The organism is Kitasatospora sp. NPDC058406, assembly GCF_042722765.1.
Classification (GTDB): Bacteria; Actinomycetota; Actinomycetes; order Streptomycetales; family Streptomycetaceae; genus Kitasatospora.
The window spans coordinates 1-45,967 of sequence record NZ_JBHXKE010000040.1 but is presented as its reverse complement, the minus strand read 5'-3'; the positions used below and the strand labels follow the sequence as shown (position 1 = coordinate 45,967).

Here is a 45,967-nt window from a genome sequence, read left to right as displayed (position 1 = left end):
CCCCTCCGGGCGGTCGCGGCGCCCTTCGCCGTGCCGGGGCGCAACGTCTCCGAACAGGGGCAAAGCGGGCAGCGGGGGGCCCACGCGATAGCCTGGGCAGCGATCGAGCGGGTCCGGGCCCAGACGGGTTCGGCGCCCACCAGCGCCCGGGCGCGCCCGGGCGGCCGTCGAAGCGAGGGGTAGCCCAGCCGTGCGCATTGCCAGGTTTTCCGTCCGGGAAGGGAGCCCTGCCGCCGGCAGCGTCTCCTTCGGCGTGGTCGAGGGGGACCCGGCCCGGCCCGAGTCGCTGGTCGTCCACGCCCTGGCCGGCCACCCGTTCGGGCAGCCCCAGCCGACGGGCGAGAGCTACCGCTTCCAGGACGTCCGGCTGCTCAGCCCGATGCTGCCCAACAAGATCGTCGCGGTCGGCCGCAACTACGCCGCGCACGCCGCCGAACTGGGCAACGACGTCCCGGACGTCCCGCTGACCTTCTTCAAGCCGTCGACCGCGGTGATCGGCCCGACCGAGGCGATCGCCTACCCGCCGTTCTCCTCGGACGTCCAGTACGAGGCCGAACTCGCCGTGGTGATCGGCCGGATGTGCCGTGAGGTGCCGCTGGACCGGGTGCCCGAGGTGATCCTCGGCTACACCTGTGCCAACGACGTCACCGCGCGCGACGTCCAGCAGCGCGAGGGCCAGTGGGCCCGGGCCAAGGGCTTCGACACCTCCTGCCCGCTCGGCCCGTGGATCGAGACCGACCTCGACCCGGCCGACCTCGCCGTCACCTGCACCGTCAACGGCGAGCTGCGGCAGACCGGCCGCACCTCCCGGATGGTCCGCTCGGTCGCCGAGCTGATCGTCCACATCTCCGAGGCCATGACGCTGCTTCCCGGCGACGTCATCCTCACCGGCACACCCGCTGGGGTGGGCCCGCTCAACGTCGGCGACGAGGTCGCCGTCTCCATCGAAGGCATCGGCACTCTCACCAACAAGGTGATCAAGCGTGGCTAACACCGACCCCACCGTCCGGGTCCGCTTCTGTCCGTCCCCGACCGGCAACCCCCACGTGGGCCTGGTCCGCACCGCCCTCTTCAACTGGGCCTTCGCCCGCCACAACGGCGGCACGATGGTCTTCCGGATCGAGGACACCGACGCGGCCCGCGACTCCGAGGAGTCGTACGAGCAGCTCCTCGACGCCATGAAGTGGCTCGGTTTCGACTGGGACGAGGGCCCCGAGATCGGCGGCCCGCACGCGCCGTACCGCCAGTCGCAGCGGATGGACGTCTACGCCGATGTCGCCCGCCGCCTCCACGAGGCCGGTCACGCCTACTCCTGCTACTGCTCGACCGAGGAGCTGGACGCCCGCCGCGAGGCCGCCCGCGCGGCCGGCAAGCCGTCGGGCTACGACGGCCACTGCCGCGACCTGACGGACGACCAGGTCGCCGTCTACAAGCTGGAGAAGCGCGAGCCGATCCTGCGGTTCCGGATGCCGGACACCACCATCGTGTTCGACGACCTGGTCCGCGGCACGCTGAGCTTCGAGCCGGAGAACGTGCCCGACTACGGCATCGTCCGGGCCAACGGCGCACCGCTCTACACCCTGGTCAACCCGGTGGACGACGCGCTGATGGAGATCACCCACGTGCTCCGCGGCGAGGACCTGCTCTCCTCCACCCCGCGCCAGGTCGCGCTCTACGCGGCGCTCGCGGACATCGGCGTCGGCAACGGCACCACCCCGCGCTTCGGCCACCTGCCGTACGTGATGGGCGAGGGCAACAAGAAGCTCTCCAAGCGTGACCCGCAGGCCTCGCTCAACCTCTACCGCGAGCGCGGCTTCATCCCCGAGGGCCTGCTCAACTACCTGTCGCTGCTGGGCTGGTCGCTCTCCGCGGACGACGACATCTTCTCGGTCGAGCAGCTGGTCGAGGCGTTCGACGTCGCCGACGTCAACGCCAACCCGGCCCGCTTCGACCTCAAGAAGTGCGAGCACATCAACGCCGAGCACCTGCGCAGGCTCGCGCCGGAGGACTTCGTCCGCCGCCTCGTGCCGTACCTGCAGGCCCCGGGCCTGCTGCCGGCCGAGCCGACCGCCGAGCAGCTGGAGCTGCTGGCCAAGGTGGCGCCGCTCACCCAGGAGCGGATGGTCGTCCTCGGCGAGATCGTCACGATGGCCGGCTTCCTGTTCGTCGCCCCGGACGACTTCGCGGTCGACCCGGACGACGCGGCCAAGGTGCTGACCGCGGACGCCCGCCCGGTGCTGGAGGCCAGCGTCAAGGCGCTGGAGGCGCTGGAGGACTTCACGCCGGAGCCGATCCAGGCCGCGCTGCGCGAGGCGCTGGTGGAGGGCCTGGGCATCAAGCCCAAGTTCGCCTTCACCCCGCTGCGGGTCGCGGTCACCGGCCGGCGGGTCTCGCCGCCGCTCTTCGAGTCGATGGAGCTGCTCGGCCGGCCCGAGACGCTGCGCCGCCTGAACGCCGCTCTGGCCGCCGCCCCGGCGGCCTGACCGGGGCTCCGACCAGGACGCCGAGCAGGGCCCGCCCGGGTCCTGCTCGGCTCGCGGGCCGGGCCCGGCGCCGGGCCCGCGGCGCCCCCGGGCGTCACCGGGCGGCCTCCCGGCCGCCGCCTGGGGTTATCGATTTTGGAGCCAGGCCAGACGTCGGGTAATGTTCTTTCTGCGCCGCCCGGGAGGGAACGGACGGGGGAGTGAAACCCCGTCGGGAACCGAACGAGGGGCGCAACGCCCGAGAAGGCCCCGTAGGGGTCCAACTCCGGTGGGGTATGGTGTAATTGGCAGCACGAGTGATTCTGGTTCATTTAGTCTAGGTTCGAGTCCTGGTACCCCAGCGCAGTACAGCTCCACCGCAGTACCGTACAACAAGAGATCAAGCCCCCGTTGTGTAGCGGCCTAGCACGCTGCCCTCTCACGGCAGTAGCGCCGGTTCGAATCCGGTCGGGGGTACTGGTTCCGCAAGGGACCACCTGGAAAGCCCCCGTTGTGTAGCGGCCTAGCACGCTGCCCTCTCACGGCAGTAGCGCCGGTTCGAATCCGGTCGGGGGTACTGGTTCCGCGAGGGACCGCCAGGAAGCCCCCGTTGTGTAGCGGCCTAGCACGCTGCCCTCTCACGGCAGTAGCGCCGGTTCGAATCCGGTCGGGGGTACCAGAGCAGGAAGGCCGATGGGCTCACCCATCGGCTGAATTGCTTTGTTGGGGTATGGTGTAATTGGCAGCACGAGTGATTCTGGTTCATTTAGTCTAGGTTCGAGTCCTGGTACCCCAGCCAGAAAGTACGGCCCCGGTTCACGCCGGGGCTTTTCGCATTTCCGGCGGTCGTGCGGAATTGCGACGCCGGCCATTTCGAAGGGCCCGCTCACCAGGTGAGCGGGCCCTTTCGGATTCGTGGGGGATTTTCTGCGGGGGGCGGATACGGGGACGGGCGCGTGGGGGTGGGGGAGGGCCTGCGGGGGAGTTTCAGCTGCGGCGCAGCGCCTCGGTGAGGCGGTTGGCGGCTTCGATGATGGCCTGGGCGTGCAGTCGGCCCGGGTGGCGGGTCAGGCGCTCGATGGGGCCGGAGACCGAGACGGAGGCCACCACGCGGTTGGAGGGGCCGCGGACCGGGGCGGAGACCGAGGCCACGCCGGGCTCCCGCTCGCCGATCGACTGGGCCCAGCCGCGCCGCCGCACGCCGCTGAGCGCGGTGGCGGTGAAGCGGGCGCCCTGGAGGCCGCGGTGGAGCCGCTCGGGCTCCTCCCAGGCGAGCAGGACCTGGGCGGCCGAGCCGGCCTTCATCGGCAGGGTGCTGCCGACCGGGACGGTGTCCCGCAGACCGGAGAGCCGCTCGGCGGCGGCGACGCAGATCCGCATCTCGCCCTGCCGGCGGTAGAGCTGTGCGCTCTCGCCGGTGACGTCGCGCAGGTGGGTCAGGACCGGGCCCGCGGTGGCGAGCAGCCGGTCCTCGCCCGCCGCGGCGGAGAGTTCGGAGAGTCGGGGGCCGAGGATGAAGCGGCCCTGCATGTCCCTGGTGACCAGGCGGTGGTGTTCGAGTGCGACGGCGAGTCGGTGGGCCGTGGGGCGCGCCAGACCGGTGGCGGCGACCAGCCCCGCCAACGTGGCGGGGCCCGACTCCAGTGCGCTCAGCACCAGAGCGGCCTTGTCGAGAACGCCGACGCCGCTAGAGTTGTCCATGCCCTAAGACTGCAGTCTCAGTCCGCGAGACGCAAGTTCAATCTTCCGGGAAAAGCGCCACTCTGGATGCAGCAGCCCGGGAGACATCCAGGATGCGGCCCCGACCAGGTGTCCGCATGGTGGACAACGATCCGGTGTGCAGGTCGCGCGACGCGAGCCTCACAGGGCGGCGAAAGCTTCGACCTCGACGACACGAGAAGGCCGGCAACGCGGCCGGCTGGAGGGAACCCGATGGGACGGACACTCGCAGAGAAGGTCTGGGACGACCACGTCGTGCGGCGCGCGGAGGGCGAACCCGACCTGCTCTACATCGACCTTCACCTGCTGCACGAGGTGACCAGCCCGCAGGCCTTCGACGGCCTCCGGCTGGCCGGACGCACGGTCCGCCGCACCGACCTCACGATCGCGACCGAGGACCACAACACCCCGACCCTCGACATCGACAAGCCGATCGCCGACCCGGTCTCCCGGATCCAGCTGGAGACGCTGCGGCGCAACGCCGCCGAGTTCGGCGTCCGGATCCACTCGCTCGGCGACGTCGAGCAGGGCGTCGTGCACGTCGTCGGCCCGCAGCTGGGCCTGACCCAGCCCGGTACGACCGTGGTCTGTGGCGATTCCCACACCTCCACCCACGGCGCCTTCGGCGCACTGGCGTTCGGTATCGGCACCAGCCAGGTCGAGCACGTGCTGGCCACCCAGACGCTGCCGCTGGCCCCGTTCCGGACCATGGCCATCACCGTGGAGGGCGAACTCCCCGACGGAGTGACCGCCAAGGACCTGATCCTGGCGATCATCACGAAGATCGGCACCGGCGGCGGTCAGGGCTACGTCCTGGAGTACCGCGGTTCGGCGATCCGCAGCCTCTCCATGGAGGCCCGGATGACCATCTGCAACATGTCCATCGAGGCGGGCGCCCGGGCCGGCATGATCGCGCCTGACCAGATCACCTTCGACTACCTCGAAGGCCGCCCGCACGCCCCGAAGGGCGAGGACTGGGACGCCGCCGTCGCCTACTGGAAGACCCTGGGCACCGACGAGGACGCGGTCTTCGACCACGAGATCTTCATCGACGCCGCCGAGCTGACCCCCTTCGTCACCTGGGGCACCAACCCCGGTCAGGGCGCCCCGCTCGGTGCGAACGTCCCGCACCCCGAGTCGTTCGCCGACCCGCAGGAGCGGACCGCCGCCGAGAACGCCCTCGCGTACATGGGCCTGGTGGCCGGTACGCCGCTGCGCGAGGTCGCGGTCGACGCGGTCTTCGTCGGCTCCTGCACCAACGGCCGGATCGAGGACCTGCGCGCCGCCGCGGCCATCCTGGAGGGCCGCCGGGTCGCCGACGGCGTGCGGATGCTGGTCGTCCCCGGTTCCGTCCGGGTCGCCCTGCAGGCCGTCGAGGAGGGCCTGGACAAGGTGTTCACCGCGGCGGGTGCCGAGTGGCGCCACGCCGGCTGCTCGATGTGCCTGGGCATGAACCCCGACCAGCTGGCCCCCGGCGAGCGCTGCGCCTCGACCTCGAACCGCAACTTCGAGGGCCGCCAGGGCAAGGGCGGACGCACCCACCTGGTCTCCCCGCAGGTCGCCGCCGCGACCGCCGTCCTGGGCCGGCTGGCGGCCCCCGCCGATCTGAGCGCCGCCGACCTGGCGGACCCCAACGCCGCTGTGGAGGTCTGAGCAGCATGGACAAGTTCACCACCCACACCGGCCGGGCCGTCCCGCTGCGCCGCAGCAACGTCGACACCGACCAGATCATCCCGGCCCACTGGCTCAAGAAGGTCACCCGTTCCGGTTTCGAGGGCGGTCTGTTCGAGGCCTGGCGCAAGGACGAGTCGTTCATCCTCAACCGGCCCGAGCGGGAAGGGGCCACCGTCCTGGTGGCCGGCCCCGAGTTCGGCACCGGCTCCTCCCGTGAGCACGCCGTCTGGGCGCTCCAGAACTACGGTTTCCACGCGGTCGTCTCCTCGCGCTTCGCCGACATCTTCCGCGGCAACTCGCTGAAGAACGGCCTGCTCACCGTGGTGCTGCCGCAGGAGACCGTGGAGCGGCTCTGGGAGCTCACCGAGGCCGACCCGACCGCGGAGATCACCGTCGACCTGGAGGCCCGCGAGGTGCGCGCCGAGGGCATCACCGCGTCCTTCGAACTGGACGACAACGTTCGGTGGCGGCTGCTGAACGGGCTGGACGACATCAGCATCACCCTGCAGAACGAGGCCGACATCTCGGCGTTCGAGGAGACCCGTCCCTCGTTCAAGCCGCGTACTCTGCCGGTCGCCTGAGATCCCCTTCTGAACAAGCATTCTGACGATCCGCCGGATGGCCCGCTCCCCCCTCGGGGGGGCGGGCCGTCCGCCGTTCCGGAGCGGGAGTTGTGCGGCCCGGCCGCCCCCCGATTGCCCTTTCGGTAATGCGGCGGAGGGCCCCGCGCATGCACAACTCCGGGTAGATGGCACAATCAGTGCATGCACCGGCACCATGAACCTCCGTACGCGGGCGGCGAACCCGCGTCACCGGAGTCCACGGGCCGGGGATCCGAACGCCGAATTGACGATCGGCCGGACGCCGCCACCTCACCTGCTGAGGGGCCGGACGACCCGGAAGTCGCAGCGCTCTTCGCGCTTGTGGCCGAGCGGTTGAAGCAAGCTCACGACCGCGTGCATGCGCTGAACGTGTCTGCCGATGCAAAGACCGCTCTCGCCCGTCAACTGCTGATCGTCACGGAGACCGCCAAGCGCGATCTTCCCGGGGCGGCGCGGCGGTTGAGTCGCTTTGTGCAGGACCTCGACGAGGGGCGCCCGCCCGTCGACTGAGGTCGCCGACGCGCAAATCCATTGCGACACTAGGGTGATTCGCGCGTTTGGTAATTGAAAGTCCGCAGATACATACCTAACGTGCGAAATGAACGGATGGAATCATCCGGCGCCCGTTTCCGAAGGGGAAGACGTGAACAAGGCTCAGCTTGTCGAAGCGGTGGCCGAGCAGCTGGGCGGTCGCAAGGCTGCCGCAGAGGCCGTCGACGCAGTGCTCGACACCATGGTCCGCGCCGTTGTGGCCGGTGACCGGGTGTCGGTCACCGGTTTTGGCACCTTTGAGAAGGTGGAGCGCTCCGCGCGCTTCGCCCGCAACCCGCAGACCGGCGAGAAGGTCAAGGTCAAGAAGACCTCGGTGCCCCGCTTCCGTCCCGGCCAGGGCTTCAAGGACCTGGTCAGCGGCAGCAAGAAGCTGCCGAAGGAAGGCCCCTCGGTGAAGAAGGCGCCCAAGGGCTCCCTCACCCCGGGCAAGAGCGGTGTCGCCGCGACTCCGGCCGCCAAGCGCGCCGCCACCAAGCGTGCCGCCACGGCTGCCGCTGCCGCCGCCCCGGCGAAGAAGGCCGCGGCGAAGAAGACCGCCACCACCACCGCCGCCGCCGCGAAGAAGACCACCGCGACCGCTGCCAAGAAGGCGCCCGCCGCCAAGAAGGCCACCACCACCGCCGCCGCGAAGAAGACCACCGCGACCGCGACCAAGAAGACGGCGGCCGCCGCGAAGAAGACGGCCACCACCGCCGCCGCCAAGAAGACCACCGCGACCGCCGCCAAGAAGGCGACCGCGACGGCCAAGAAGACGGCTCCGGCGAAGAAGACCGCCACCCGTAAGACCACCGCGCGCAAGACCTCCGCGAAGTAGTCGACGGACGGCCTTCGAGAGCCGTGGCGCAGCACTCCACCCGGTTTTTCGGGCGGGGCCGGCGCCACGGCTCTCCGGTTTTCCGGGCCTCCGGCGCCGTACGGACGCGGTCAGCCCGCGGCCGGGTCCGCGGCCGGGTCCGGGAAGGTCTGCAGCGTCAGGAAGACCACCCGGCGGGCCTCCGCGGCGCCCTCGGTGCGGATCCGGACCCGCTGGCCGGGACGGAGCAGCCGCAGGCCGCCGGCGTCGAAGGCGGCGGCGTCGAACGGCACCGGGGTCCCGTCGTCGAGCAGCACGGAGCCGGCCCGGGTGGCGGGGTCGAAAGTGAACGCGGTGGCCTGCATGTCAGCAGCATAGCGAGCACCACCGACAGTCCCGGGTGACGTGCGGGCCGGGGCCCGGCGCGGTCCGGAGGACCGGTCCGGCAGGTACCCGAGCCGGACCGCCAGGGCCCGGGTGTGCGGGCCCACGCCGAGGGCCAGCGCCGCCGCCAGGTCCTCGCCGGTGTCGACGTCCCGGCGGACCGACTCCACGCCGGTCAGCCGCAGTTCGCGGGCGCCGCCGGCCGCGTGCCGGGCCCGTGAACCGTCCCCGAAGGCGGGGGAGAGCGGGCTGCCCGGGGCGCAGGCGAGCAGGGTGGTGCCCAGGCCGGGTGCGTCGGGCAGGAAGGCCCGGCCGGTGACCGGGACGGCGGTCAGCACCCGGCCCAGTTCGGCCGGGCGCAGGGCCGGCAGGTCCGCCGAGAGGGCGGCCAACGGGGCGCGCGGGGCGAGCGCCAGCGCGACCGCCGCGCCGTGCGCCAGTGCGTCGTTGAGTCCGCCCCCCGGTTCGTCGTCGACGACCAGGGCGCCGAGCGCGGCGAGCAGCTCGCCGGCCTCCGCGTCCCGGGTCACCACCAGGACGCGACCGACCTCGGAGGCGGCCAGCGCGGCGGTGACGGTGTCCAGGGCGAAGGAGAGCGCCAGGTCCGGGCGGTGCGGGCCGGCGAACGGCGCCAGCCGTGACTTGGCCCGGGCGAGCTGCTTGAGCGGCAGTACCAGCGACCAGCCGGCAGTGGGTGCGGCGGGCGCGACGGGCCCGCTGGGGCGTACGGTGTCCTGGGTCATCGGCGTCATTGTGACGCCGGTCCCGGAACCCTCGCCAGGCCGTCCGAACTGTGCGGACGTGCGTTTGATCACGCCCGCCCGACGTGCTGGCGCGGTTGCTCGACAGCCAATGAGCGGTCGGGTGAGACTGTTCCGCGCCCGGGCCCCGAAGCGGGGTCGCGGCAACGTGACTGACGCGGCACCCGACGTGCCGCACGGATGAGGAGGATCTGGGGTGGCCCGCCGCTCGTACGCCAGCTTCGGCAACGCCGACTACGGCATCTGGTACCGCTTCGCGGCCGTGCTGGTGAAGCCGGTGACGACCGCCCTGGTCAAGCCCGACTGGCGGGGCTGGGAGCACCTTCCGAAGAAGGGCGGCTTCATCACCGCGGTCAACCACAACTCGGTCATCGACCCGGTGATCTACGCGCACTGGCAGTACAACAGCGGACGGCCGCCGCGGATCCTCGGCAAGTCCTCGCTGTTCTCCGTGCCGTTCATCGGCTTCATGCTCCGCAAGACGGGCCAGATCCCGGTGTTCCGCGAGTCGACCGACGCGGCGCAGGCGTTCCGGGCCGCCATCGACGCGGTCAACGGCGGCCAGTGCGTGCAGTTCTACCCGGAGGGCACCCTCACCCGGGACCCGGACCTCTGGCCGATGACCGGCAAGAGCGGGGTGGCCCGGGTCGCCCTGATGACCGGCGCCCCGGTCATCCCCGTGGCGCACTGGGGCGCGCACGAGATCATCCCGCCGTACGGCAGGGGCGGCGCCGGGAAGAGCAAGTTCAACCTCTTCCCGCGCCACCGGGTGACGGTCGCGGCCGGGCCGGCCGTCGACCTGAGCAAGTACCGCGGCCAGGAGCTGACCGCCCAGGTGCTCAGGGACGCCACCGAGGACATCATGACGGCGATCACCGCCGTGCTGGCCGAGATCCGCGAGACCGAGCCGCCCGCCGAGCGGTACGACATGCGGGAGGCGGCCCGGAACCGGGGCGCCGCCGCGGCGGCCCGCCGGCAGAAGGCGGCCGGCCGGGCCGCCGACGAGGACGAGGAGGCCGGCAAGTGACCCGATGTGCCGTGTTCGGAACGGGCTCCTGGGGCACCGCGTTCGCGATGATCCTCGCGGACGCCGGCTGCGAGGTGACCCTCTGGGGCCGCCGGCAGGAGCTGGCGGACGCCGTCAACGCCACCCACGTCAACCCGGACTACCTCCCCGGGGTCCGGCTGCCCTCCTCGGTCCGGGCCACCACCGACCCCGCCGAGGCGCTGGCCGGCGCCGACTTCGCGGTGCTGGTGGTGCCCTCCCAGACGCTCCGCGAGAACCTGGCGGCCTGGGCGCCGCTGCTGGAGCCGCAGACCGTCCTGGTCAGCCTGATGAAGGGCATCGAGCTCGGCACCGCCAAGCGGATGAGCGAGGTCATCGGCGAGGTCGCCGGTGTCGGTCCGGAGCGGATCGCCGTGGTCAGCGGCCCCAACCTGGCCCGCGAGATCGCCAACCGGCAGCCCGCCGCGAGCGTCGTCGCGTGCACCGACGAGTCGGTCGCCAAGCGGCTCCAGGCGGCCTGCCACACGCCGTACTTCCGGCCGTACACCAACACCGACGTGATCGGTTGCGAGCTGGGCGGCGCGGTGAAGAACGTGATCGGCCTCGCGGTCGGCATGGCCAACGGCATGGGGCTCGGCGACAACACCAAGGCGACGCTGATCACCCGCGGGCTGGCCGAGACCACCCGGCTGGGACTGGCACTCGGCGCGGACGCGCACACCTTCGCCGGACTCGCCGGGATGGGCGACCTGGTGGCGACCTGCTCCTCACCGCTCTCCCGCAACAACACCTTCGGCACCAACCTGGGCCGGGGCATGTCGCTGGCGGAGACCATCGCGGCCACCCGCCAGACCGCGGAGGGCGTGAAGTCCTGCGAGTCGGTGCTCGACCTGGCCCGGCGCTGCGGCGTCGACATGCCGATCGTCGAGGCCGTGGTGGACGTGGTGCACAACGGCCGGCCCACCCAGGAGGTCCTTCAGGCGCTGATGTCCCGCTCGGCCAAGCCCGAGCGGCGGTGAACGTCCGCCTCAGGGTGGCTCACCTGTCCGAAACAGGCCGCACGGTACTCTCGGTCGCGATATGAGCATCGAACAGACCTCCCAGAACCCGTCCGTGAAGCCTCGTGTCGCCATCGTCTTCGGCGGCCGCAGCTCCGAGCACGCCATCTCGGTCTCCACCGCGGGCAGCGTGCTGAGGGCGATCGACCGCGACAAGTACGAGGTGCTGCCGATCGGCATCACCCACGAGGGCCGCTGGGCGCTGGTCAGCGACGAACCGGCCCGGATGACCATCACCGACGGCCGGCTGCCGGACGTCGACCAGGTCGCCGAGTCCGTCGAGGGCCAGGTCGCGCTGCCGCTCGGCCCGGGCAGCCGCGAGGTGGTCTGGAGCGAGCCCGGTGCGGCCCCCAAGGCGCTCGGCGAGGTCGACGTGGTCTTCCCGCTGCTGCACGGCCCCTGGGGCGAGGACGGCACGCTGCAGGGCCTGCTGGAGCTCTCCGGCGTGCCGTACGTCGGCAACGGCGTGCTCTCCAGCGCGGTCGGCATGGACAAGGAGTTCACCAAGCGCCTGCTGGCCTCGCACGGCCTGGGCGTCGGCCGCTACACCGTGGTCCGCCCGCGCGAGTGGGAGACCGAGGAGGGCCGCGCGGCCGTCCGCGAGCGGGCCGCCGAGCTCGGTCTGCCGCTGTTCGTGAAGCCCTGCCGGGCCGGCTCCAGCATGGGCATCACCAAGGTCAAGGACCTCTCCGACCTCGACCGCGCGATCGACGAGGCCCGCCGGCACGACCCCAAGCTGATCATCGAGGCAGGCGTCTCCGGCCGCGAGATCGAGTGCGCCGTGCTGGAGTTCGAGGACGGCCCGCGGGCCAGCGTCCCGGCCGAGGTGCTGGTCGGCGGCGACTACGAGTTCTACGACTTCGAGGCCAAGTACATCGACTCCTCGGAGGTGCGGATCCCGGCCGAGCTGTCCGGCGAGGAGACCGCCGAGATCCGCCGCCAGGCGGTGGCCGCGTTCGAGGCGCTCGGCTGCGAGGGCCTGGCCCGGGTGGACTTCTTCCTGCTGGAGGACGGCAGCTGGATGGTCAACGAGATCAACACCATGCCCGGCTTCACCCCGATCTCGGCCTACCCGAAGATGTGGGAGGCCAGCGGGCTGTCCTACCCGGAGCTGATCGACCGGCTGCTGCAGGCGGCGCTGCGCCGCTCCACCGGCCTGCGGTAGCCGCGCGGACCGCACCGCGGACGACGCGCGAGGGCGGGCCCGGGTTCCCCCGGGCCCGCCCTCGCGCGTGCGGCACTACGGGATGGTGGCCCTCACCGCGTCGGAGAGCGCGGCGGCGGCGTCGAGCGGGTTGGCGAGTGCCCCGCCGGGGACGGTCACCTCGACGAACACGGCCCGCTGGGTGACGGTGAGCCGGTAGCCGCCGTCCTTCAGCGGCTCCGGCCACCAGGTGACGTCGTTGATCGTCGGCGAGATCTCCTTCTGCTTCTCGTCGACCAGCCCCTCCGGGTGCGGCACGCCGCAGCGCAGCACGACGCGCGGCGACGAGGCCCAGGCGGCGGTGTACGGGGAGGCGGGCCCGGGGTCCTTGCGCGGGTGCCCGATCAGGTCCTGCGGCAGCGCGGCGTCCAGGGCCCGGCAGTACGCGGCGGCCCTGGGGGCGGGCGTGGGGGCGTCGACCTTCTCGGGCGCGCCCCAGTTGCCGACCAGCACCACGATGGTGCAGGTCAGCGCGAGCGGCACCGCCAGCCAACGGACCGGGGCCGGCAGTGCCGCGAGGAGGCGGGGGGCACGGAATTCTCGGGTCACCCGCCGATGGTATGCGCGGCTTACAGGTGCACCACCGGACAGGTCAGGGTCCGGGTGATTCCCTCGACCTGCTGAACCTTCGCGACGACGAGGCGGCCGAGGTCGTCGACCGTGTCGGCCTCCGCGCGGACGATCACGTCGTAGGGCCCGGTCACGTCCTCGGCCTGGAGGACACCGGGGATCTTGGAGATCGACTCGGCCACGGAGCTGGCCTTGCCGACCTCGGTCTGAATCAGGATGTAGGCCTGTACCACGGGGACCTCCCGGCGGCTGGGTACGGGGATCGCCGCCGTGATCGCCCGGTCAGGCGTCGGGGGTGGGGCACGGGCTCACCGGCAGTCTGATCACCACGCTACCGCGCAGCGGGGCAGGGAGGGGAGACCTGTGCGCCGTCGGAGGGCGTACGCTGCGCGCGGAAGCGACTTGGACGTACGACGCAGGTGCGCACGTGATGGAGACCGAGAGGACGGCAGATGCAGGGGACCGTGGGCGAGCTGGGCGAGTTCGGACTCATCAGGGAGCTGACCGCCCGGGTACCGCTCACCGACGCGGTCGACCTCGGCCCGGGTGACGACGCCGCGGTGGTGAAGGCGCCGGACGGCCGGGTGGTGGCCACCACGGACGTGCTGATCGAGAACCGGCACTTCCGCCGGGACTGGTCCACCGCCTACGACGTGGGCCGCAAGGCCGCCGCGCAGAACCTCGCCGACGTGGCCGCGATGGGCGCGGTGCCGACCGCGATCCTGCTGGGTCTGGTCGCGCCCGCCGATCTGCCCACCACCTGGGCGACCGAGCTGATGGACGGCCTGCGCGACGAGTGCCAGGTGGCCGGCGCGACCGTGGTCGGCGGCGACGTGGTGCGCGGGGACACCATCACGCTGGCCATCACGGCGCTCGGAGATCTGCAGGGGCGTGCGCCCGTGACGCGCGCCGGTGCTCAGGTGGGTGACGTGGTGGCGGTCACCGGCTGGCTGGGCTGGTCGGCGGCCGGACTGACCGTGCTGCAGCGCGGCTTCCGCTCCCCGAGGGCCTTCGTCGAGGCGCACCGCCGCCCCGAGCCGCCGTACCACGCCGGTCCGGCCGGCTCCGAGTTGGGCGCCACCTCGATGATCGACGTGAGTGACGGGCTGGTCGCCGACCTGGGCCACGTCGCCAAGGCCAGCGCGGTGGACATCGACCTGCGGGCCGCCGACTTCGACGTCCCGGTCCAGATGGCGGACATCGGGCAGGCGGTCGGGGTGGACCCGCTGGTCTGGGTGCTCTCCGGCGGCGAGGACCACGCGATCGTGGCGACCTTCCCGCGCGGGGTCCAACTGCCCGCCCGCTGGCGGGTGGTCGGTGAGGTCGTGGGGCGGGCCCGGGCGGCGCGCGGCGGCCGGGTGACGGTGGACGGCGAGGCCTGGGACCGGGTCGGCGGCTGGGACCACTTCTCGGAGTGACGGCGGTCGGCCACCTGCGGCCGGCCGTTGCGGGACCGGCCGTTCCGGGACCGGCCGTTCAAGGGTCGGTCGTTCCGTGGGTCGGCCGGCCCGGCGGCCGACGGACGTGCGGGGCCGGTGGGTTGACGCCCCGCCGGGGGCGGGAACGGGGGCGGGAACGGGGCGCGGCCGAGGGCGCGCGACGCTCCGGGTACGTCCCGCGATCCGGCTCCGGACGGGCCGAGCGCGTAGGCTTGCCGCATCCGGACCGCCCGTCTTCGGCGTGAGTGGTCTGAACCACTGTGGTCTGAACCACTTCGGAGCGGGAGAGCACACCACCATGCGTATCGGTGTCCTGACCAGCGGCGGCGACTGCCCCGGCCTGAACGCGGTGATCCGTTCCGTGGTGCACCGGGGAACCGATGTGCACGGCGACGAGATCGTCGGCATCGAGGACGGCTTCCTCGGCCTGATCGAGGGCCGCACCCGCCCGGTCTCCCACGACGACGTCACCGGCCTGCTGACCCTCGGCGGCACCATCCTCGGCTCGGCCCGGGTGCAGCGCGACCGGATCGCCTGGGCGGTGGAGAACGCCAAGGCCCTCGCCCGCGACATCGGCATCGACGCGCTGATCGCGATCGGCGGCGAGGGCACGCTCACCGCCGCCAAGATGTTCAGCGACGCCGGACTCCCCGTGGTCGGGGTGCCCAAGACCATCGACAACGACATCGACGCCACCGACGTCACCTTCGGCTTCGACACCGCGGTGCACGTCGCGACCGAGGCGATCGACCGGCTGAAGACCACCGCCGAATCCCACCAGCGCGTCATGGTGGTCGAGTTGATGGGCCGGCACACCGGCTGGATCACCCTCACCGCCGGCATGGCGGGCGGCGCGCACGGCATCCTCATCCCGGAGAAGCCGTTCGACATCGAGGGGGTGGCCCGGATGGTCGAGGACCGCTTCGCCCGCGGCAAGAAGTTCGCCATCATCGCCGTCGCCGAGGGCGCCGCACCGATGCCCGGCACCATGCGCTTCGACCACGGCGAGGTCGACCGGTTCGGGCACCGCACCTTCGGCGGGATCGGCAACCGGCTCGCCCACGAGCTGGAGAACCTGCTCGGCAAGGAGGCCCGCCCGGTCATCCTCGGCCACACCCAGCGAGGCGGCACCCCGACCGCCCGGGACCGGGTGCTCGCCACCCGGTTCGGCTGGCACGCGGTCGAGGCCGTCCACCAGGGCGCGTTCGGCCACTTCACCGCGCTGCGCCGGGGCGAGATCCGCCTGGTGCCGGTCGCCGAGGCCGTCACCCGGCTCAAGACCGTGCCGGAGGACCGCTGGGCGGAGTCGGAGGCGGTGCTCTGAACCGGCGCCGGTAGGTTGGAGGGCATGTCGCTCCCGTCCTCCACTCCCGCCCCCGGCGACCGCCCGTCGCCGGGCGGCCCCTCCGCCGCACCTCCCCGCGTCCTCACGGTGGCCGGCTCCGACTCCGGCGGCGGCGCCGGCATCCAGGCCGACCTCAAGGCGATGCTCGCCCTCGGCGTCCACGGCATGAGCGTGATCACGGCCGTCACCGCGCAGAACTCGCTCGGCGTCCAGGGCTACTGGGAACTCCCCGCCGAGGCCGTCCGCGCCCAGTTCCGCAGCGTGGTGGACGACATCGGCGTCCAGGCCGTGAAGACCGGCATGCTCGCCTCCGTCGAACTGGTGGAGACCGTCGCCGGACTGCTGGTCGACGTCGACGTGCCCGTCGTGGTCGACCCGGTCGGCGTCTCCAAGCACGGCGACGCGCTGCTCGCCGCCGAGGCCGTCGCGACCGTCCGCGAGAAGCTGCTGCCGGTCGCCACCCTCGCCACGCCCAACCTGCACGAGGTGACGCAGCTCACCGGGCGCACCGTGGAGAACGAGGCGCAGATGGCGGACGCGGCCAAGGCGCTGCTCGACCTCGGGCCGCGCTGGGTGCTGGTCAAGGGCGGCCACCTGGAGGGCGACGCGGCCGACCTGCTCCACGGCGGCGCGGGGGAGGAGTACTGGTTCCGGGCACCGCGCCACGACAACCGGCACACCCACGGCACGGGCTGCACGCTGGCCAGCGCGATCGCCTCCGGACTGGCCAAGGGCGAGCCGCTGCCGGAGGCCGTGGCCTCCGCGAAGGAGTACATCACCGGCGCGATCGCCGGCGGGTTCGCGCTGGGAGGCGGGATCGGGCCGGTCGACCACGCCTGGCGTTGGCGCTGAACCGACCGGAAAGACCGATGGGCGGGCCCGGGGGCCCGCCCATCGGCGGAAGGGTCGGCGGGGTTCGCCGGGCAAACAGGAAGCCGGCTCATCCGAGGATGAACCGGCTTGCTGGAGGACCGGCGTACCGGTCTGCGCGTCAGCGCGAGACCTTACCGGCCTTGATGCACGAGGTGCAGACGTTGAGCCGCTTCGGCGTCCGCCCAATCACAGCGCGCACCGTCTGAATGTTGGGGTTCCAACGACGGGGGGTACGGCGGTGAGAGTGGGAGATGCTGTTGCCGAAGCCCGGCCCCTTGCCGCAGACGTCGCAGTTGGCAGCCACAGGAGTCACTCCAAGACTTCAGATCATTTACGTTCGAAAACCCCGCTGGACCAGCGGAGCACTCGCGTGAACCGGACCGGGCCGAAGGGTGAGCCTGAACCTGTTCCAGGCAACCGGAAGAGCATACAACGCTTGCTTCCGTTCAACGAAACTACCACGACCGGCCGAGTGATCGCTCTGCCCGCCGCTCCGGGCACCGTCCCGCGGCCCCCGATAACCTGCCGGTATCACCCCTCGCCGTTCACCCTCAGGCCATCACGGCGTCCCATCCGGAGGAGACCTGGTGCTGCACACGCTCGACGCCCCGGCCGTGCGCAGCTGGTGCCAGCTGGCCCTGCGCGCGCTCGGCCAGGCCCGTGAGGAGATCGACGCACTCAACGTCTATCCCGTCCCGGACGGCGACACCGGCACCAACCTGTACCTGACCGTCGAGTCGGCCGCCGCGGCGGTGGAGAGCCGGTTCGCCGACCCGGGACCGGGCGGGGTGCCGGGGCTCGCCGAGACCGCCCGGGCGATGGCCCGCGGCGCGCTGGTCGGCGCCCGCGGCAACTCCGGGGTGATCCTCGCCCAGTGGCTGCGCGGCACCGCCGAGATGCTCGCCGAGGGCGGCGGCGCCGACCAGCTGCGGGCCGCCCTCCAACGGGCCGCCGACTCCGCCTACCAGGCCGTCGCCGAGCCGGTCGAGGGCACCCTGCTCACCGTCGCCCGGGTCGCCGCCCGGGAGGCGGGCCGGGCCGGTGCGGGGCTCGGCCAGGTCGCCGACACCGCGTACCGGGCCGCCCGGGACGCGCTGCGGCGCACCCCCGAACAGCTCGCCGTGCTCGCCGAGAACGGGGTGGTGGACGCCGGGGGCCGCGGCCTGGTCGCCGTCCTCGGCGCGCTCGCCGACGCGGTGGCCGGGCACCAGCCGATGGGCCCGGTCGCCCTGCGCGGGGACCTCCACGTGGTGGAGAGCTGCTCCGGACACGTCCGCCCGCCCGGGCCGGGCCACCCCGCGTTCGAGGTCATCTACCTGCTGGACGCCCCCGACGAGGCCCTGCCGGCGCTGCGCGAACGGCTGGCGGGTCTCGGCGACTCGCTGGTGGTCGGCGGCGGCGACGGACTCTGGAACGTGCACGTCCACGTGGACGACGCGGGCGCCGCCGTCGAGGCCGGGGTCGGGGCCGGGCGTCCGCACCAGATCCGGATCACCCACTTCGCCGAGGCCGCCGCCCGGGCCGGCACCGCCGCCGACCGCGGCGAGGCCGAGCGGCGCACCCGCGCGGTGCTCTCGGTGGTCTCGGGCGCGGGCCTGGCCGAACTCTGCGAGCAGGCCGGCGCGGTCGTGCTGCACGCCGAGCCCGGCCGCCCGCCGGCCAGCGCCGAACTCACCGCCGCCGTCCGCCGGTCCGCCGCCCGCGAGGTCGTGCTGCTGCTCAACGACCCGGAGCTGCGGGCCGCCGCGGGCGCTGCCGCCGACCAGCTGCGCGAGGAGGGCGTCCGGATCGCCGTCCTGCCCACCCGGTCGCCGGTCCAGGGCCTGGCCGCGCTCGCCGTGCACGAGTCCGCCCGGCGCTTCGACGAGGACGTGGTCGCCATGACCTCCGCGGCCGGCGCCACCCGGTACGCCGAACTGGCGGTCGCCGAGGGGGAGTCCTGGACCATGGCCGGGGTCTGCCAGGCCGGCGACGTGCTCGGCCTGATCGACGGGGACGTCGCGGTGATCGGCACCGGGCTGGCCGAGGTCGGCACGAGCGTGCTGGACCGGATGCTCGGCGCCGGCGGCGAACTGGTCACCCTGATCCTCGGCGAGGGCGCGCCCGAGGGGCTGGCCGAGCGGATGGTCGCGCACGCCCGGCACCGGCGGCCCGAGGTGGACGCGGTGGTCTTCCACGGCGGCCAGGAGTCGGCGCCGCTGCTCATCGGCGTGGAGTGAGGCGGCTCCGCGGGCCGCGCCGGGCCGGGGCGGCCGGAGGGCGCGTCGGCGGAGTGAGGGCCGGTCTGTCGGTCCCGTGGTGTAAACAAGGCCCTGATGGGCGCTCTCGATGAACCACTGACCAAGCTCGTCGGCGACCGGACCGCCAAGGTGCTCGCCGACAGCCTCAAGCTGCGCACGGTCGGGGACCTGCTGCACCACTACCCGCGCCGCTACGTCGAACGCGGCCAGCTCACCAGCCTGGACGAGCTGGAGATCGACGAGCACGTCACCGTGCTGGCCAGGGTCGAGAAGGTCACCCTGATCCCGTTCCGCGGGCGCAAGGGCGACCGGCTGGAGGTCGTCGTCACCGACGGCCGCAGCCGGCTCTCGCTGGTCTTCTTCAACCAGGGCTGGCGGCAGAAGGAGCTGAAGGGCGGCTCCCAGGGCCTGTTCGCGGGCAAGGTGGGCGTCTTCAACCGCACCCGCCAGCTGGTCTCGCCGGACTACCAGCTGCTCGACGCGGACGCGGACGCCGGCGCCGCCCAGCAGTTCGCCGGCCGGCTCATCCCCGTGTACGGCGCCAGCGCCCAGATGCCCAGCTGGAAGCTCTCGCTCTGCGTCGAGACGGCGCTCACCAAGCACCTGTCCGACGTCGGCGAGCCGCTCCCCGCCGAACTGCGCGAGCGGCACGACCTGATCCCGCTGCCCGAGGCGCTCGAACTGATCCACCGCCCGCGCAACCAGGCCGACCGCGAACGCGCCCAGGAACGGCTCCGCTGGGACGAGGCGTTCGTCCTCCAGGTCGCCCTCGCGCAGCGCCGGGCCGCCGACTCCGCCCTGCCCGCCAAGCCGCGCAGGGCCCGGGAGGGCGGCCTGCTCGACGCCTTCGACGCCCGGCTGCCGTTCACCCTCACGGAGGGCCAGCAGAAGGTCTCCGCGGAGATCGCCGCCGACCTGGCGGGCGAACACCCGATGCACCGCCTGCTCCAGGGCGAGGTCGGCTCCGGCAAGACCCTGGTCGCGCTGCGCGCCATGCTCGCCGTGGTGGACGCCGGCGGACAGGCGGTGCTGCTCGCGCCCACCGAGGTCCTGGCCCAGCAGCACCACCGCTCGATCGTCGAGATGATGGGCGACCTGGCCGAGGGCGGTCTGCTCGGCGGCTCCGACCTGGGCACCCGGGTGGCGCTGCTCACCGGCTCGATGGGCGTCCCGGCCCGCCGCCAGGTGCTGCTCGACATGGCCTGCGGGGACGCCGGCATCGCGATCGGCACCCACGCGCTGATCGAGGACAAGGTGCAGTTCCAGGACCTCGGCCTGGTCGTGGTCGACGAGCAGCACCGCTTCGGCGTCGAGCAGCGCGACGCGCTGCGCGCCAAGGGCGACCAGCCGCCGCACCTGCTGGTGATGACCGCCACCCCGATCCCGCGCACCGTCGCGATGACCGTCTTCGGGGACTTGGAGACCTCCGTGCTGGACCAGCTTCCGGCCGGCCGCTCGCCCATCTCCACCCACGTCGTCCCGGCCGTCGAGAAGCCCAACTTCCTGGCGCGGGCCTGGGAGCGGGTCCGCGAGGAGGTGACCCGGGGCCACCAGGCGTACGTGGTCTGCCCCCGGATCGGGGACGAGGAGCCCGCCGACCCGAAGGCCGCGAAGGGCGCGAAGAAGCGGCGCCGGGCCGAGGACGAGCTGGAGGACCTCACCGACGACGCACCGGACGAGGGCGCCGCGAGCGACGAGCGGCGGCCCCCGCTCTCCGTCGTGGAGACCGCCGCGAAGCTGGTCGGGGGCCCGCTGGCCGGGCTGCGGGTGGAGATCCTGCACGGCCGGCTGACGCCCGAGGCCAAGGACGACGTGATGCGCCGGTTCACGGCCGGCGCGGTGGACGTGCTGGTCGCGACCACGGTGATCGAGGTCGGCGTCAACGTCCCGAACTCCACCGTGATGGTGATCATGGACGCGGACCGGTTCGGCGTCTCCCAGCTCCACCAGCTCCGCGGCCGGGTCGGGCGCGGCTCCGCCGCCGGGCTCTGCCTGCTGGTCAGCGACATGCCCGCGGGCAGCGCCGCCCGGGCCCGGCTGGACGCGGTGGCCGGCACGCTGGACGGCTTCCAGCTGTCCCGGATCGACCTCGAACAGCGCCGCGAGGGCGACGTCCTGGGCCAGGCGCAGTCGGGTGTGAAGTCCTCGCTCAAGGTGCTCTCGGTGCTGGAGGACGAGGAGGTCATCGTGACCGCCCGCACCGAGGCCACCCGGCTGGTCGCCGAGGACCCCGGGCTGACCGCCCACCCGGAGCTGCGCACCGCGCTGGCGAGCCTGCTCGACGAGGACCGTGCGGAGTATCTGGAGAAGGGCTGAGGCCCGCTCGGCAGAGCCCGATTGTCAGACCCCCGGGAGAGAATGAAGGTGTTCAGGACGCACCCCCAAGGTGCGTTCCTGGCGCGACACTTGGGGGTTTTGCCATGGCATTCCGTCATCTCAACGAGCTCCCGCTGGGCGACAAGGTCTTCCGGATCGAACTCGCCAGCGACGACGACCGCGAGGTCACCCTCACCCTCACCGGCTGGCGCGAGGGGGAAGCGGCCGCGCCGCTCGCCTCCGGACGGCTGCGGCTGCCGGTCGAGGACGTCGCCTCGCTCCGGATCGCGCTCAACCGGGCGCTCCGGGCCCTGGCGATCGTCGCCGACGTCTCCGAGCCCATCCCCGACCGTGACGTGCTGCGCGAGCTCTACCCCGGACACGGCGCCCCCTGGGTGCCGCAGCACGAGGAGGAACTGGTCCGGCGGTTCCACGAGAACGAGACCGTCGCCCGGATCGCCGCCCGCTTCGGCCGTACGCCCGACTCCGTCCGCACCAAGCTGCGGGAGCTCGGCCACGACCCGCGCCGCCCCGAGTACTGCCCGCCCGACGGCTGCCTCTCCTGGTCCCGCTACGCCTCGCCGACGCTGCTCGGCGCGGCCGTCCCGGCCCAGGCGGCGGGGGAGTAGCCGGGGCATCCGGTCCGTGGGTGCGACGGGGGCGCGGCGTCCGCGGTGACGAGCTGAAGTGAGGGGGGAGGGCCCCGCCGGTCGGACCGGCGGGGCCCGGCCCGTATAGCGTGGTCGGGCAGCGACGAAAGGACCTCCCACCACCATGACCCGCGTGATCGCCGGGGCGGCCGGCGGCCGCCGACTGGCCGTACCGCCCGGTCGGGGCACCCGCCCGACCTCCGACAAGGCCCGCGAGGCGATGTTCTCCACCCTGGAGGCGCTGCGCGGCACCCTGCACGGCATCCGGATGCTGGACCTGTTCGGCGGGTCCGGCGCGGTCGGCCTGGAGGCGCTGTCGCGCGGCGCCGAGCACGTGCTGCTGGTCGAGGCCGACGCCCAGGCGGCCCGGGTGATCCGGGAGAACGTCCGGACGATCGGACTGCCGGGCGCGCTGGTGAAGGCCGCCAGGGCGGAGAAGGTGATCGCCGGGCCGGCTCCGGAGGCTCCGTACGACCTCGTCTTCCTCGACCCGCCGTACGTCGTCACCGACGACGAGGTGCGCGAGATGCTGATCACACTGTCGGCCGGGGGCTGGCTCGCGGCCGACGCACTCGTCACCGTGGAGCGCAGCACCCGGGGCGGCGAGTTCGGCTGGCCGGAGGGCTTCGAGGTACTGCGCTCGCGCCGGTACGGCGAGGGCACCCTCTGGTACGGTCGCGCCGCCGCCGAGACCCGTCGCCACCCGTAGCGGGCCGAGGCCCGCAGCAGTCTCGTCACCCCATGAGGGAGCACCAACGCCATGCGCCGTGCCGTCTGCCCCGGATCGTTCGACCCGATCACCAACGGTCACCTCGACATCATCGAGCGGGCCTCGAAGCTGTACGACGTGGTGCACGTCGCGGTGTTGATCAACCGCAACAAGGAGGGCATGTTCAGCGTCGAGGAGCGGATCGCGCTGATCGAGGAGACCACCGCGCAGTACGGGAACGTCGTGGTCGAGTCGCACCTCGGCCTGCTGGTGGACTTCTGCCGGGAGCGGGACATCCCGGCGATCATCAAGGGCCTGCGCGCCGTCAGCGACTTCGACTACGAGCTGCAGATGGCCCAGATGAACCACGGGCTGACCGGCGTCGAGACGCTCTTCGTGCCGACGTCGCCGACGTACAGCTTCCTCTCCTCGACGCTGGTCAAGGAGGTGGCCTCGTACGGCGGCGACGTCTCGCACCTGCTGCCGGAGACGGTGCACGGCCGCCTGGTCGAGCGGATCGCCGAGCGGCGCGCCGGGCGGTAGCGCGCGACGGGGCGGCCGGCCCGCGGGGTGGGCCCGGTGGTGACCTCCGGTCCGTTTCTGCCGGTTCGTCACGGTATGTCGGTCAGGTGGGTGGTCGGCCCCGTCCGGACGTTGTGACCTCGCCCCGCCGTGGCCGTACAGTCTGTATTCCTGCCCTGCGGTGAGGTGCACCGCGCCGGGCGCTGCCTCCGCCGGACCGTCGGCGGCACACGGAAAGACGAAGCCCCGTGGACGTGCAGAACAAGGTCGACGAGATCGTGGCCGCCGTCGAGAACGCCCGCTCGATGCCCATGTCGGCCTCCTGCGTGGTGAACCGGGCCGAGCTGGTCGGCCTGCTCCAGGACCTGCGCTCGGCACTGCCCGCCGAGTTGGCCCAGGCCCAGTCGGTGATGGCCGACCACGAGTCGGTGGTCGCGGACGCCCAGTCCGAGGCCGACCGGATCATCCAGGGGGCGCACGCCGAACGGGGCTCGCTGATCTCCGACACCGAGGTGGTCCGCCGCGCCCAGGCCGAGGCCGACCGGATCCTCGTCGAGGCCCGCGCCGAGGTCGACACCAAGCGCGCCGAGGCCGACGACTACGTGGACAGCAAGCTGGCCAACTTCGAGGTCGTGCTCACCAAGACGCTCGGCGCCGTCGGCCGCGGCCGGACCAAGCTGCGCGGCGACGCGAGCGTCTTCGAGAACGACTTCGACGGCGAGAGCGACGGCGAGGAGTTCCGGCCGCAGCGGACCAGCCCGAGCCCCGAGGTCGACGAGTACGTCGATGTGAAGCTCGCCACCCTGGAGAACGTGCTCAGCGCGACCCTGGAGGCGGTCGGCAAGGGCCGCGACAAGCTGCTCGGCAAGCGGCCGATCGACGAGCTGGGCGCCTACCTGGCCGCCGCCGACCAGGCGCAGCAGGCCAAGGAGCGGGCCGAGGCGGTCGCCGCGGGCTTCGCCGGGGACGCCGACGGTGCCGACATCGCGTGGTACCGCGAGGAGGTTCCGCAGCAGCAGAGCTGGCCGGAGCAGGCCCCGGCGGCGGCGGGCTGGCAGTCCCCGGGGGCCGACCAGTACGCGGCCGCGCAGCAGGGCGGCGGCCAGTACGCGGAGGTGTACGGCGGCGGCTTCGACCCGGCGATCGGCCAGGGGGGCGACCCGTACGCCGGCCAGTACGGCTATGGCCAGCAGGTCCCGCAGATCCAGCACGCGCAGCAGGTCCAGCACGTGCAGCAACCCGGCTACCCGGAGGGCCGGCAGGGCCAGCAGGGCGGGTACGACTACCCGCCCCAGCACCAGGGGTACGCCGCCCAGCAGTACGACGCCTGGGGCAACCCCCAGCCCGAGGCCGGGGCCGGCTACCCGCAGCCGCCGGCCAACCCGCCGGCCCTTCCGCAGCAGGCGCAGCCCGGCCTGGACGAGACCAGCTTCTTCGACACCAGCATGATCGACATGACCCGGCTCCGGGAGCTCGGCGGGAGGTAGTGGCCGGGAGCGAAGTTGGGCCTGGCCGGAGACTCCGGTAGTCTGACCACTCCGGCCTCTCCGTGTCGGGCCGTCGGTCTGCCCGCGCATCCATTCGATGAGTGGCGCCGCACATCAGTTTTCTCAGGAAGTCAGGACACCTTGAACCGCCTCGACCACCGCGACCCCCTCGTGTTCGACACGCACGAGCTGGGCCGTCGTCCGGGTGCGCTGCGCAAGGTGAGCCGGACCCTGGAGGCCCCCGAGGGCCTGGGGATCATCGACGTGATCGGTGTTCCCGAGAAGAGTGAGATGGTTCTGGAGCTCCGCCTGGAGTCCGTGGTCGAGGGCGTGCTGGTGACCGGCACCGCCGAGACCGTGGTCGAGGGCGAGTGTGTACGGTGCCTGGAGCCGGTCGAGTTCGACCTCGACGTGGACTTCCAGGAGCTGTACTACTACCCGGAGTCCGACGAGCGCCATCGCGCCCGGACCGCCGGGACCGAGGACCTCGAAGAGGACTCGGAAGAAGAGACTTACCGTCTGGAGGGCGACTACTTCGACCTCCGGCCGGTGCTGCGTGACGCGGTGGTGCTCGCACTGCCGCTGCAGCCGGTGTGCCAGGAAGACTGCCTGGGCCTGTGCTCCGAGTGCGGAGCGCGCCTGAGCGACGACCCGGCGCACCACCACGACGCCGCCGACCCCCGGTGGGCGGCTCTGCAGGGACTCTCCGCCGCCCCTGGCGACGAGGGTGACGGAATCAAGTACAGCGACACCCGTGAGGGTCTCGCCGAGAACCAGGAGAAGTAGCCGTGGCTGTTCCGAAGCGGAAGATGTCGCGCAGCAACACGCGCCACCGTCGGTCCAACTGGAAGGCCGTTGTCCCGGCCCTCGTGGCGTGCGACCGCTGCCACGAGCCGAAGCTGGGTCACATCGCGTGCCCGAGCTGCGGCACGTACAACCGTCGCCAGGTCCTCTCGGTCTGATCGGCGGGGTGCACGGATCGATGTCGGACGGTAACTCTTCCCGCAAGGCGACCACCGCAACGAAGGCTCCTTCGGGTGGCGGAAAGGCCGGCGGGCCGGCTTCGACCGAATACGACGTCCTGGAAGGGCGCCTCGGGTACACGCTCGAGCGCGCCCTTCTGGTGCGTGCCCTGACCCACCGCTCGTACGCGTACGAGAACGGCGGGCTGCCCACCAACGAGCGCCTGGAGTTCCTCGGCGACTCGGTGCTGGGCCTGGTGGTGACCGACACCCTCTACCGCGTCCACCCGGACGTCCCGGAGGGCACGCTCGCCAAGCTGCGCGCCGCGGTGGTCAACTCGCGCGCGCTCGCCGACGTCGGACGCGGCCTGGAGCTCGGCACGTTCATCCGGCTCGGCAAGGGCGAGGAGGGCACCGGCGGCCGCGACAAGTCGTCGATCCTCGCCGACACCGTCGAGGCCGTGATCGGCGCCGTCTACCTGGACCAGGGCCTGGACGCGGCCACCGAGTTCGTCCACCGGCTGTTCGACCCGCTGATCGAGGAATCCTCTCAGCTGGGCGCGGGCCTGGACTGGAAGACCAGCCTCCAGGAGCTCACCGCCTCGGTGGGCATCGGAGTGCCGGAGTACGTGGTCGAGGAATCCGGTCCGGACCACGAGAAGACCTTCACCGCGGCGGCCCGGGTGGCCGGCGAGGACTTCGGCAGCGGCGTCGGCCGCTCGAAGAAGGAAGCCGAGCAGAAGGCCGCGGAGAGCGCCTGGCGGGCGATCAAGGAGAAGTACGCCGACCGCCTGCCCGGCGGCGCCTGAGCACGCAGTAGCCTTCCTCCAGCAGACGCAGTTCCCCGTCGCAGGAGGCTTGTTCCCGTGCCCGAACTTCCCGAGGTCGAGGTCGTCCGCCGCGGTCTGGCGAACTGGGTCGCCGGACGGACCGTGGCCGGGGTCGAGGTGCTGCACCCGCGTGCGGTGCGGCGCCAGCAGGCCGGCGCGGCCGACTTCACCGCCCGGCTCACCGGCACCACCCTCGGCACCGCGCAGCGGCGGGGCAAGTACCTGTGGGTGCCGCTCGCCGGCACCGGGGCCGGGTTCGCGCTGATCGGCCACCTCGGGATGAGCGGCCAGCTGCTCGTCCAGGACCCGTCCGCGCCGGACGAGAAGCACCTGCGGGTCCGGCTGCGGTTCGGCGACGGCGGGCGCGAGCTGCGCTTCGTCGACCAGCGGACCTTCGGCGGGCTGGCGGTCGAGGAGGCCGAGGACGGCGACCCGGAGGGCACCCCGGTCTCCATCGCGCACATCGCCCGCGACCCGCTCGACCCGCGCTTCGACGACGCCGCCTTCGTGACCGCGCTGCGCCTCAGGCGCACCACCGTCAAGCGCGCGCTGCTGGACCAGACGCTGATCAGCGGGGTCGGCAACATCTACGCGGACGAGGCGCTCTGGCGCACCCGGCTGCACTACGACCGCCCGACCGGGTCCCTCACCCGCCCGCAGGCGCTGCTGCTGCTGGCCAACGCCCGGGACGTGATGTCCGCGGCGCTGGCCGTCGGCGGCACCAGTTTCGACAGCCTGTACGTCAACGTGAACGGCGAGAGCGGCTACTTCTCCCGGGACCTGGACGCCTACGGCCGCGAGCAGGAGCCGTGCCGGCGCTGCGGGACGCCGATCCGGCGGGCCGCCTGGATGAACCGGTCCAGCTACTTCTGCCCCCGCTGCCAGCGGGTGCCGCGGGTCCGCAGCGGGGGCTGAGCGGCCTCAGTGCTTGGCGAGTTCGGGCTGCGGCCGTTCGGATTCGGGCGCGCCGTGGGTGTCCTGGCCGAAGTAGGCGACGCCGACCGCCGCGACCACCGAGAGCAGGAAGCCGGCCACGCCGAGCCAGCCGAGCCCGGCCTTCGAGGAGTCGCCGAGCCAGAGCACGCCGACCGCGCCGGGCAGCACCGTCTCACCGACGACCAGGGCCGCGGTGGCCCCGTTCACCGAGCCGATCTGCAGCGCCACGGTGTGCACGTACATGCCGCCGATGCCGCCGACGAGGATCGCGTACAGGGCCGGGTCGGAGAGCAGCGCGCCGAGCTCGAACGGCTCGATCCCGTTGAGGATGCGCACGCCGACGCCGAGCGCGCCGAAGCCCAGACCGGAGAGCAGGCCGGCGACGATCGCGCCGTTGGCCCCCATCCGGCGGACCAGCAGGCCACCGCCGACCAGCAGCACGGTGGTGATCGCCAGCAGCCCCCAGTGGAAGGCCATCGCGGCGTGGTGGCCGCCCTCCGGTCCGGCCGAGACCGCCAGCAGCACCAGCGCCGAGCAGAGCACGCCGATCGACACCCACTCCAGCTGCTTGAGCCGGATCCCGAGCAGCTTGATCGACAGCACCGCGGTGATCACCAGGTTGGCGCTGATGATGGTCTGGGAGAGGAACAGCGGCAGCAGCCGGGCGGCCAGCGCGCCGAGGCCGAAGCCGATGAAGTCCAGCACCGTGCCGAGGATGAACTCCCAGGTCACGGCCGCCTTGGCGGTGGAGGAGAGGCTCGGCCCGCCGTGCGCGGTGGTCCCGGCGGCGGAGGCGCCCTTGGCGGCCTCCTCCCGGGCGGAGCGGCGTGATCCGACGGCCTGCAGGACCGAGCCGATGCCGTAGCAGGCGGAGGCCGCCACGGCGGTGACGAGGCCGATCAACACGCTGTGCTCCGATCGAGAGGAATGCGGGAGGAGAGGAGTGCGGGAGGAATGGTCAAGAGAAGGTCATGAACGGGCCGTACGGCCACCACTATGCCCGGTCGCGGAGTACGGTCGGACCGCCCCCCGGTGGTCGTCGCGAGCTGCGGTGACCCGCCGGAACGTACGTCCGGGCAGGTGGCCGGGTTCCCGCCGCCCGCCCGGCTCAGGGACCCGCCCGGGTAGAGATCATCCCCGGGGAGGGGACGCACCCCGGCGGACGGTGGGGGTCACCCGGCAGGCCGTACCCGACGGGTATGCCGTGCCGGAGGGCCCGGAGAGGTAGCGTCGATGGCATGAGAACCCTTGCTCGACGACGTTCCCGGGCCGCCGGGCCGCCGGCCCTGGTGGCGGCGCTGCTCGGGCTGCTGCTCGGCTTGCTGCTCCTGGTGACGCCGGCGGCCTCGGCGGCGGGCGGGCTGGACGACGCGGCCGCCACGCTCAAGCAGGGCCGGGTGTACGTCGACCCGGCCATGGCCGGCCGGTTCGACCAGGGGCAGGCCGACGCGCTGACCGAGAAGATCCGCAAGACCGACAAGCCGATCTTCGTCGCGGTGGTCCCGGCCGCGGCTCCCTACGGCGCCCAGACGGTCTTCGACGACCTGCGGACCAAGGTCGGCATCACCGGTACCTACGCCGTCTGGCGCGGCGACCAGTTCCAGGCCCGCTCGGACCGGGCCGCGCTGGCCAGCGAGAGCGCCGAACGGATCGCGGGCGCCTCCTTCCGCTCGCACCCCGGCGACATCGGCGCCACCCTCGACGACTTCGTCGACACCGCCGCCCCGCAGGTCAAGGGGAACGGTGTGAACAGCGGTGCGGGCGGCGCCTCGACCGCCGCGATCGTGGTCCCGCTGGCCCTGCTCGCACTGGCCGGTACCGGCGTCTTCCTGCTCTTCCGCCGCGCGAAGCGGCGCAAGGAGGAGCAGCGCCGGGCCGAACTCGCACAGCTGCGACGGGTCGTCGACGAGGACATCACGGCCTACGGCGAGGAGCTCGACCGGCTCGACTTCGACCCGGGTGCCGCGGACGCGGACGACGTGCAGCGCGGCGACTACACCCACGCCCTGGACTCCTATGACCGGGCCAAGCGTCTGATGGACGAGGCCAGGGGACCGCACGACGTGAAGCCGGTCACCGAGGCGCTGGAGGACGGCCGGTTCGCGCTGGCCACCCTGGAGGCCCGGCGGGAGAGCAGGCCGCTGCCGGAGCGGCGTCCGCCGTGCTTCTTCGACCCGCGGCACGGCCCGTCGGTGCAGGACGCCGACTGGGCCCCGGCGGACGGCGCGGCGCGCACCGTCCCGGTCTGCCGCGCCGACGCGGAGCGGCTGGCGGCCGGGCAGGCCCCGGACATCCGGACCGTCCCGACCGAGCACGGGCCGCAGCCGTACTGGAACGCCGGACCGGCGTACGGGCCCTGGGCGGGCGGCTACTTCGGCGGCTTCGGCGGCGGCGGGCTGCTACCGGGCCTGCTGGTCGGCACGATGCTCGGTTCGATGATGGCCACCCCGGCCTACGCGGCCGGCGCGGGCGACGCCGGTTCCGGCTACGAGGGCGGCGACGTCTCCGGGGCCGACTACAACTCCTCCGACTTCGACGGCGGGTTCGGCGGCGGCGACTACGGGGGCGGTGGCGGCGGCGACTTCGGTGGCGGTGGCGGCGGCGACTTCGGCGGAGGGTTCTGACTCCGTCGTTCGGCTCCGGCCGGTGCGACGACCGGCCCGCGGCCCCGTCGGACGACCGGCGGGGCCGCGGCGTCCGTCCGGGGAGTGGCCCGGACGGCGCCGGATCCGACCCGCTGATCGGTGTCCGGCGCGGCTCCGGAGCCCCGGCCGTACGGGTTTGAGAAGGCAACCCGGTATGGGAAGGTGGAGGACGTGACGCCCCGCACCCCTTCAGCCGTTCCCGCCGCGCCCGCCCTGCCGGGGCGGCCCTGCTCGATCGCCGCCGCGCTGCACGTGGTGGGGGAGAAGTGGGCGCTGCTCGCCGTGCGGGAGCTGTTCTACGGCAACCACCGGTTCGACCGGATCGCCCGGAACACCGGGGCGCCCCGCGACCGGCTCACCGCCCGGCTGCGCGCGCTGGAAGAGGCCGGCGTGGTCGAACGGCGCGCGTACAGCGAACGCCCGCCCCGGTACGAGTACCACCTGACGGAGGCGGGCCGCGACCTCGCGCCCCTCAGCCAGGCCCTGCTCGGCTGGGGCGACCGGTGGCTGATGCCGGAGCCCCCGGTCGGCCTGGAGCACGACCCGCAGGGGCACGAACCGCACCCGTACGACCCGGCCTGGGTCTGCCGCACCTGCGGCGAGCAGGGGCGCCGCGCGGACCTGCGGATCGAGGTCCACAGCCCGGGCTGGACGACGGAGGGCCCGACGGCGCCGTGACGCGGGCCGTCGCCCCGCCGGATAGGGTCGGGGGCATGCACGGTCGCGACGCCCACAGTGACGAGCCGGTCCGGGTCACCGCCTGGGTGCGGGGCAAGGTCCAGCAGGTCGGCTTCCGCTGGTGGACCAGGGCGCGGGCGCTGGAGATCGGCCTCACCGGCTACGCGAGCAACCTCGGCGACGGCCGGGTGCAGGTGGTGGCCGAGGGCGTCGCCGTCGACTGCGAGCAGCTGCTCGCCCTGCTCAGGGGCGCCGGCACACCGGGCCGGGTCGCCGGGGTGACCGAGATCTGGACCGCCGTCGGCACGGGTTACGAGGGCTTCGAGATCCGCTGAGCCGGACCCGGTCCGGTTCCGGCCCTGGCCGGGTCCGGAACCCGTGCGAAAGGATCGGCAACTGGCGGTGTCGTACGGTTGCCATCCGGGCAGACTCGTGGTTGACTCCGCATCGGACGATGATCCACGAGCTCGTGGTGGACCTCCCCGCGACCGCCCGGCGTGACCACACCGCCAGGCAGGTGACAGGGGCGCGGTAGCGTGCGGTGATCGTGTTGACCCGTACCGTCTTTGGTGAGACGCTGGAAACCCGCGCACACGACCGCGTTATCCCGGCAGGCGCATGCCCTCGTGAGCCCAGCTCACGGCGGTTGTGCCGTAGTGCCCAGCCAGCACTGCCGGGGCGCGACGCGCGTGCGTCCCCCTTCCCCCTAGACCTGTTCCGTTCCGGTTCGGTCACTCAGCGTGGAGGACCATTCATCATGGCAAAGGCGCTTCTCGGGTACGTCGGCGGCCCCGACCCGCGAATGCTCTCCGAGATGCGACGGCTGCAGCAGCGCGTTCAGGATCTTGAATCCGAGCTCATTCGGATGCAGGCCGAGAACGACGCTCTCACCGCTGTCGCTGACGAGCACTCGCTGCTCAGCAGCATCGATCTGGACCAGCGGGAGCCGGCTCTCACCTGAGTCCCGCCCGATCCCTCGATCGACGTCGTTGTGCACTGAGCCGCCCCGAAAGGGACGCAGCTTGCAAGGGACGCCCCGCGTGGCGTCCCTTCGTCGTGTCCGGAGCGTTTCGGGACGGCGCCCGGTGGGCCGGGGACCGGCGCCGCGCCCGGCGCGGTGTGGTGGCGGTCCGGTGGCCGGGCCCGGACCGGCCGGCCCGACCGGTGTGTCCGGGCACGATCGCCGCAGGTGCGGGCGGATACAGTCGCCGCAGAGCCCGGTGAGCGATGTGAGGAGACCGGCGCGTGCACCTGAAGAGCCTGACGCTGCGCGGGTTCAAGTCCTTCGCCTCCGCCACCACCCTGCGGTTCGAACCCGGCATCACCTGCGTGGTCGGGCCCAACGGCTCCGGCAAGTCCAACGTCGTCGACGCGCTCTCCTGGGTGATGGGCGAGCAGGGTGCCAAGTCGCTGCGCGGCGGCAAGATGGAGGACGTCATCTTCGCCGGGACCAGCGGGCGCGCCCCGCTCGGCCGCGCCGAGGTCAGCCTCACCATCGACAACTCCGACGGCGCCCTGCCGATCGAGTACGCCGAGGTGACCATCACCCGGACGATGTTCCGCAACGGCGGCAGCGAGTACGCGCTCAACGGCGACACCTGCCGGCTGCTCGACATCCAGGAACTCCTCTCCGACTCCGGCATCGGCCGCGAGATGCACGTCATCGTCGGCCAGGGTCAGCTCGACTCCGTCCTGCACGCCGACCCGATGGGCCGCCGCGCCTTCATCGAGGAGGCGGCCGGCGTCCTCAAGCACCGCAAGCGCAAGGAGAAGGCGCTCCGGAAGCTGGACGCGATGCAGGTCAACCTCAACCGCGTCCAGGACCTGGTGGCCGAACTCCGCCGCCAGCTCGGCCCGCTCGGCCGGCAGGCCCGGATCGCCCGGCGCGCCGCCGGCATCCAGGCCGACCTGCGCGACGCCCGGCTCCGGCTGCTCGCCGACGACCTGCTCGCCCTGCGCCGGGCGGTCGAGGCCGAGATCGCCGACGAACTCGCGCTGCGCCTGCGCCGCTCCACCGTCGAACAGGAACTGGGCCGGGCGATCGGCCGCGAGGCCGTGCTGGAGGCCCAGGTCCAGCAGCTCGGACCGGGTCTGGAGGCGGCCCGGCAGACCTGGTACCTGCTCTCCGCGCTGGCCGAGCGGACCCGCGGCACCATCGGGCTGGCCGAGGCCCGGGCCCGGCACGCGGTGGCCGGCGGACGGACCGAGGAACGGCGCGGACGGGACCCGGAGGAGTCGGAGCAGGAGGCCGAACGGGTCCGCGAGGAGGAGGCCGCGCTGGCCGGGGCGCTGGAGGAGGCCCGGTACGCGCTGGCCGAGGCGGTCGAGACCAAGGGCGAGCTGGAGCGCGACCTCGCCGCCGAGGAACGGCGGCTCAAGGACGCCGCCCGGGCGATCGCCGACCGCCGGGAGGGGCTGGCCCGGCTGCAGGGGCAGGCCGCCGCCGCGCGTTCCAGGGCCGCCGCCGCCGAGGCCGAGACCGGCCGGCTCGCCGAGGCCCGGGACGAGGCGCTGCAGCGTGCCGAGGCCGCCCGGTGCGAGCACGAGGAGCTGGCGTCCCGGGTCGACACCTCGGCCGAGGACGAACGGGCCGACACCGCGCACGAGACCGCCCGGGAGCGGCTCGCCGCCGCCGAGCGGGACCTCGTGGCCGCGCGCGAGGCGGCCGGCGCCGCCGAACGCGAGCGGGCCGGACTGACCGCCCGGCACGAGGCGCTGGCGCTCGGCCTGCGCCGCAAGGACGGCAGCGGCGCGCTGCTGGCCGCGGGCGACCGGCTGGCCGGGCTGCTCGGCCCGGCGGCCGCGCTGCTGCGGATCGCCCCCGGCCACGAGACCGCCCTCGCCGCCGCGTTCGGCGCGGCGGCGGACGCGGTGGCCGTCGACTCGCCCGCCGCGGCGGCCGGCGCGCTCCGGCTGCTGCGCGCGGAGGACGCCGGCCGGGCCGCCCTGCTGATCGCCGGCGCGCCCGAACCCGACCGCCCGGTCGGGGAGTTGCCGCCCGGTGCCCGCTGGGCCGCCGAACTCGTCGACGGACCGGCCGGGTTGCTGCCCGCCGTGGGCGAACTGCTCTCCGGCGTCGCGGTGGTCGACTCGCTGGACGACGCCGTCCGCCTGGTCGCCGCGCACCCCGGGGTGGCCGCCGTCACCGCACAGGGCGACCGGCTCGGCGCGGGCTTCGCGCACGGCGGCTCCGGCGGCGCGCCCAGCCTGCTGGAGACCCGGGCGGCGGTGGACGAGACGGCCCGCGCGCTCGGCGAACTCGCCGTCCGCTGCGCCGAGTCGGCCGAACGTCTGGCCGAACTGACCGAGCAGCGGAGCGAGTCGGCGGCCGAACTCGACCGACTCGCCCTCCGGCAGCGGCAGCGGGAACGCGACCGGGCCGAGGTCGCGGGCACACTCGGCCGGCTCGGCGGCCAGGCCCGGGCGGCCGTCGGCGAGGCCGAGCGGCTCACGGCCGCCGCCGTCCGCGCCGAGGACGGGCTCGACCGGCTGCTCGCCACCGCCGAGGAACTGGCCGAACGTCTCGCCGCGGCCGAGGAGTCGGCCGCCGCGGGGGAGGACGAGCCCGATCCCGCCGAGCAGCAGCGGCTGGCAGCCGGCGCGACCGCCGCCCGGCAGGCCGAACTGGAGGCCCGGCTCGCGGTCCGCACCCACGAGGAGCGGGTCCGCGCCCTGGCGGGCCGGGCCGATCAGCTGGAACGGGCCGCCCGCGCCGAGCGCGAGGCGCGGGCCCGGGCGGCCGAGCGCCGCCGACGGGCCGCGCACGACGAGGGCGTCGCGAACGCCGTCGCGGCGGGCGCCCGGCAGCTGGCGGCCTGCCTGGAGGTGTCGCTGGCCCGCGCGGACGCCGGCCGGGCCGCGGTCGAGCAGGCGCGCGCCTCGCGTGAGGCGGAGCTGAGGGAGCACCGCGAACTCGGGCGCGAACTCAAGGACGAGCTGGACAAGTTGGTCGACGCGGGCCACCGGGACGAGGTGCTGCGGGCCGAGAAGCGGCTGCGGATCGAGCAGCTGGAGTCCCGCGCGCTGGAGGAGTTCGGCATCGAGGGGGGCGAACTGCTGGCCTCCTACGGGCCGGACCGGCTCGTCCCGCCGTCCACGCCCGAGGAGGGGCAGGAGCCGGGGGAGGCGCGTCCGTACGTCCGGTCCGAGCAGGAGGAGCGGCTGCGGGCGGCGGAAAAGGCGTACCAGCAGCTCGGCAAGGTCAACCCGCTGGCGCTGGAGGAGTTCGCCGCCCTGGAGGAGCGCCACACCTTCCTCGGCGAGCAGCTCGACGACCTCAAGCGGAGCCGGCGCGACCTGCTCGACATCGTCAAGGACGTCGACCAACGGGTGGAGCAGCTGTTCACCTCCGCCTACCACGACACCGCGGCGCAGTTCGAAGGCGTCTTCTCCCGGCTCTTCCCCGGCGGGGAGGGCCGGCTCGTGCTCACCGACCCCGACTCCATGCTGACCACCGGCGTCGAGGTGGAGGCCCGTCCGCCCGGCAAGAGGGTCAAGCGGCTCTCGCTGCTCTCCGGCGGGGAGCGCTCGCTGACCGCGGTGGCGCTGCTGGTCTCGATCTTCAAGGCCCGGCCCAGCCCGTTCTACGTGATGGACGAGGTGGAGGCCGCGCTGGACGAGAGCAACCTGCGCCGGCTGATCGGGATCATGGAGGAGCTCCGGGAGAGCTCCCAGCTGATCGTGATCACCCACCAGAAGCTGACCATGGAGTCCGCCGACGCCCTGTACGGGGTGACCATGAAGGGGGACGGCATCTCCCAGGTGATCAGCCAGCGCCTGCGCGGGGGGACGACCCCCGGACGCCGGGCCGGCGAAGGGGTCAGGGAACGGCCGGACGCCATCGGTAGCACAACGGTCTAGCCGCCTGCGGTCCGTCCGGGCCCCCGTCACGGATACTGGACGGGTTATGGAATACGTGATTCTTGCCGTAGTCATCGCGGTGGTCGCCGTCGGAGCGATCGCCGGACTCGTCGTTTCCGGCAGACGACGCCAGCAGCTGCCCCCGAAGTCGCAGGCGCCGGTCATCACGGCGCCCCCGACCCCGCGCGAGCCCGCCGTCGGCGAGGAGGCCGCGCCGCCGACCGAGGAGCCCCGTCGCACCGTCGAGGAGGTGGAGCTCCCCGAGGCCGAGGCCGAGGCCGTCCCCGGACCGTCCGTGGCCGAGGAGGTTCCGGCCCTCGACGTCCCCGAGCCCACCGCCGGCCGGCTGGTCCGGCTGCGCTCCCGGCTCTCCCGTTCGCAGAACTCGCTCGGCAAGGGCCTGCTCTCGCTGCTCTCGCGCGAGCACCTCGACGAGGACACCTGGGAGGAGATCGAGGAAACCCTGCTGATCGCCGACGTCGGCGTCGCCCCCACCCAGGAGCTGGTCGAGCGGCTGCGCACCCGGGTGAAGGTGCTCGGCACCCGCACCCCGGACGAGCTGCGCGGGCTGCTCCGCGAGGAGCTGGTCGAGCTGATCGGCAAGGACGCCGACCGCACGGTCCACTCCACCAGGCACGAGGAGGGTCCGGCCGTCGTCCTGGTGGTCGGCGTCAACGGCGTCGGCAAGACCACCACCACCGGCAAGCTGGCCCGGGTGCTGGTCGCCGACGGCCGCACGGTGGTGCTCGGCGCGGCCGACACCTTCCGCGCCGCCGCCGCAGACCAGCTGCAGACCTGGGGCGAGCGGGTCGGCGCGCGCACCGTGCGCGGGCCCGAGGGCGGCGACCCGGCCTCGATCGCGTTCGACGCGGTCAAGGAGGGCATCGCCGAGGGCGTCGACACCGTGCTCGTGGACACCGCGGGCCGGCTGCACACCAAGACCGGCCTGATGGACGAGCTGGGCAAGGTCAAGCGGGTGATCGAGAAGCACGGTCCGGTGGACGAGGTGCTGCTCGTCCTGGACGCCACCACCGGTCAGAACGGGCTCGTCCAGGCCCGTGTCTTCGCCGAGGTGGTCGACATCACCGGCATCGTGCTGACCAAGCTGGACGGCACCGCCAAGGGCGGCATCGTGGTCGCGGTCCAGCGCGAGCTGGGCGTCCCGGTGAAGCTGATCGGGCTCGGCGAGGGTGCGGACGACCTGGCGCCGTTCGAGCCGGGTGCGTTCGTGGACGCGCTGATCGGGGACTGACCCCGGCCCGCCCGGTCCTTCCGAGAAGGGTCCGCTCCGTGAGGGGCGGGCCCTTCGGCGTGTCCGGGTCGTGTCCGGTGACCCCGCTCGCCGCTCCGGCCTGCCGACCGTGGTCCGGGCCGACCGTGGTCCGTGCCGGGCCGGGCCGGGCCCGGCTCGTGGTTCGGGCCGGGGCCGGCGGACGATCAGCCGGCCATCCAGGCGGGTTCGGCGGTGCGCTCCCGGCCGCGGTGGCAGGCGTAGGCGAGGGTGCCGAGCAGCAGTCGGGCCTCGGGCGGGCAGCCGGCGTTGTCCCGGGTGGGGCGGCGCAGCCAGCGGACCGGGCCGAGGGCGCCCAGCACGGTGGGCGGGGCGGCGACGAAGCTGCCCTCGCCGTGGCAGGTGAGGTCGAGCGCGGCGTCGTCCCAGCCCATCCGGTACAGCAGGTCCGGCAGCCGGCGTGCGGTGCCGGCCGCGACCAGGAACTGCAGCCGACCGGTGGGTGCGGCGAGGACCGGGCCCACCTGGGTGCCCATCCGTTCCAGCCGGACCAGCGCCTGCAGCCCGGCCTGCTCGGGGACGTCCAGCACGTCGAAGGCGCGGCCGGTGGGGAACAGGACGGAGACGTCCGGGCCGGGGCGGGCGGAGGGTCCGCCGCCGGGTACGGGGTGCAGACCGGGAGCGGCGCAACGCGGGGTGCCGCAGTGGCAGTCGGCCGGGGTGGTGGCTGCGCGGGCCGGCTCGCCGACGACGACGGCCCAGCCCCACCGGCCGGTGTACTCCGCGGCCGCCTGGCCCGCGGTGACGCGGGTGCGGCGGCGCACGCCCAGCGGTGCCAGCCGAAGGTGCCCCAGTCGAAGTTCGCCGAACAGGTTGTCCATGCCTCCCCCAACAGGTTCTCGTCGCCGATGGTTACGGGACGGTGACTTTGTGTTGATTGTCTGGTGCGTGGTGCGTGGTGCGGTGGCGGCGCGCAGCGCGCGGAGTGCGCCTGTTGCGGTGGTGTGCCTCGGGCGCCGCCTTGTGGCGGGCGGCACCGATGCCGGATCGTCGTGCGGGCGGGGTGGGCGTCGATCGGCGCGCACGGCAAACTCGCCTGTGGCTGGGGCGCATTGTCGTGAAGGGCCGGGTGCCGGTGGGGACTTGGCGGCCCGCATATGCCGGACCGTCGGGACTACCTAGTCAAGCGCGTGCCGACTCGGTTCGGTTCACTCCTGGGGGTGGCGAAAGGTGGCGTTTCGCCAGGGCCGCTCCCCCGGACGGTACGCGGGGCATTACGTTCAGCACACGGACCTCGTCGGGGAGTCCGCTCCGGGCGCTGGGGAGCCGGGAGTTGGGGAGCTGACGGTGGGTCCGGCGGCGGTGGCGCCGCAGGTTCGGCACCGGTAAGAGCCCGCAACCGTCGGGCGGTCACGATCGGGGGCCCCGCAGCAGGGGCCGGGCGGGATGGGGACGTTCCCATGGCAGAGAAGCAACCCAACGAGAAGCTGACCACGTGGTTCGCCCGGAGCGGTTGGTCCAAGGGCGAGTTGGCGCGTCAGGTCAACCGACGGGCTCGCCAGATCGGCGCCCACCACGTCTCCACCGACACCTCGCGGGTGCGCCGCTGGCTCGACGGCGAGCAGCCCCGCGAGCCGATCCCGAAGATCATGTCGGAACTGTTCTCCGAGCGCTTCGGCTCCGTGGTCTCCATCGAGGACCTCGGCCTGCGCGCGGCCATCCCGGTCTCCACCGTCGGCGGCGGCGTCGACCTGCCCTGGAGCGCCCCCCAGACCGTCCAGCTGATCAGCGACTACTCGCGCAGCGACCTCATGCTCAACCGGCGGGGCTTCCTGGGCACCTCGCTCGCCCTGACCGCCGGTGCCGCGCTGATCGAGCCGATGCAGCGCTGGCTCGCCCCCGGCCCGAACGGCACGCCCACCCCGATCCTCACCGCCGCCAACGGCGGCGAGCCCTTCACCGGCCGGCTCTCCGAGCCCGAGCTGGAACTGCTGGAGCAGACCACGGTCATGTTCCGGCAGTGGGACGCGCAGAACGGCGGCGGGCTGCGCCGCAAGGCCGTGGTCGGCCAGCTCCACGAGGTCACCGACCTGCTCCAGGAGACCTACCCCGAACAGACCACCCGGCGGCTGTTCCGGCTCACCGCCGAGCTGGCCCACCTGGCCGGCTGGATGTCCTACGACGTCGGCATGCACCCCAGTGCGCAGAAGTACTACGTGCTGGCGCTGCATGCCGCGAAGGAGGCCGGCGACCGCCCGTTCGGCGCGCTGATCCTCACCGACATGAGCCGCCAGATGATCCACCTCAACCGGGGCGAGGACGCGCTGGAGCTGATCCACCTCGCCCAGTACGGCAGCCGTGACACCGCCACCCCGCGCCAGCAGTCGCTGCTGTACGCGATGGAGGCGCGCGCCTACGCGACCATCGGAGAGGTGAACCGCTGCGCCCGGGCGGTCCGGCTGGCCGAGGACACCTTCACCGACATCCGCGAGGGCGACGGCGACCCGGACTGGCTGAAGTTCTTCTCGCCGGCCGAGCTGAACGCGGAGAACGCGCACTCCTTCCGCGACCTCGCCTACCACTCCGACCAGTCCGAGCTGTACGCCTCCATGTCCGCGCCCGTGATGGAGCGGGCGGTCGACCTGTTCCGGCAGGACGGCGACCACGTCCGCTCGTACGCCTTCAACCTGATCGGCATGGCCAGCGTGCACCTGCTGCAGAAGGAGCCGGAGCAGGCCGCCGTCTTCGCCGAGCAGGCGGTCGACATCGCCACCAAGGTCCGCTCCGAGCGGCTGAACTCCCGGGTCCGCAAGACCACCGAGGCCGCCGCCGTCCGGTTCCAGGGCGTCGACGCGGTCAGCCGGCTCCAGGAGCGGGTGGTTCAGGACATTCCCGAGTACGTCTCGGTGGTCTGACCCGCCGCTCCCGTCACGCTCCGCCGACCGTACCGGCCGCCGCCGGTACGGTCGGTGGCGTATCCGGCACGCCCCGTGCGGAGCGGCCGTACGGTAACCCGTCCGGCGGTCCGGCGTGGCCGGGGTTCACGCGGGCGTAACCCCGGTGTCGCCCTCGTCACCGCCGCGAAACAACCGGCCGCATCGGCCGAAACCAGCCTTCGGCACTCTCCTTCTCATCGCCGACGCCCCGGGTACACGGGACAGGAAACCCGGGTGCGGAGCGGCTTCCACTCAGAGGAGACGCCGATGCCGGACGGCTTCAGCGCGGGCGACACCGCCTTCGTGCTCATCAGTGCGGCCCTGGTCATGGTGATGACCCCGGGGCTGGCCTTCTTCTACGGAGGGATGGTCCGGGCCAAGAGCACCCTCAACATGCTGGCGATGAGCTTCCTCTCGCTCGGCATCGTCAGCGTGCTCTGGGTCCTCTACGGGTACTCGCTCAGTTTCGGCCCCGACGCGGGCGCCGGACTGATCGGCAACCTGGACTTCCTCGGGATGCGCGGCATCGGCGTCACCGATCTCGCCGGAACGATCCCGGTCACCGCCTTCTCGTCCTTCCAGCTGATGTTCGCCATCATCACCCCGGCCCTGATCAGCGGGGCGATCGCGGACCGCGCCCGATTCGCGGCCTGGGGCCTGTTCGTCGGACTCTGGGTGACCGTCGTCTACTTCCCGGTCGCGCACTGGGTGTTCTTCTTCGACGGCGGCAACGGCGGCTGGCTCGGCGACCGCAACGGCGTGATCGACTTCGCCGGCGGCACCGCCGTCCACATCAACGCCGGCGTCGCGGGCCTGGCGCTCTGCCTGGTGCTCGGCAAGCGGGTCGGCTTCCGCAAGGACCCGATGCGCCCGCACAGCCTGCCGCTGGTGATGCTCGGCTCCGGGCTGCTCTGGTTCGGCTGGTTCGGCTTCAACGCGGGCTCGGCCCTGGCCGCCAACGGCGTCGCGGCGATGGCCCTGATCAACACCCAGGTCGCCACGGCCGCCGCGCTGGTCGGCTGGCTGATCTACGAGAAGCTGCGGCACGGCGCGTTCACCACGCTGGGCGCCGCCTCCGGCGCGGTGGCCGGTCTGGTCGCCATCACCCCCGCCTGCGGTTCGGTCTCCCCGCTCGGCGCGGTGGCGATCGGCCTGATCGCCGGTGCGGCCTGCGCCGCCGCGATCAGCCTCAAGTACCGCTTCGGCTTCGACGACTCGCTCGACGTGGTCGGTGTGCACGCCGTCGGCGGGGCGATCGGCTCGCTGCTGGTCGGCCTCTTCGCCACCGGCACCGTCGGCCAGACCGCCAAGGGCCTGTTCTACGGCGGCGGGCTGGAGCAGCTCGGCAAGCAGGCGATGGGCGTGGCCGTGGTCGGCGCGTACTCCTTCGTGCTCTCCTGGCTGCTCGCCAAGGCGATCGACCGCACCATCGGCTTCCGGGTCGCCGAGGAGGTCGAGGTCGCCGGCATCGACCAGGCCGAGCACGCCGAGTCCGCGTACGACTTCAGCGCCCTGGGCGCCGGCCTCGCCCGGACCGCGCACGCCCCGGCCGCCTCGGTCGTCGCCGCCGCCCCCGCCGCCGGTGCTCCTGCCGGTGCCGCCCCCGCCGTCGCTCCGAAGAGCACCGAGAAGACCGAGGTCGACGCCTGATGAAGCTCATCACCGCCGTCATCAAGCCCTACCGCCTGGACGAGGTGAAGGCCGCACTGCAGGCCTTCGGCGTGCACGGCCTGACCGTCACCGAGGCCAGCGGCTACGGCCGCCAGCGCGGCCACACCGAGGTCTACCGTGGTGCGGAGTACACCGTGGACCTGGTGCCCAAGGTCAGAATCGAGGTCCTGGTGGAGGACGACGACGCCGACCAGCTGATCGACGTCCTGGTGAAGGCCGCCCGGACCGGCAAGATCGGCGACGGCAAGGTCTGGGCGGTCCCCGTCGACACCGCCGTCCGGGTCCGGACCGGTGAACGCGGCCCCGACGCCCTCTAGGAACGCCCTAGCATTCGGATGATCACGTAGGCGGGCCTGCGACCACCCCCGGTCGCAGGTCCGCTGACGGCGTATCGGCGCCGCTCGCTCCACCCGCACGACCACGGACGGGGACTTCGCATGGCTACCGGAACCGACGACCTCCGCGACGACTCCCACGACGACTCCGGCGGTGGCACCCTCGACCACGTCGCCGCCCGGGCCCGGCTGCTGGCCGCTCCCGGTCCCGGCGGCCGGGACCGGCGCGCCGCGCTGTCCGCGCTCACCGACGACTGGCTGGCCGGCCTGCTGGAGGCGGCCGGAGCCCCCGGCGGCGTCGCCCTGGTCGCGGTCGGCGGCTACGGGCGCGGCGAACTCTCCCCGCGCAGCGACCTCGACGTCCTGCTGCTGCACGAGGGCCCGCTCGACCCGGCGCTGCCCGAGCGCCTCTGGTACCCGGTCTGGGACGCCGGCGCCGCGCTCGACCACTCCGTCCGCACCCCGGCCGAGGCCCGGTCGGTCGCCGCCGCCGACCTCAAGGCGCAGATCGGCCTGCTGGACGCGCGGCACGTGGCCGGCGACCCGGAACTCACCGCCGCACTGCGCTCCGCCGTCCTCGCCGACTGGCGGGCGAGCGCCCCGAAACGCCTGCCCGAACTGCGCGAACTCGGCCGCGAGCGGGCCGAACGGCACGGCGAGCTGTCCTTCCTGCTGGAGCCCGACCTCAAGGAGGCCCGCGGCGGCCTGCGCGACGTGGTCGCGCTCAACGCCGTCGCCGCGACCTGGCTGGCCGACGCGCCCCGGGACGGTCTGGACGCCGCCGCGCTCCGGCTGGCCGACGTCCGCGACGCCCTGCACCTGGTCACCGGCCGGGCCACCGAACGGCTCAGCCTGCAGGACCAGGACCAGGTCGCCGAGCGGCTCGGCGTCCTGGACGCGGACACCCTGCTGCGCCAGGTCTACGAGGCGGCCCGGACCATCGCCTACGCGGGTGACGTCACCTGGCGGGCGGTGGACCGGGTGCTGGCCGGCCGCTCGGCCCGGGGCCGGCGCCCGCACCGGCTCCCCTTCCCGTTCGCCGGCCCGTTCGGCGGGTCCGGGCGCGGTGCGGGCGCGGTGGCCCGGGGCGCGGTCGACCGCCGGCCGCTCGCCGAGGGCGTGGTCGAGCAGGACGGCGAGGCGGTGCTCGCCCAGGGCGCGCGCCCCGCCGCCGACCCGGTGCTGCCGCTGCGCGCCGCGGCGGCCGCCGCCCAGAACGGCCTGACCGTCTCCTACGCGACCGTGCGCAGGCTGGCCGCCGAATGCCGCCCGCTGCCGGTGCCCTGGCCGGACGAGGCGCGCGAGCAGCTCGTCACCCTGCTCGGTGCGGGCGAGGCCTGCCTGCCGGTCTGGGAGGCGCTGGAGGCCGAGGGGCTGATCACCCGGCTGCTGCCGGACTGGGAGCGGGTCCGGTGCCGTCCGCAACGCAACGCGGTGCACCGCTGGACGGTGGACCGGCACCTGGTGGAGACGGCGGTGCGGGCCGCCGCGATGACCCGCCGGGTGGCCCGGCCCGACCTGCTGCTCGTCGCCGCGCTGCTGCACGACATCGGCAAGGGCTGGCCCGGTGACCACAGCGAGGCCGGCGAGGTGATCGTCCGCGACGTGGCGGCCCGGATGGGCTTCGACCCGGAGTCGGTGGAGACCCTCGCGGTGCTGGTCCGCCACCACCTGACCCTGGTGGACACCGCGACCAGGCGGGACCCGGACGACCCGGCGACCGTCGACGCGATCACCAAGGTGGTCACCACCCTGCCGCAGCTGGAACTCCTGCACGCGCTGACCGAGGCCGACGCACTGGCCACCGGCCCGGCCGCGTGGAGCCGCTGGCGGGCCTCGCTGGTGGACGGCCTGGCCGAGCGGGCCGCCGCCCGGCTCGCCGGGGCCCGCCCTCCCGCGGCCTTCGGCCGCGGGTACACCCACCCCGTCGAGGCCGAGCCGACCGCCGAACAGGAGCGGCTCGCCGTGGAGGCGGCCCTGACCGGCGGCCCGGCGCTCTCGCTGCTCGCCCAGGCCGAGGTGGACGAGACGGGGGCCGAGCCGATGGGCGTGCGGCTGCTGCTGGCCGTTCCGGACCGGCCCGGTCTGCTCGGCACCGTGGCCGGGGTGCTCGCGCTGCACCGGCTGGCCGTCCGCTCGGCCGGACTGCGGGAGCTGGACCCGATCGGCGCCGGGCCGGTGCTGCTGCTCTCCTGGACGGTGGCGGCCGAGTTCGGCGAGCTGCCGGAGGCCGCCCGGCTCCGGGCCGACCTGCGCCGGGCGCTGGACGGTTCGCTGGACGTCTCGCGCCGGCTCGCCGAGCGGGACGCCGCGGCGCCGCGCCGGCGGGGCATCCCCACCCCTCCGCCGCTGGTCGCGGTGGCGCCGCCGGTGGCCTCGTCGACGGCGACGGTGCTGGAGGTGCGCGCGCACGACGCGCCGGGGCTGCTGCACCGGATCGGCCGGGCACTGGACGGTGCCGGGGTACGGGTCCGGACGGCGTACGTGTCCACGCTCGGGGCGGACGCCGTCGACGCCTTCTACCTGACCGACGAGGCGGGCCGTCCGCTCGCCGCGCAGCGGGCCGGCGAGGTGGCGGCGGCCGTCCGGGCGGCGCTGGGCTGAGGCTCGGAGGGGGCTTGTCCGGGGCCCGGGAGGGGCACGGGCGGGGCGTGGACGGGGCCGGTCCGGCGCTGGTCCGGCGCTGGTCCGGGGCTCGGGCGGGGCTCGGCGAGCCCGGGTGGAGACCGCTCCCGGGGCGGCCGGATACCCTTGGGGGCGACGACCGTACTGATACCGATGCCGCAGAGGACCCGCGACGACGTGTTCGACACCCTTTCCGATCGCCTCGCAGCGACGTTCAAGAACCTCCGGGGCAAGGGCCGCCTCAGCGAGGCGGACATCGACGCCACCACCCGCGAGATCCGCATCGCGCTGCTGGAGGCGGACGTCGCGCTGCCGGTCGTCCGGGCCTTCATCAAGCAGATCAAGGAGCGCGCGCTCGGCTCCGAGGTCTCCGGTGCGCTGAACCCGGCCCAGCAGATCATCAAGATCGTCAACGAGGAGCTCATCGCCATCCTCGGTGGCGAGACCCGACGGGTGCGGTTCGCCAAGAACGGCCCGACGGTGATCATGCTGGCGGGCCTCCAGGGCGCCGGCAAGACCACGCTCGCGGGCAAGCTCGGCCACTGGCTGAAGCAGCAGAAGCACACCCCGCTGCTGGTCGCCTGCGACCTCCAGCGCCCCAACGCGGTCAACCAGCTGCAGGTCGTCGCCGAGCGCGCCGGTGTCGCGTTCTACGGCCCGCAGCCGGGCAACGGCGTCGGCGACCCGGTCCAGGTGGCGCGGGACTCGATCGAGTACGCCAAGCAGAAGCAGTTCGACGTGGTCGTCGTCGACACCGCCGGCCGCCTCGGCATCGACGCCGAGCTGATGCAGCAGGCCGCCGACATCCGTGCCGCGGTCGACCCGGACGAGGTCCTGTTCGTCGTCGACGCGATGATCGGCCAGGACGCGGTCACCACCGCGCAGGCCTTCCTCGACGGCGTCGACTTCACCGGTGTCGTGCTCTCCAAGCTCGACGGCGACGCCCGTGGCGGTGCCGCGCTCTCGGTCGCGCACGTCACCGGCCGGCAGATCATGTTCGCCTCCAACGGCGAGAAGGTCGACGACTTCGACGCCTTCCACCCGGACCGGATGGCCTCGCGCATCCTGGGCATGGGTGACGTCCTCTCGCTGATCGAGAAGGCCGAGCAGACCTTCTCGCAGGCCGAGGCCGAGAAGATCGCCTCCAAGCTGCAGGGCGGCGGCAAGGACTTCACGCTCGACGACTTCCTGTCCCAGCTGGAGCAGGTCCGCAAGATGGGCTCGATCTCCAAGCTGCTCGGCATGCTGCCGGGCATGGGCCAGATCCGCGAGCAGATCAACAACATCGACGACAAGGACGTCGACCGGGTCGGCGCGATCATCAAGTCGATGACCCCGGCCGAGCGGACCGACCCGAAGATCATCAACGGTTCGCGGCGCGCCCGTATCGCCAAGGGTTCGGGTGTGCAGGTCGGCGAGGTCAACAACCTGGTCGAGCGGTTCTTCGAGGCCCGCAAGATGATGTCCGCGATGGCCTCCGGCAAGGGCATCCCCGGGATGCCGGGCATCCCGGGGATGGGCGGCGGCGCGAAGAAGTCCGCGAAGAAGGCCCCGGCCGCCAAGGGCAAGCGCAAGAGCGGCAACCCGCTGAAGCGCGCGCAGGAGGAGGCCGCGGCCGCCGAGCGGCGCGCGCTCGGCCCCGGCGCGGGCCAGGCGCCCGCCGAGGGCGGTGCGTTCGGCCTCGGCGCGGGCAAGGGCCCGTCCGACTTCGAGCTGCCCAAGGAGTTCAAGGACCTGCTGTAGGCCCTTGTCGTCCGCTTCGACGGCCCGCCGCCCGGAACCTCCGGGCGGCGGGGCCGGGGCAAGGCCCCTTTTTGTGGGGTTGGGGTGTAGATAAAGGGCCCCCCGGCCCGGGTCGGGGTGGGGGAACCCCCCCCGGGGCCGGGGGGCCC

At 73.3% G+C, this 45,967-nt stretch carries 39 protein-coding genes, 5 tRNA genes and 1 pseudogene; 38 read left to right on the top strand and 7 right to left on the bottom strand.

The features are described 5' to 3' along the window. Nucleotides 1-190: 190 nt before the first annotated feature. The 7 genes from ACFWOG_RS11110 to ACFWOG_RS11080 all read left to right on the top strand — a co-directional run bounded on the left by ACFWOG_RS11110 (nt 191) and on the right by ACFWOG_RS11080 (nt 3,261). Entirely contained in the window at nt 191-991 is an 801-nt protein-coding gene (locus ACFWOG_RS11110) for a fumarylacetoacetate hydrolase family protein (protein WP_329951659.1), read from the top strand. After that, nucleotides 984-2,483: a glutamate--tRNA ligase gene (gltX, locus tag ACFWOG_RS11105; protein WP_329951660.1), complete on the top strand. Its 1,500-nt coding sequence runs from the start codon at nt 984-986 to the stop codon at nt 2,481-2,483. The genes ACFWOG_RS11110 and gltX overlap by 8 nt, the downstream gene beginning before the upstream one ends. Before the next feature lie 269 nt (nt 2,484-2,752). Continuing rightward, a tRNA-Gln gene (locus tag ACFWOG_RS11100) sits at nt 2,753-2,824 on the top strand. Between the two features lie 42 nt (nt 2,825-2,866). Continuing rightward, nucleotides 2,867-2,939: transfer RNA gene (locus ACFWOG_RS11095), tRNA-Glu, on the top strand. 27 nt (nt 2,940-2,966) lie between these two features. Next, nucleotides 2,967-3,039 (top strand) — tRNA-Glu (locus tag ACFWOG_RS11090). A gap of 26 nt (nt 3,040-3,065) precedes the next feature. After that, nucleotides 3,066-3,141 (top strand) — tRNA-Glu (locus ACFWOG_RS11085). 45 nt (nt 3,142-3,186) lie between these two features. Further along, nucleotides 3,187-3,261, top strand: a tRNA-Gln gene (locus tag ACFWOG_RS11080). A 188-nt stretch (nt 3,262-3,449) separates the two neighbouring features. Here the strand turns inward: ACFWOG_RS11080 and ACFWOG_RS11075 are convergent. Next, nucleotides 3,450-4,163 carry an IclR family transcriptional regulator gene (locus tag ACFWOG_RS11075; protein ID WP_329882847.1) on the bottom strand — a complete coding sequence of 238 codons (714 nt, stop codon included), beginning with the start codon at nt 4,161-4,163 and terminating at the stop codon, nt 3,450-3,452. Nucleotides 4,164-4,394: 231 nt separating this feature from the next. On the opposite strand from ACFWOG_RS11075, the gene leuC reads away from it, so the two are divergent. The 4 genes from leuC (at nt 4,395) to ACFWOG_RS11055 (ending at nt 7,823) form a co-directional block, all read left to right on the top strand. Then, nucleotides 4,395-5,834, top strand: a complete 1,440-nt coding sequence (gene leuC / locus ACFWOG_RS11070) for a 3-isopropylmalate dehydratase large subunit (RefSeq protein ID WP_329882848.1) — start codon at nt 4,395-4,397, stop codon at nt 5,832-5,834. Between the two features lie 5 nt (nt 5,835-5,839). After that, on the top strand, nt 5,840-6,436 hold the full coding sequence (leuD, locus tag ACFWOG_RS11065) for a 3-isopropylmalate dehydratase small subunit (RefSeq protein WP_329882849.1): 597 nt from the start codon (nt 5,840-5,842) through the stop codon (nt 6,434-6,436). Between the two features lie 183 nt (nt 6,437-6,619). Further along, complete coding sequence (locus ACFWOG_RS11060; RefSeq protein WP_380356926.1) at nt 6,620-6,967, top strand: hypothetical protein; 348 nt, start codon at nt 6,620-6,622, stop codon at nt 6,965-6,967. Between the two features lie 133 nt (nt 6,968-7,100). Further along, nucleotides 7,101-7,823, top strand: a complete 723-nt coding sequence (locus ACFWOG_RS11055; protein ID WP_329882850.1) for an HU family DNA-binding protein — start codon at nt 7,101-7,103, stop codon at nt 7,821-7,823. 434 nt (nt 7,824-8,257) lie between these two features. Here ACFWOG_RS11055 and cofC read toward each other — a convergent pair. Continuing rightward, nucleotides 8,258-8,929, bottom strand: a pseudogene (cofC, locus tag ACFWOG_RS11050) (2-phospho-L-lactate guanylyltransferase); the annotation flags it as partial. Nucleotides 8,930-9,143: 214 nt separating this feature from the next. Here cofC and ACFWOG_RS11045 point away from each other — a divergent pair. From ACFWOG_RS11045 to ACFWOG_RS11035, 3 genes are all read left to right on the top strand, one after another. Further along, a complete protein-coding gene (locus tag ACFWOG_RS11045; protein ID WP_329882851.1) occupies nt 9,144-9,974 on the top strand; it encodes a lysophospholipid acyltransferase family protein in 831 nt (276 codons plus the stop codon). Further along, a complete protein-coding gene (locus ACFWOG_RS11040) occupies nt 9,971-10,972 on the top strand; it encodes an NAD(P)H-dependent glycerol-3-phosphate dehydrogenase (protein ID WP_329951661.1) in 1,002 nt (333 codons plus the stop codon). The genes ACFWOG_RS11045 and ACFWOG_RS11040 overlap by 4 nt, the downstream gene beginning before the upstream one ends. Before the next feature lie 61 nt (nt 10,973-11,033). Continuing rightward, nucleotides 11,034-12,176 (top strand): D-alanine--D-alanine ligase family protein, encoded by a 1,143-nt coding sequence (locus tag ACFWOG_RS11035; protein ID WP_329882853.1) that lies wholly within the window; start codon nt 11,034-11,036, stop codon nt 12,174-12,176. 75 nt (nt 12,177-12,251) lie between these two features. Here ACFWOG_RS11035 and ACFWOG_RS11030 read toward each other — a convergent pair whose 3' ends face one another. Then, a complete protein-coding gene (locus ACFWOG_RS11030; RefSeq protein ID WP_380356921.1) occupies nt 12,252-12,764 on the bottom strand; it encodes a DUF3515 family protein in 513 nt (170 codons plus the stop codon). Between the two features lie 20 nt (nt 12,765-12,784). Further along, the gene (locus ACFWOG_RS11025; RefSeq protein ID WP_329882855.1) at nt 12,785-13,018 is read right to left on the bottom strand and encodes an Lrp/AsnC ligand binding domain-containing protein; all 234 of its coding nucleotides are present in this window, start codon (nt 13,016-13,018) and stop codon (nt 12,785-12,787) included. A gap of 219 nt (nt 13,019-13,237) precedes the next feature. Here ACFWOG_RS11025 and ACFWOG_RS11020 point away from each other — a divergent pair, with 219 nt between their 5' ends. The 3 genes from ACFWOG_RS11020 to thiD all read left to right on the top strand — a co-directional run bounded on the left by ACFWOG_RS11020 (nt 13,238) and on the right by thiD (nt 16,421). After that, a complete protein-coding gene (locus tag ACFWOG_RS11020) occupies nt 13,238-14,203 on the top strand; it encodes a thiamine-phosphate kinase (protein WP_329882856.1) in 966 nt (321 codons plus the stop codon). Between the two features lie 319 nt (nt 14,204-14,522). After that, on the top strand, nt 14,523-15,548 hold the full coding sequence (locus tag ACFWOG_RS11015) for a 6-phosphofructokinase (RefSeq protein WP_329951663.1): 1,026 nt from the start codon (nt 14,523-14,525) through the stop codon (nt 15,546-15,548). 24 nt (nt 15,549-15,572) lie between these two features. Continuing rightward, on the top strand, nt 15,573-16,421 hold the full coding sequence (thiD, locus tag ACFWOG_RS11010) for a bifunctional hydroxymethylpyrimidine kinase/phosphomethylpyrimidine kinase (RefSeq protein WP_380356917.1): 849 nt from the start codon (nt 15,573-15,575) through the stop codon (nt 16,419-16,421). Between the two features lie 139 nt (nt 16,422-16,560). Here the strand turns inward: thiD and rpmB are convergent, their stop codons facing one another. After that, nucleotides 16,561-16,746, bottom strand: coding sequence for a 50S ribosomal protein L28 (gene rpmB / locus ACFWOG_RS11005; RefSeq protein WP_014138233.1), 186 nt, complete (start codon nt 16,744-16,746; stop codon nt 16,561-16,563). 283 nt (nt 16,747-17,029) lie between these two features. Here rpmB and ACFWOG_RS11000 point away from each other — a divergent pair, with 283 nt between their 5' ends. The 10 genes from ACFWOG_RS11000 (at nt 17,030) to mutM (ending at nt 27,073) form a co-directional block, all read left to right on the top strand. Beyond that, nucleotides 17,030-18,661 (top strand): DAK2 domain-containing protein, encoded by a 1,632-nt coding sequence (locus ACFWOG_RS11000; protein WP_329951665.1) that lies wholly within the window; start codon nt 17,030-17,032, stop codon nt 18,659-18,661. Between the two features lie 96 nt (nt 18,662-18,757). Next, complete coding sequence (gene recG, locus ACFWOG_RS10995) at nt 18,758-20,998, top strand: ATP-dependent DNA helicase RecG (protein WP_329882860.1); 2,241 nt, start codon at nt 18,758-18,760, stop codon at nt 20,996-20,998. 104 nt (nt 20,999-21,102) lie between these two features. Further along, the gene (locus tag ACFWOG_RS10990) at nt 21,103-21,627 is read left to right on the top strand and encodes a hypothetical protein (protein ID WP_329882861.1); all 525 of its coding nucleotides are present in this window, start codon (nt 21,103-21,105) and stop codon (nt 21,625-21,627) included. 145 nt (nt 21,628-21,772) lie between these two features. Next, nucleotides 21,773-22,357 (top strand): 16S rRNA (guanine(966)-N(2))-methyltransferase RsmD, encoded by a 585-nt coding sequence (rsmD, locus tag ACFWOG_RS10985; protein ID WP_329882862.1) that lies wholly within the window; start codon nt 21,773-21,775, stop codon nt 22,355-22,357. Between the two features lie 51 nt (nt 22,358-22,408). Beyond that, entirely contained in the window at nt 22,409-22,900 is a 492-nt protein-coding gene (gene coaD, locus ACFWOG_RS10980) for a pantetheine-phosphate adenylyltransferase (protein ID WP_329882863.1), read from the top strand. A 227-nt stretch (nt 22,901-23,127) separates the two neighbouring features. After that, nucleotides 23,128-24,366, top strand: a complete 1,239-nt coding sequence (locus tag ACFWOG_RS10975; RefSeq protein WP_329951667.1) for a cell division initiation protein — start codon at nt 23,128-23,130, stop codon at nt 24,364-24,366. Between the two features lie 141 nt (nt 24,367-24,507). After that, nucleotides 24,508-25,152 carry a DUF177 domain-containing protein gene (locus tag ACFWOG_RS10970; protein ID WP_329882865.1) on the top strand — a complete coding sequence of 215 codons (645 nt, stop codon included), beginning with the start codon at nt 24,508-24,510 and terminating at the stop codon, nt 25,150-25,152. Nucleotides 25,153-25,154: 2 nt separating this feature from the next. Then, nucleotides 25,155-25,328, top strand: coding sequence for a 50S ribosomal protein L32 (gene rpmF / locus ACFWOG_RS10965; protein WP_030056747.1), 174 nt, complete (start codon nt 25,155-25,157; stop codon nt 25,326-25,328). Nucleotides 25,329-25,348: 20 nt separating this feature from the next. Then, entirely contained in the window at nt 25,349-26,137 is a 789-nt protein-coding gene (rnc, locus tag ACFWOG_RS10960) for a ribonuclease III (protein ID WP_329882866.1), read from the top strand. A 57-nt stretch (nt 26,138-26,194) separates the two neighbouring features. Continuing rightward, a complete protein-coding gene (gene mutM / locus ACFWOG_RS10955) occupies nt 26,195-27,073 on the top strand; it encodes a bifunctional DNA-formamidopyrimidine glycosylase/DNA-(apurinic or apyrimidinic site) lyase (protein WP_329951668.1) in 879 nt (292 codons plus the stop codon). Nucleotides 27,074-27,079: 6 nt separating this feature from the next. Here mutM and ACFWOG_RS10950 read toward each other — a convergent pair whose 3' ends face one another. Next, a complete protein-coding gene (locus tag ACFWOG_RS10950; RefSeq protein WP_380356909.1) occupies nt 27,080-28,000 on the bottom strand; it encodes a hypothetical protein in 921 nt (306 codons plus the stop codon). Between the two features lie 332 nt (nt 28,001-28,332). Here ACFWOG_RS10950 and ACFWOG_RS10945 point away from each other — a divergent pair, with 332 nt between their 5' ends. From ACFWOG_RS10945 to ftsY, 6 genes are all read left to right on the top strand, one after another. Further along, entirely contained in the window at nt 28,333-29,718 is a 1,386-nt protein-coding gene (locus ACFWOG_RS10945) for a hypothetical protein (protein ID WP_329951669.1), read from the top strand. Nucleotides 29,719-29,910: 192 nt separating this feature from the next. Beyond that, on the top strand, nt 29,911-30,417 hold the full coding sequence (locus ACFWOG_RS10940; RefSeq protein ID WP_329951670.1) for a helix-turn-helix domain-containing protein: 507 nt from the start codon (nt 29,911-29,913) through the stop codon (nt 30,415-30,417). A gap of 35 nt (nt 30,418-30,452) precedes the next feature. Then, entirely contained in the window at nt 30,453-30,752 is a 300-nt protein-coding gene (locus ACFWOG_RS10935; RefSeq protein ID WP_329951671.1) for an acylphosphatase, read from the top strand. Nucleotides 30,753-31,174: 422 nt separating this feature from the next. Continuing rightward, nucleotides 31,175-31,378: a hypothetical protein gene (locus ACFWOG_RS10930; protein WP_327681011.1), complete on the top strand. Its 204-nt coding sequence runs from the start codon at nt 31,175-31,177 to the stop codon at nt 31,376-31,378. Between the two features lie 284 nt (nt 31,379-31,662). After that, the gene (gene smc / locus ACFWOG_RS10925) at nt 31,663-35,277 is read left to right on the top strand and encodes a chromosome segregation protein SMC (protein ID WP_380356903.1); all 3,615 of its coding nucleotides are present in this window, start codon (nt 31,663-31,665) and stop codon (nt 35,275-35,277) included. A 46-nt stretch (nt 35,278-35,323) separates the two neighbouring features. After that, nucleotides 35,324-36,529 (top strand): signal recognition particle-docking protein FtsY, encoded by a 1,206-nt coding sequence (ftsY, locus tag ACFWOG_RS10920; protein ID WP_380356900.1) that lies wholly within the window; start codon nt 35,324-35,326, stop codon nt 36,527-36,529. A 185-nt stretch (nt 36,530-36,714) separates the two neighbouring features. On the opposite strand, the gene ACFWOG_RS10915 is transcribed toward ftsY, so the two are convergent. Beyond that, a complete protein-coding gene (locus ACFWOG_RS10915) occupies nt 36,715-37,389 on the bottom strand; it encodes a bifunctional DNA primase/polymerase (RefSeq protein ID WP_329882874.1) in 675 nt (224 codons plus the stop codon). A gap of 579 nt (nt 37,390-37,968) precedes the next feature. Between ACFWOG_RS10915 and ACFWOG_RS10910 the strand changes: the two genes are divergently transcribed. From ACFWOG_RS10910 to ffh, 5 genes are all read left to right on the top strand, one after another. Then, nucleotides 37,969-39,423: a hypothetical protein gene (locus tag ACFWOG_RS10910; RefSeq protein ID WP_329882875.1), complete on the top strand. Its 1,455-nt coding sequence runs from the start codon at nt 37,969-37,971 to the stop codon at nt 39,421-39,423. Between the two features lie 288 nt (nt 39,424-39,711). Next, the gene (locus tag ACFWOG_RS10905) at nt 39,712-41,094 is read left to right on the top strand and encodes an ammonium transporter (RefSeq protein WP_329951673.1); all 1,383 of its coding nucleotides are present in this window, start codon (nt 39,712-39,714) and stop codon (nt 41,092-41,094) included. Beyond that, nucleotides 41,094-41,432, top strand: a complete 339-nt coding sequence (locus ACFWOG_RS10900) for a P-II family nitrogen regulator (protein WP_327681022.1) — start codon at nt 41,094-41,096, stop codon at nt 41,430-41,432. Before ACFWOG_RS10905 ends, ACFWOG_RS10900 begins: the two co-directional genes overlap by 1 nt. 120 nt (nt 41,433-41,552) lie before the next feature. Next, nucleotides 41,553-44,054 (top strand): [protein-PII] uridylyltransferase, encoded by a 2,502-nt coding sequence (locus ACFWOG_RS10895; protein ID WP_380356896.1) that lies wholly within the window; start codon nt 41,553-41,555, stop codon nt 44,052-44,054. Nucleotides 44,055-44,252: 198 nt separating this feature from the next. Beyond that, nucleotides 44,253-45,818 carry a signal recognition particle protein gene (gene ffh / locus ACFWOG_RS10890; RefSeq protein ID WP_329951698.1) on the top strand — a complete coding sequence of 522 codons (1,566 nt, stop codon included), beginning with the start codon at nt 44,253-44,255 and terminating at the stop codon, nt 45,816-45,818. The last annotated feature ends 149 nt before the right edge of the window (nt 45,819-45,967 follow it).

What these genes read in the sequence shown, in the direction of transcription:
- ACFWOG_RS11075 (WP_329882847.1), bottom strand. Translation starts at nt 4,163, where the DNA reads ATGGACAACTCTAGCGGCGTCGGCGTTCTCGACAAGGCCGCTCTGGTG.
- leuC (WP_329882848.1), top strand. Translation starts at nt 4,395, where the DNA reads ATGGGACGGACACTCGCAGAGAAGGTCTGGGACGACCACGTCGTGCGG.
- leuD (WP_329882849.1), top strand. Translation starts at nt 5,840, where the DNA reads ATGGACAAGTTCACCACCCACACCGGCCGGGCCGTCCCGCTGCGCCGC.
- ACFWOG_RS11060 (WP_380356926.1), top strand. Translation starts at nt 6,620, where the DNA reads ATGCACCGGCACCATGAACCTCCGTACGCGGGCGGCGAACCCGCGTCA.
- ACFWOG_RS11035 (WP_329882853.1), top strand. Translation starts at nt 11,034, where the DNA reads ATGAGCATCGAACAGACCTCCCAGAACCCGTCCGTGAAGCCTCGTGTC.
- ACFWOG_RS11020 (WP_329882856.1), top strand. Translation starts at nt 13,238, where the DNA reads ATGCAGGGGACCGTGGGCGAGCTGGGCGAGTTCGGACTCATCAGGGAG.
- ACFWOG_RS11015 (WP_329951663.1), top strand. Translation starts at nt 14,523, where the DNA reads ATGCGTATCGGTGTCCTGACCAGCGGCGGCGACTGCCCCGGCCTGAAC.
- thiD (WP_380356917.1), top strand. Translation starts at nt 15,573, where the DNA reads ATGTCGCTCCCGTCCTCCACTCCCGCCCCCGGCGACCGCCCGTCGCCG.
- recG (WP_329882860.1), top strand. Translation starts at nt 18,758, where the DNA reads ATGGGCGCTCTCGATGAACCACTGACCAAGCTCGTCGGCGACCGGACC.
- ACFWOG_RS10990 (WP_329882861.1), top strand. Translation starts at nt 21,103, where the DNA reads ATGGCATTCCGTCATCTCAACGAGCTCCCGCTGGGCGACAAGGTCTTC.
- rsmD (WP_329882862.1), top strand. Translation starts at nt 21,773, where the DNA reads ATGACCCGCGTGATCGCCGGGGCGGCCGGCGGCCGCCGACTGGCCGTA.
- coaD (WP_329882863.1), top strand. Translation starts at nt 22,409, where the DNA reads ATGCGCCGTGCCGTCTGCCCCGGATCGTTCGACCCGATCACCAACGGT.
- rnc (WP_329882866.1), top strand. Translation starts at nt 25,349, where the DNA reads ATGTCGGACGGTAACTCTTCCCGCAAGGCGACCACCGCAACGAAGGCT.
- ACFWOG_RS10945 (WP_329951669.1), top strand. Translation starts at nt 28,333, where the DNA reads ATGAGAACCCTTGCTCGACGACGTTCCCGGGCCGCCGGGCCGCCGGCC.
- ACFWOG_RS10935 (WP_329951671.1), top strand. Translation starts at nt 30,453, where the DNA reads ATGCACGGTCGCGACGCCCACAGTGACGAGCCGGTCCGGGTCACCGCC.
- ACFWOG_RS10930 (WP_327681011.1), top strand. Translation starts at nt 31,175, where the DNA reads ATGGCAAAGGCGCTTCTCGGGTACGTCGGCGGCCCCGACCCGCGAATG.
- ftsY (WP_380356900.1), top strand. Translation starts at nt 35,324, where the DNA reads ATGGAATACGTGATTCTTGCCGTAGTCATCGCGGTGGTCGCCGTCGGA.
- ACFWOG_RS10915 (WP_329882874.1), bottom strand. Translation starts at nt 37,389, where the DNA reads ATGGACAACCTGTTCGGCGAACTTCGACTGGGGCACCTTCGGCTGGCA.
- ACFWOG_RS10910 (WP_329882875.1), top strand. Translation starts at nt 37,969, where the DNA reads ATGGCAGAGAAGCAACCCAACGAGAAGCTGACCACGTGGTTCGCCCGG.
- ACFWOG_RS10905 (WP_329951673.1), top strand. Translation starts at nt 39,712, where the DNA reads ATGCCGGACGGCTTCAGCGCGGGCGACACCGCCTTCGTGCTCATCAGT.
- ACFWOG_RS10900 (WP_327681022.1), top strand. Translation starts at nt 41,094, where the DNA reads ATGAAGCTCATCACCGCCGTCATCAAGCCCTACCGCCTGGACGAGGTG.
- ACFWOG_RS10895 (WP_380356896.1), top strand. Translation starts at nt 41,553, where the DNA reads ATGGCTACCGGAACCGACGACCTCCGCGACGACTCCCACGACGACTCC.